Annotated in this window: 57 protein-coding genes and 1 tRNA gene (2 of these 58 cut by a window edge); 45 read left to right on the forward strand and 13 right to left on the reverse strand. The window is 55.3% G+C overall.

Translation table 11 applies throughout. The annotated features are described in order from the left end of the window. Positions 1-171 carry the final stretch of a GNAT family N-acetyltransferase gene (locus BM029_RS00550; RefSeq protein WP_092431656.1) on the forward strand. Its footprint begins 255 nt before the window's first position, so the window shows 171 of its 426 coding nt (coding positions 256-426); its start codon lies beyond the left edge, outside the window; the stop codon is at positions 169-171. Positions 172-209: 38 nt separating this feature from the next. On the opposite strand, the gene BM029_RS00555 is transcribed toward BM029_RS00550, so the two are convergent. From BM029_RS00555 to BM029_RS00570, 4 genes are read right to left on the reverse strand one after another with little or no spacing between them, the layout of a single operon-like run. Then, the gene (locus BM029_RS00555; RefSeq protein ID WP_092431657.1) at positions 210-1637 is read right to left on the reverse strand and encodes a CoA transferase; all 1428 of its coding nucleotides are present in this window, start codon (positions 1635-1637) and stop codon (positions 210-212) included. Positions 1638-1683: 46 nt separating this feature from the next. Continuing rightward, positions 1684-2475, reverse strand: coding sequence for an NRDE family protein (locus BM029_RS00560; protein WP_092431659.1), 792 nt, complete (start codon positions 2473-2475; stop codon positions 1684-1686). Beyond that, positions 2466-2759: a DUF4936 family protein gene (locus tag BM029_RS00565; RefSeq protein ID WP_092431660.1), complete on the reverse strand. Its 294-nt coding sequence runs from the start codon at positions 2757-2759 to the stop codon at positions 2466-2468. The genes BM029_RS00560 and BM029_RS00565 overlap by 10 nt, the downstream gene beginning before the upstream one ends. A 7-nt stretch (positions 2760-2766) precedes the next feature. Beyond that, entirely contained in the window at positions 2767-3807 is a 1041-nt protein-coding gene (locus BM029_RS00570) for a CAF17-like 4Fe-4S cluster assembly/insertion protein YgfZ (protein WP_092431662.1), read from the reverse strand. A gap of 123 nt (positions 3808-3930) precedes the next feature. Here BM029_RS00570 and mltG point away from each other — a divergent pair, with 123 nt between their 5' ends. The 8 genes from mltG (at position 3931) to BM029_RS00610 (ending at position 9882) form a co-directional block, all read left to right on the forward strand. Beyond that, positions 3931-4911: an endolytic transglycosylase MltG gene (mltG, locus tag BM029_RS00575; protein WP_092432018.1), complete on the forward strand. Its 981-nt coding sequence runs from the start codon at positions 3931-3933 to the stop codon at positions 4909-4911. A gap of 88 nt (positions 4912-4999) precedes the next feature. Beyond that, the gene (gene tmk / locus BM029_RS00580; RefSeq protein WP_092431663.1) at positions 5000-5617 is read left to right on the forward strand and encodes a dTMP kinase; all 618 of its coding nucleotides are present in this window, start codon (positions 5000-5002) and stop codon (positions 5615-5617) included. Positions 5618-5663: 46 nt separating this feature from the next. Next, positions 5664-6704, forward strand: coding sequence for a DNA polymerase III subunit delta' (locus tag BM029_RS00585; RefSeq protein ID WP_092431665.1), 1041 nt, complete (start codon positions 5664-5666; stop codon positions 6702-6704). 20 nt (positions 6705-6724) lie between these two features. Then, on the forward strand, positions 6725-7105 hold the full coding sequence (locus BM029_RS00590; protein ID WP_092359413.1) for a PilZ domain-containing protein: 381 nt from the start codon (positions 6725-6727) through the stop codon (positions 7103-7105). A 56-nt stretch (positions 7106-7161) separates the two neighbouring features. Further along, on the forward strand, positions 7162-7674 hold the full coding sequence (locus tag BM029_RS00595; RefSeq protein WP_092431667.1) for a GNAT family N-acetyltransferase: 513 nt from the start codon (positions 7162-7164) through the stop codon (positions 7672-7674). Positions 7675-7851: 177 nt separating this feature from the next. Continuing rightward, the gene (gene rdgB, locus BM029_RS00600; RefSeq protein ID WP_092431669.1) at positions 7852-8436 is read left to right on the forward strand and encodes an RdgB/HAM1 family non-canonical purine NTP pyrophosphatase; all 585 of its coding nucleotides are present in this window, start codon (positions 7852-7854) and stop codon (positions 8434-8436) included. Beyond that, positions 8433-9701, forward strand: a complete 1269-nt coding sequence (gene hemW / locus BM029_RS00605) for a radical SAM family heme chaperone HemW (protein ID WP_371329067.1) — start codon at positions 8433-8435, stop codon at positions 9699-9701. The genes rdgB and hemW overlap by 4 nt, the downstream gene beginning before the upstream one ends. Positions 9702-9792: 91 nt before the next feature. Beyond that, positions 9793-9882 (forward strand) — tRNA-Ser (locus BM029_RS00610). Positions 9883-9935: 53 nt separating this feature from the next. Here BM029_RS00610 and BM029_RS00615 read toward each other — a convergent pair. After that, on the reverse strand, positions 9936-10457 hold the full coding sequence (locus BM029_RS00615) for a thermonuclease family protein (RefSeq protein ID WP_092431670.1): 522 nt from the start codon (positions 10455-10457) through the stop codon (positions 9936-9938). A 97-nt stretch (positions 10458-10554) separates the two neighbouring features. On the opposite strand from BM029_RS00615, the gene BM029_RS00620 reads away from it, so the two are divergent. Continuing rightward, positions 10555-11250, forward strand: coding sequence for a haloacid dehalogenase type II (locus tag BM029_RS00620; protein WP_092432022.1), 696 nt, complete (start codon positions 10555-10557; stop codon positions 11248-11250). Between the two features lie 14 nt (positions 11251-11264). Here the strand turns inward: BM029_RS00620 and BM029_RS00625 are convergent, their stop codons facing one another. Further along, positions 11265-11963, reverse strand: a complete 699-nt coding sequence (locus tag BM029_RS00625; protein WP_170850938.1) for a phosphatase PAP2 family protein — start codon at positions 11961-11963, stop codon at positions 11265-11267. A gap of 1424 nt (positions 11964-13387) precedes the next feature. On the opposite strand from BM029_RS00625, the gene epsL reads away from it, so the two are divergent. The 19 genes from epsL (at position 13388) to BM029_RS00725 (ending at position 35255) form a co-directional block, all read left to right on the forward strand. Continuing rightward, positions 13388-14677: an XrtB/PEP-CTERM-associated polysaccharide biosynthesis outer membrane protein EpsL gene (epsL, locus tag BM029_RS00635; RefSeq protein WP_244544837.1), complete on the forward strand. Its 1290-nt coding sequence runs from the start codon at positions 13388-13390 to the stop codon at positions 14675-14677. 11 nt (positions 14678-14688) lie between these two features. Continuing rightward, a complete protein-coding gene (locus BM029_RS00640; protein ID WP_092431676.1) occupies positions 14689-16071 on the forward strand; it encodes an undecaprenyl-phosphate glucose phosphotransferase in 1383 nt (460 codons plus the stop codon). A 136-nt stretch (positions 16072-16207) separates the two neighbouring features. Further along, the gene (locus tag BM029_RS00645; protein ID WP_092431678.1) at positions 16208-16735 is read left to right on the forward strand and encodes a hypothetical protein; all 528 of its coding nucleotides are present in this window, start codon (positions 16208-16210) and stop codon (positions 16733-16735) included. After that, entirely contained in the window at positions 16735-17796 is a 1062-nt protein-coding gene (locus BM029_RS00650; protein WP_244544851.1) for an EpsD family peptidyl-prolyl cis-trans isomerase, read from the forward strand. Before BM029_RS00645 ends, BM029_RS00650 begins: the two co-directional genes overlap by 1 nt. 78 nt (positions 17797-17874) lie before the next feature. Next, on the forward strand, positions 17875-18663 hold the full coding sequence (gene epsE / locus BM029_RS00655; RefSeq protein WP_092431683.1) for a polysaccharide export protein EpsE: 789 nt from the start codon (positions 17875-17877) through the stop codon (positions 18661-18663). Between the two features lie 61 nt (positions 18664-18724). Continuing rightward, positions 18725-20116 (forward strand): chain length determinant protein EpsF, encoded by a 1392-nt coding sequence (gene epsF, locus BM029_RS00660; RefSeq protein WP_092431685.1) that lies wholly within the window; start codon positions 18725-18727, stop codon positions 20114-20116. Between the two features lie 28 nt (positions 20117-20144). Continuing rightward, positions 20145-21020 (forward strand): chain length determinant protein tyrosine kinase EpsG, encoded by an 876-nt coding sequence (epsG, locus tag BM029_RS00665; protein ID WP_092431687.1) that lies wholly within the window; start codon positions 20145-20147, stop codon positions 21018-21020. Positions 21021-21177: 157 nt separating this feature from the next. Next, entirely contained in the window at positions 21178-22395 is a 1218-nt protein-coding gene (locus BM029_RS00670; RefSeq protein ID WP_244544838.1) for a polysaccharide polymerase, read from the forward strand. Between the two features lie 23 nt (positions 22396-22418). After that, entirely contained in the window at positions 22419-23540 is a 1122-nt protein-coding gene (locus BM029_RS00675) for a glycosyltransferase family 4 protein (protein WP_092431690.1), read from the forward strand. 53 nt (positions 23541-23593) lie between these two features. Further along, positions 23594-24685 (forward strand): acyltransferase family protein, encoded by a 1092-nt coding sequence (locus tag BM029_RS00680; RefSeq protein ID WP_244544839.1) that lies wholly within the window; start codon positions 23594-23596, stop codon positions 24683-24685. A 95-nt stretch (positions 24686-24780) separates the two neighbouring features. Next, entirely contained in the window at positions 24781-25752 is a 972-nt protein-coding gene (locus BM029_RS00685) for a glycoside hydrolase family 5 protein (protein ID WP_244544840.1), read from the forward strand. Between the two features lie 80 nt (positions 25753-25832). Continuing rightward, on the forward strand, positions 25833-26669 hold the full coding sequence (locus BM029_RS00690; protein WP_244544841.1) for a glycosyltransferase family 2 protein: 837 nt from the start codon (positions 25833-25835) through the stop codon (positions 26667-26669). Positions 26670-26721: 52 nt separating this feature from the next. After that, positions 26722-28203, forward strand: coding sequence for a lipopolysaccharide biosynthesis protein (locus BM029_RS00695; protein WP_092431692.1), 1482 nt, complete (start codon positions 26722-26724; stop codon positions 28201-28203). Between the two features lie 98 nt (positions 28204-28301). Then, positions 28302-29048, forward strand: a complete 747-nt coding sequence (locus tag BM029_RS00700) for a WecB/TagA/CpsF family glycosyltransferase (protein WP_092431694.1) — start codon at positions 28302-28304, stop codon at positions 29046-29048. A gap of 98 nt (positions 29049-29146) precedes the next feature. Continuing rightward, a complete protein-coding gene (locus BM029_RS00705) occupies positions 29147-30304 on the forward strand; it encodes a sugar phosphate nucleotidyltransferase (protein ID WP_092431696.1) in 1158 nt (385 codons plus the stop codon). Then, positions 30301-31731, forward strand: coding sequence for a mannose-1-phosphate guanylyltransferase/mannose-6-phosphate isomerase (locus tag BM029_RS00710; protein WP_092431698.1), 1431 nt, complete (start codon positions 30301-30303; stop codon positions 31729-31731). Before BM029_RS00705 ends, BM029_RS00710 begins: the two co-directional genes overlap by 4 nt. Positions 31732-31786: 55 nt before the next feature. Next, positions 31787-33187: a phosphomannomutase/phosphoglucomutase gene (locus BM029_RS00715; RefSeq protein WP_092431700.1), complete on the forward strand. Its 1401-nt coding sequence runs from the start codon at positions 31787-31789 to the stop codon at positions 33185-33187. Between the two features lie 29 nt (positions 33188-33216). Further along, entirely contained in the window at positions 33217-34161 is a 945-nt protein-coding gene (locus BM029_RS00720) for a DUF535 family protein (RefSeq protein WP_092431701.1), read from the forward strand. 41 nt (positions 34162-34202) lie between these two features. Next, a complete protein-coding gene (locus BM029_RS00725) occupies positions 34203-35255 on the forward strand; it encodes an acyltransferase family protein (RefSeq protein ID WP_092431703.1) in 1053 nt (350 codons plus the stop codon). Positions 35256-35302: 47 nt separating this feature from the next. Here the strand turns inward: BM029_RS00725 and BM029_RS00730 are convergent, their stop codons facing one another. Then, positions 35303-37057 carry a chloride channel protein gene (locus BM029_RS00730; protein WP_092431705.1) on the reverse strand — a complete coding sequence of 585 codons (1755 nt, stop codon included), beginning with the start codon at positions 37055-37057 and terminating at the stop codon, positions 35303-35305. A gap of 10 nt (positions 37058-37067) precedes the next feature. After that, a complete protein-coding gene (locus tag BM029_RS00735) occupies positions 37068-37484 on the reverse strand; it encodes a MarR family winged helix-turn-helix transcriptional regulator (RefSeq protein ID WP_092431707.1) in 417 nt (138 codons plus the stop codon). A gap of 184 nt (positions 37485-37668) precedes the next feature. Here BM029_RS00735 and BM029_RS00740 point away from each other — a divergent pair, with 184 nt between their 5' ends. The 5 genes from BM029_RS00740 to BM029_RS00760 all read left to right on the forward strand — a co-directional run bounded on the left by BM029_RS00740 (position 37669) and on the right by BM029_RS00760 (position 41136). Further along, positions 37669-38262, forward strand: coding sequence for a YdeI/OmpD-associated family protein (locus BM029_RS00740; protein WP_092431709.1), 594 nt, complete (start codon positions 37669-37671; stop codon positions 38260-38262). 235 nt (positions 38263-38497) lie between these two features. Beyond that, on the forward strand, positions 38498-39046 hold the full coding sequence (locus BM029_RS00745) for a sigma-70 family RNA polymerase sigma factor (protein ID WP_092431711.1): 549 nt from the start codon (positions 38498-38500) through the stop codon (positions 39044-39046). After that, positions 39043-39798, forward strand: coding sequence for an anti-sigma factor family protein (locus tag BM029_RS00750; protein WP_092431712.1), 756 nt, complete (start codon positions 39043-39045; stop codon positions 39796-39798). The genes BM029_RS00745 and BM029_RS00750 overlap by 4 nt, the downstream gene beginning before the upstream one ends. Positions 39799-40223: 425 nt before the next feature. Then, entirely contained in the window at positions 40224-40409 is a 186-nt protein-coding gene (locus tag BM029_RS00755; RefSeq protein WP_092431714.1) for a hypothetical protein, read from the forward strand. A 112-nt stretch (positions 40410-40521) separates the two neighbouring features. Further along, a complete protein-coding gene (locus BM029_RS00760; RefSeq protein WP_092431716.1) occupies positions 40522-41136 on the forward strand; it encodes a glutathione S-transferase in 615 nt (204 codons plus the stop codon). Between the two features lie 65 nt (positions 41137-41201). Here the strand turns inward: BM029_RS00760 and BM029_RS25815 are convergent, their stop codons facing one another. The 5 genes from BM029_RS25815 to BM029_RS00780 form a co-directional block, all read right to left on the reverse strand. Next, positions 41202-41354, reverse strand: a complete 153-nt coding sequence (locus BM029_RS25815; protein WP_170850939.1) for a hypothetical protein — start codon at positions 41352-41354, stop codon at positions 41202-41204. 47 nt (positions 41355-41401) lie between these two features. Further along, positions 41402-41770 (reverse strand): hypothetical protein, encoded by a 369-nt coding sequence (locus tag BM029_RS00765; protein ID WP_092431719.1) that lies wholly within the window; start codon positions 41768-41770, stop codon positions 41402-41404. A 152-nt stretch (positions 41771-41922) separates the two neighbouring features. Next, a complete protein-coding gene (locus tag BM029_RS00770) occupies positions 41923-43035 on the reverse strand; it encodes a lipocalin-like domain-containing protein (protein ID WP_092431721.1) in 1113 nt (370 codons plus the stop codon). Then, complete coding sequence (locus tag BM029_RS00775; RefSeq protein WP_092431722.1) at positions 43035-45629, reverse strand: ABC transporter permease; 2595 nt, start codon at positions 45627-45629, stop codon at positions 43035-43037. The genes BM029_RS00770 and BM029_RS00775 overlap by 1 nt, the downstream gene beginning before the upstream one ends. Before the next feature lie 14 nt (positions 45630-45643). Continuing rightward, the gene (locus BM029_RS00780; protein ID WP_092431724.1) at positions 45644-46375 is read right to left on the reverse strand and encodes an ABC transporter ATP-binding protein; all 732 of its coding nucleotides are present in this window, start codon (positions 46373-46375) and stop codon (positions 45644-45646) included. 273 nt (positions 46376-46648) lie between these two features. On the opposite strand from BM029_RS00780, the gene BM029_RS00785 reads away from it, so the two are divergent. The 11 genes from BM029_RS00785 to BM029_RS00835 form a co-directional block, all read left to right on the forward strand. After that, on the forward strand, positions 46649-47011 hold the full coding sequence (locus BM029_RS00785) for a COG4315 family predicted lipoprotein (protein WP_092431725.1): 363 nt from the start codon (positions 46649-46651) through the stop codon (positions 47009-47011). Between the two features lie 75 nt (positions 47012-47086). Further along, positions 47087-47608, forward strand: a complete 522-nt coding sequence (locus BM029_RS00790) for a sigma-70 family RNA polymerase sigma factor (protein ID WP_092431727.1) — start codon at positions 47087-47089, stop codon at positions 47606-47608. A gap of 116 nt (positions 47609-47724) precedes the next feature. After that, positions 47725-48507, forward strand: coding sequence for an anti-sigma factor family protein (locus BM029_RS00795; protein ID WP_092431729.1), 783 nt, complete (start codon positions 47725-47727; stop codon positions 48505-48507). Positions 48508-48747: 240 nt separating this feature from the next. Continuing rightward, on the forward strand, positions 48748-49137 hold the full coding sequence (locus BM029_RS00800) for a hypothetical protein (protein ID WP_092431730.1): 390 nt from the start codon (positions 48748-48750) through the stop codon (positions 49135-49137). A 108-nt stretch (positions 49138-49245) separates the two neighbouring features. Beyond that, on the forward strand, positions 49246-49716 hold the full coding sequence (locus tag BM029_RS00805) for an aminoacyl-tRNA deacylase (protein WP_092415622.1): 471 nt from the start codon (positions 49246-49248) through the stop codon (positions 49714-49716). 13 nt (positions 49717-49729) lie between these two features. Then, positions 49730-50215 carry an adenosine-specific kinase gene (locus BM029_RS00810; RefSeq protein WP_092431731.1) on the forward strand — a complete coding sequence of 162 codons (486 nt, stop codon included), beginning with the start codon at positions 49730-49732 and terminating at the stop codon, positions 50213-50215. Positions 50216-50354: 139 nt separating this feature from the next. Next, positions 50355-51587, forward strand: coding sequence for a 3-methyl-2-oxobutanoate dehydrogenase (2-methylpropanoyl-transferring) subunit alpha (locus BM029_RS00815; protein WP_092431733.1), 1233 nt, complete (start codon positions 50355-50357; stop codon positions 51585-51587). A gap of 2 nt (positions 51588-51589) precedes the next feature. Beyond that, positions 51590-52636 carry an alpha-ketoacid dehydrogenase subunit beta gene (locus tag BM029_RS00820; protein WP_170850940.1) on the forward strand — a complete coding sequence of 349 codons (1047 nt, stop codon included), beginning with the start codon at positions 51590-51592 and terminating at the stop codon, positions 52634-52636. Continuing rightward, positions 52633-53913 (forward strand): dihydrolipoamide acetyltransferase family protein, encoded by a 1281-nt coding sequence (locus BM029_RS00825; RefSeq protein WP_092431735.1) that lies wholly within the window; start codon positions 52633-52635, stop codon positions 53911-53913. The genes BM029_RS00820 and BM029_RS00825 overlap by 4 nt, the downstream gene beginning before the upstream one ends. Positions 53914-54055: 142 nt before the next feature. Further along, positions 54056-57106: a transglycosylase domain-containing protein gene (locus BM029_RS00830; RefSeq protein ID WP_244544842.1), complete on the forward strand. Its 3051-nt coding sequence runs from the start codon at positions 54056-54058 to the stop codon at positions 57104-57106. A 166-nt stretch (positions 57107-57272) separates the two neighbouring features. Continuing rightward, a protein-coding gene (locus BM029_RS00835) for a TAXI family TRAP transporter solute-binding subunit (RefSeq protein ID WP_092432036.1) crosses the window boundary here: on the forward strand, positions 57273-57671 show its start. The gene runs 960 nt beyond the window's last position; the window shows 399 of its 1359 coding nt (coding positions 1-399); the start codon lies at positions 57273-57275; its stop codon lies off the right edge, out of view.

The following is a 57671-nucleotide window of genomic DNA, read 5'->3' on the forward strand; positions in this document are numbered from 1 at the left end:
ATCCTGGAAGCCTTGATGGCACAAGCGCGGCAACGCGGCGACACCGAAGTGGTGCTGAACGCCCAGATCCACGCTGAAGCGTTTTACGGTCGCCATGGCTTCAGCCGCGATGGGGAGGAATATTACGAAGCCGGGATCCCGCATATTTGCATGCGCCACGTGTTTGCCTGATTAGCGCAATGCTCGCCTTACAATTTGCTGCAAGCTTGCTACCAGCTTGGGGCATCTGTTCCTAACGGTACGGATGGCTGGCTCCAGTGTGCCGGCGTCAGTGATAATTTCCCGGCATGACTCACTGCAGTTAGCCGGCCAAAGCCCGACGCACTCTGTTCCAGCAGATCCTGAATCTGTTCAAAGCTGATATCGGCGGTCGCCAGGCCGTTCTCGACCCGCCCCAGCTGACGTAGCCAATGACCGGTTTGCGCCAGCGATACCTGCACATGCCAGCTGCCGCCTTCGGTGACCCGGCGCGCCAATGCCGTTATGGCGCCAGCCGCCATCAGGTATCCGGCTGCATGGTCCAATACCTGCATCGGCAGCGGTTTCGGTTGATCGCCGTGCGCAGCCTGTGCTTCGGCATGGTTGAAGCCGCTGGCGGTTTGCACCAGCGAATCGAAGCCGCGGCGGTCGGCCCACGGTCCGACGTGGCCATACGCAGATAGCGATACATAAACGATGCCCGGGTGTTTTTTTGCTGCTGCCTCGGGGCCGAAGCCTAGTGCGTCGAGTCCGCCCGGGCGGTAGCCTTGCACGAAAATGTCTGCGTCATGCAGCAAATGGCTCAGCGTCCGATGATCGTCCGGCTGCCGCAGGTCGAGCTGGCATGAGCGCTTGCCGCGGCCGGTGTCAATCACCAATGGGCCGATGGCCGGCAGTTGCGGCGCAGTCACCAGCAAGACATCCGCGCCGTGCGCGGCCAGCGTACGGCCGCAGACCGGTCCGGCGATGATGCGGGTCAGGTCGAGCACCCGCACGCCGTCCAGCGGCCGTTGTGCTACCGGAGGGCGTAATTCGCGCGGCGGCGCATCGCCGATTTTTTCTATGGTAAGCAGTGGCAGTGTTTGCACCGCCTGTCCTTGCGGGTGGCGATCCCATTCCTCGAACGAGCGCATGGCGGTGACTACCAGGCCGGTGCTGGCCGCAGCGTCCTCGAAACCATCTGCAGTCCAGCTTTGCAGCGCTTGCCGCACGCTCTCGACCGTATGCTCGCATTGCAACAGCCTGAGCACGCCATCTCGATGATGCGGAAAATTGGTGTGCAGGCGTACCCATTTACCGTCGCCGCAGCAATAGGTGCCGGCGATTTTGTCCCAGATTTCATCGCTGCGGGCGTCATTGACCCGGAAGTAGCGTTCGCTGCGAAACTCGGCCGCAGCATGGCGCATGTCGACGCTTACCTGCTGCGGTTGCTGGCTGCGCAATTGCCACAGCTGCGCCGCTGACAAGGCCGCCGCGGCGATGCTGGCCTGGGCGGCAGTGCCGACTGCGAACGATGAAGGCAGTATCGGCTCGCTGCCGCTAAGCGATAGCTGCGACAAAGCAGCATCCGGCTGGCCAAGGGTGCGCCACAGCTGCTGTACAACATCAGATGGCGCAAGCGTCGCTTGCGACGAATTCGGATCGGATGACAGCAACATGATCTGCTCCTTAAGTGTGGCAACCGAGTGTGGCGGCGCGGCTATGTCAGCGCGTACAGCGCGATTCTGATGGCGATTTGGCGTGGGTATGTATGCGTGAAGGAGAGTCGGATGGCGAAGCTACTCTTTCATGCAGCATGGCGCTGCCGTTGGCCCTGATACGCACCAGTGTCGAGGCGCGCGTGCCGTAATCGGGCGATTCGATAAATACGGCCGACAGCACGCGTTCCACTTCGATGTCGACGCCGGTGGACGGCAGCCGACAGTCGCCGGCGCGGGTGGTATCGCTCAGCATGTCAAAGAAACAGGCGTCAGGCGCGCCTTGGCACAGCAAGCTGGCAAATTGCGCTTTGGTGCGCACCACCTTCGGCCAGCTACCATCTAGCGAGGCGTTTGACAGTCCGTAGATGCCGGGCGGCAGGGGCTTGCCGTTGCGGGCGTCTTCCTCGTTCTTGTTGGAATACCAGATCAGTTCCTTGCTATCGCCGACCAGCAGATTGAAACCATTGTATTTTGCGGCGTCGCCGCTAATGTCAGCGATATACTCCGTCGCCGTTTTTTTACTGCCCAGAAAATCCGACACCAGCGTGCCGCGGGTAGGTGCATCGGTACGCCGTTCAGCCGGCGCTCGCACATTGGTGATGGCGGCAAAGCGGCCGCCACGGGTGATGCCGATCCAGGTGCCGCCGTCTTGCAAGTCGCGGCCGGCGTAGATGTCGGGCCGGTCTTCCCACCAGTTGGCGGGTGCGGTGGGGCGCGCATAGAATTCATCGCGGTTGGCGGCGGCTATCAAGGGGGAGCCAGGAATCACTTGCCACGCAAAAACAATCAAGCACATGATGAAATATTCACAAAAAATTCAGTATGACGAGGGCCATCGATAAGGGCTGCGAGGCCATGCTGGGTAACCGCCTGTTCGATAATTTCCGTGAAATCCGGCGGCACCGAAGAATACACCTCCATCCAGGTGTGATGCTCATCTTTAATTTCGGGGCTGCGCTTGAGGGCGGTAGCGATCTGATATTGCAATGAAAGCCCGGCCTGCATTGCCGCTGCAGCAGTGTCGAATTGCTGGGCGTTGGCGGCGGCTACGCGGTAATAGATATAAAGATCGGTACTCATCGCGGGCTCACGCTGACAGTTCCGCGTCGGTTACATCGACGATTGAATAGGGCAACGCCTGGAAATGCAATTGCGCGCCATTCACCGATCCTACATGTACCGTACCGTTCTCCAATGCAGCCAGCTTGATCTCCAGCAGGCAGCTGCTGCTACCGGCGCTATCGGCTTCGGCGTTGACGATCATGCCGCATGGCTGGTCCGGATCGGCGCTGGAAAATACTTCAGTACCTGCGGCAATGCCGGTCGCAGCGACGCTGGCCAATACGGCACGGCGCTTGAGTTTGCCAAGGTATTGACTGCGCGCGACAATTTCCTGCCCTGGATAACAGCCTTTTTTGAAATTAACGCCGCCAATCACTTCAAAATTAATCATCTGCGGTACAAACTGTTCTTGTGTCGGCAGGGTGATTTGCGGAATGCCGGCCTGGATTTCTCGCAAGCGCCATGCTGATGCGGCAACCGGCTGCAAGCTTTCGCTCAGTTGCGGCCAGGCGGCGATTGCGTGCTCGGCGCTGGTGATCCATTGATAGCGTGGCGCGGAATTGGCGTCGGCGACACGGATCAAGGTGCCGTAGTCGTTGTCGACCTTGGCATAGGTGGCATCTGGCAGCGTTGGAAACCAGGGCGTCAGCGCCGCGCCAGCTGCATTGCCTGCCAGGCCAAACACGATGTGCGTATCCGTCACATCGGCCAGCTTGGCTTTGGCGCGCATGACAAACATTTGCAGGCGCTTCTGGATTGCGGCTTGCAAGTCGCGCGGCAGTTGCAAAAAGATAGTGTCGTTGCTCTTCCACATCAGGAAGGTGGCCAGCAAACGTCCTTTCGGCGAGCAATAACCGGCCAGCCGGGCTTGTTCGGCAGCAAGATTTTGGACGTCATTGGTAAGCTGGGTATGCAGGAAACTGGCAGCTTCTTCTCCGGTAAGTGCGATCAGGCCGAGATCGGTCAATGGTGCAAAAAAAGATGCGCCGGCATCGATCGTTGCGGGTAGCGTCTCCAGCGCTTGTTGCTGGGCAAAATCCAGCCAGTTATTTGTTATTTTATTCATAAATTGTAGGCATTCTCTAAACAGCGATTATCATATTGGGTTGATTATAGTGATGTCGCAAAAAAAGCGTTGGAGTCGGCCGTTTTTGCGAGATGCCTGAAAACCATTCGGAGCGAACCGGTCTTGTTTAAAAAACTATTGTTGAGCGTGATCTTGTTGGGCGGTCTGGCCGCTGGCGGCGTGGCTTACTGGGCGCAGAAGCCAGTTTTCGATACCGGTGCGGTGCGGCCGTTCACGATCAAACCAGGTAGCACTTTGGCAAGTTCGGCACAGCAGATCGACGAGGCCGGAGTCGGCGTCAATCCCGAGTTGCTGGAATTGCTGGCACGGGTGACCGATAAGGGCAGCAAATTAAAAGCCGGTAGTTATGAGTTGAAACCCGGCACCACGCCGTTGCGCTTGCTGACGCAACTGGTGCGCGGCGAGTTTGCGCAAGAATCGCTGACAGTCATCGAAGGCTGGACTTTCCGCCAGATGCGGCAGGCAGTAGCGGCGCAAACCTCGCTAAAGCACGATACCGCAGCGTTGTCCGATGCTGAATTGCTGGCAAAAATCACGCCCGACTACAGCATGCCGGAAGGCTTGTTCTTCCCCGATACCTATTTGTTTGCAAAGGGTTCGAGCGACCTGCAGGTCTACAAGCAGGCCCACAGTTTACTGATCAGGCGCCTCAACCAGGCCTGGGAAGGGCGCGATGCATCGCTGCCCTACAAAACCCCGTACGAGGCCTTGGTGATGGCGTCGATCGTCGAAAAGGAAACCGGCCGCCGCGCCGATCGCACCACAATTGCCGGCGTATTCATCAACCGGCTCAAGATCGGCATGCTGCTGCAGACCGATCCGACCGTGATTTACGGCATGGGCGACCAATATCAAGGCAGCATCCGCAAGCGCGACCTGACTACAGATACCCCTTTTAACACCTATACCCGGCCCGGTCTGCCGCCGACGCCGATCGCCTTGCCAGGCGCGGAATCGATCAGCGCCGCTATGCATCCGGCGCAGACCGACGCTTTGTATTTCGTGGCCCGGGGTGATGGCAGCAGCCATTTCTCGAATAATTTGGGCGAACATAACCAGGCGGTGAATCAATATCAACGGTAGTGATGGCGATGCGCGATAATTGTAGTAATAACCCGCACCATCCGCTGGTTTTCTTCAAAACCGCATAAGCAACTCAACAGGCAAGGCAATGGCATCAGGAAAATTTATCACATTTGAAGGCATAGACGGCGCCGGCAAGTCGACCCATATCGGCTTTGTCGCGGATCTGTTGTGCAAACAGGGCTTGAAGGTCGTCACCACCCGCGAACCGGGCGGCACCGAGCTGGGGGAAGCGCTGCGAGAAGTGTTGTTGCATCAGAAAATGCATCTGGAGACGGAAGCGATGCTGATGTTTGCCGCACGTCGCGAGCATCTGGCGCAGGTGATAGAGCCGGCGCTGGCACGCGGCGACTGGGTGATTTCAGATCGATTTACAGACGCCACTTTCGCCTACCAGGGCGGTGGCCGGCAGTTGCCGTTGGCTAAACTGGAAGCGTTGGAGCAATGGGTGCACCCCCACTTGCAGCCGGACCTGACTTTGTTGTTCGATGTGCCGCTGGAAGTGGCGCGGACACGCCTGGATGCGACCCGCACGCTGGATAAATTCGAGCAGGAAAAGGCGGATTTCTTCGCCGCCACACGCGCTGAATATCTGCGCCGCGCGGCCCAATTCCCTCAGCGTTTCCACATTATCGATGCGACTAAAACGATTGCCGAAGTCCGGCAAGCGCTGGCGCACATCATTTCCAACCTGTGCGCCGGGTAAGCACCATGCCAATGACGATAACGTTCTATAAGCGAAGCGTAAATCAATGAGCAACTCCTTGTTCCCGTGGCAGGAAGGCGTCTGGCAGCAGCTGCAGCAGATGCGCGCACGCTTGCCGCACGCGATTCTGTTTCACGGCGCTGAAGGTATAGGCAAAACCGTTTTTGCCGAACTGTTTGCGCAATCGCTGCTGTGCGAACAGCCGAAGGCAGATGGCCATGCTTGCGGCGTATGCGGCTCTTGCGGCTGGTTCATGCAGTACAACCATCCCGATTACCGGCGTGTGCGGCCGGAGATCCTGGATGGCGAAGATGCGGGCGATGGCGACGAAGGCGGTGACGCTGGCGATAGTAAAAAAACTGCCAAGTCAGCCAAGGCGCCCTCCAAGGAAATCAAGATCGACCAGATCCGCGCATTGTCCGGCTTCATGAATATCTCCACTCACCGCCAGGGCCAGCGCGTGGTATTACTCTATCCGGCTGAAGCGCTCAATACCGCCGCCTCCAATGCCTTGTTGAAGACACTGGAAGAGCCGCCGCCAAACACTGTCTTTCTGCTGAGTTCCAATAGCCTCGACCGTTTGCTGCCGACCATTTTGTCGCGCTGTCGCAAATTCGCCATGCCGCTGCCGTCGCGCGAGCAGGCCATGGCCTGGCTGCGCCAGCAAGACGTGAAGGATGCAGATGTCTGGCTGGCAGAGCAGGGCGGCGCGCCGCTGACTGCTTACGCGCAGTCGCAAAGCGAAGGGCGCGAACTGATCGATGAGTTTTTGCTGCATTTGACCAAGCCGGGCATAGACGGCGCGTTGAAATGTGCCGAACATTTGCAGAAAACCCCGGTCGCCGAGCTGGTCGGCTGGCAGCAGCGTTGGCTATATGACCTGTTTTCCTTTAAATTGTGCGGCACAATCCGGTATTATCCTCGTTATGAAAAAGCCCTCACAAGCCTGGCCGCCAAAGTTGAAACCGGCGCTCTGCTGCGGGCGCTGAAAAGCAGCAATGAACGTCGTGCAATTGCAGAACACCCTTTATCGGCGCGGCTCTTCATTGAAGAGATGCTGTTGGACTACGCCGCAATGTTTGCTTGAATTTTGCTTATAGGATAGCGATGGCAGAAAACTCTACAATCCCGGCCGAGCCGGTCAAATTAGCCCGGCCTTCGGTTTTGTCGCTGGTGATCAAGGAAAAGTCCGCCTTGTATGCCGCTTACATGCCGTTTCTGACGAATGGCGGCATCTTTGTGCCAACCAACAAGAGCTACCACCTCGGCGATGAAATCTATCTGATTTTGAGCCTGATGGACGATGGCACCAAATATCCGATTGCTGCCAAAGTGGCGTGGATTACGCCTAAGAACGCCAACAACAACAAGGCGCAGGGGGTCGGCGTGCATTTTCCGGACGACGACAGCGGCCAGCGGCTGCGCAAGCGGATTGAAGAAGTGCTGGGATCTGCGCTGGGATCGGCGCGTCCAACGCATACTTATTAATACTGGCTGATGCCAGCAACAATGCATCTTTGAATTACTGATTCGAATTATAAATTATGGATTACAGCTTTAGACTAGCCGGCCAACAGGATTTACCGGCGATTGTAGATATTTACAACAGCACCGTCGCTTCGCGCGAAGTTACCGCCGATACCGAACCGGTCAGCGTGGCATCGCGCCAAGCCTGGTTCGACCAGCACAACGCCGACCGGCGTCCGCTGTGGGTGGTGGAGCAGCAGGGTGCGGATGGCACGGCCTCGATCCTGGGCTGGTTATCGTATTCCGATTTCTATGGTCGCCCGGCCTATGCCGGCACAGCCGAATTGTCGATCTACATCCATGAAGACGCACGCGGAAAAGGCCTCGGCCGCTATTTGCTGGGGAAGGCGATTGAACATGCGCCGGCCATCGGCGTGCATACCTTGCTCGGTTTCATTTTCGGCCACAATCAAGCCAGCCTGAAACTGTTCGATGCTTTCGGCTTCGAACGCTGGGCCAACATGCCGCGGGTAGCTACCCTCGACGGCATAGAGCGCGATCTGGTCATCCTGGGCAAGCGCGTCGCATAAGACGCTGTTCCTCGCAATAAAACCCGGGGACGGCGTTTAGCCTTCCTCTTGTTTTTTCATCATTATTTCTCGCCTGCATTGATCGACATTGTCTGATTGATCATGCTCGTCGGCGCTGACCCAACAACAACTCCCGTCCGGTGCTAAAGTACCGGCTTTCTTTGCTTCGAGTCACTCATGTCACGCACCCTGGTCCTGGCCTCCAATAACGCCGGTAAATTAAAAGAATTCAGCCAGTTGCTGGCACAGATCGATTTTGAAGTTCGTCCGCAAGGCGAGTTCGATGTCCCGGAGGCGGAAGAGCCGTACCTGACCTTTGTTGAAAACGCGCTCACCAAGGCACGCCACGCTTCGCGTCTCACCGGCCTGCCGGCACTGGCCGACGACTCAGGTGTCTGCGTCAACGCGCTGGGCGGTGCGCCGGGTGTGTTATCGGCACGTTATGCCGGCGAACCGAAATCGGATGCGGAAAACAACCGCAAGCTGGTCGCCGATCTTGCGTCGCATGCCGATAAATCAGCCTATTATTACTGTGTGCTGGTATTCGTGCGCCATGCCGACGATCCGCAACCGGTGATTGCCGACGGTCGCTGGAACGGCTTCATCATCGATGAGCCGCGCGGCGCCGGCGGTTTCGGTTACGACCCGTATTTCCTGCTGCCGGAGCAGAACAAGACTGCCGCTGAATTTACCGCAGCCGAAAAAAATGCCGTCTCGCACCGCGGCCAGGCGCTGCGTGCTTTAGTTGAAAAATTACGATGATCCCGATTAAACCTATCGGCATGCCGGGCCAGCCTAAGAGTCAGGCTAGCGGTACCGCCAATAACAAGCCATCCGCAGCCGCCCAGGCGGCCCTGGCATATCTGCAGCCGGGCGCGCTCAGCCTGAGTGCTTTGCCGCCGCTGTCGCTGTATATCCACTTTCCCTGGTGCGTGAAGAAGTGTCCGTACTGCGATTTCAATTCGCATGAAGCCAAGGGCGGTTTTCCTGAGGAAGAATACCTGGCTGCCTTGCGCGCCGATCTGGAAGCCGCGTTGCCGCTGATCTGGGGCCGCAAGGTTTATACGATCTTTATCGGCGGCGGCACCCCCAGCCTGATGTCGGCGGCCGGGCTGGATCGCCTGATGTCGGATGTGCGTTCATTGCTCCCGCTGGATGGCGCTGCAGAAATTACGATGGAAGCCAACCCCGGTACCTTCGAGGTAGAGAAGTTCAAGTCATACCGCAACAGCGGCATCAATCGGCTGTCGATAGGCATTCAAAGTTTCAACGGCCGCCATCTGCAAGCGTTAGGCCGGATCCACGATGATGGCGAAGCGCGCCGCGCCGTCGAGATCGCCCATGCGACTTTCGATAACTTCAATCTCGACCTGATGTATGCCTTGCCGTCGCAAACGCTGGAAGAAGCGCAACAGGATGTCGCCACCGCCATCGGCTTTGCACCGCCGCACCTGTCGCTTTACCACCTGACGCTGGAGCCGAATACTTACTTCGCCAAGTATCCGCCGGTTGTGCCGGACGACGACGCCAGTGCCGAAATGCAAGACATGATCAGTGCGCACACCAGCGCTGCCGGATATGGTCATTACGAGGTTTCGGCCTATGCGCAGGCCGGCCGTCAGGCGCGGCATAATTTGAATTACTGGGAATTCGGCGATTATCTCGGCATCGGCGCCGGCGCCCATTCCAAGCTGTCATTTCCGCATCGCGTAATCCGCCAGATGCGCTACAAGCAACCCAAGGCTTATCTCGAACATAGCCGCCTGGGTAATGTAATCCAGGAAGAAACGGAAATCGGCCGCGACGATCTCGGATTCGAATTCATGCTGAATGCACTACGGCTGAATAAGGGTTTCGAGGTGAATTTGTTCAGTGAGCGTACCGGACTGGCAATCAATGCGATAGAAAAATCCTTGAACCAGGCCGAAGCCAAGGGCTTGCTGTACCGCGACCACAAGATCATCCAGCCTACTGCGCTGGGACAACGGTTTTTGAATGATTTACAGCAGATGTTCCTGCTGGATTGATCTGTTTTCCTGAAGAATCCTGCTTTTATCCCAATAAAAGCGGCTGCGGGATCGTTAATTTCCCGCAAATTGGGTATAATTACGCCTCTCAGGAAGTGTGGCCGAGTGGTTGAAGGCACTAGTCTTGAAAACTAGCGACGGTTTATCCCGTTCGTGAGTTCGAATCTCACCGCTTCCGCCAGAACATCGAGAAAAACGGCCCTTTATGGGCCGTTTTTCTTTTCCCTGCACCGTTTATGGACAGCCGTACACCTTGCGCCCATTGACCCACTGATAGCGGCCGCCACGCGGCCCGATATGGCAAGTTGCATCTGGCGAGCCAGCGTACCGGAAACGCCAGGGCGCGACAGGATGCGGATCTGCCCACAATCCAATTTTTTTGTTGCGTGCCGCCGTCTCGAGCGCTTTCAGATCGCGGTCCTTTTGCCGAAAAGCCCAGGCCATGCCACGTTCAAGCTGGACCCTGCTTGCATCAACGCCGTTGCAGCGCACCGTTGCAACGGTGCGACCGAAACGGTCGATGGCAATTGCATCGTATTGCGCATCCTTGCCAAAGCATAGTTGATGCAGCGATTTCCTGGCCTGTGGGCCGAATGCCTGTTTCATTTCCGGCGCATCGATACCGGCCAGACGCAGCTTGAGCTGCCTTGTTCCAACTTGCAGCGTCATGCTGTCGCCGTCGGCCACGCGGATAACTTCATGCGCGTGCGCGATAAGCGGCGCGAGGAGCAGTAAGGTGGCAAGCAATATTCTCATTTACACTGTAGTGGTATCCAGCGGTCATATAGCGCAGCATATGGCAGGCAGCGCCTGGTTTGGCGCCGCTGAGCCGACAGCTTACAGCGGAGGGGCAATGAAGAATATAAGAGGTATCGTATTTGATCTCTACGGCACGTTGTTCGATGTGCATTCGGTCGCAGCAGCCTGCGATGCCTGTCATCCTGGCCGCGGGCGGGAAATCAGCGTGATGTGGCGGCAGAAGCAGCTTGAGTACACCTGGCTGCGTAGCCTGATGGCCGACTATGTCGATTTCGAACAGGTCACCCATGACGCACTGGTGTTTACCTCCAGACAGCTTCAACTGCCTCTCGACGAAGCGGCGCGTGCCGCCCTCTGCAACGAATATCTCAAGATCAAACCGTATCCCGAAGTGCCGGAGGCGCTGGCCAGATTACAGGTGATGGGGCTGCCGCTCGCCATCCTGTCCAACGGCTCAGTCAATTCGATTCGCAGCGTGGTAGCGGCATCCGACCTGGTTCTTCGTTTCAAGCACCTGATCAGCGCCGACGATGCGCAGATCTTCAAGCCGCACGGCAGTGTCTACACGCTGGCGGAGCAGCGGTTGAGTTGCGATCGCTCGGAGCTTCTGTTCGTTTCATCTAATGCATGGGATGCTTCAGGCGCGCGGCATTTCGGTTATCCCGTATGTTGGATCAATCGGGCCGGCAATGCGTTTGACGAGCTCGGCCAGTCTCCCGATCATGTCGTGCAGGGATTGGATCAACTGGCGGATTGGATGGCTGCGCAGCAGATCGCTTCTCGATCGTAACCACTCTCTCAATCTTATCTGGGAAAGTATTTGACGATTCCTTCAAGCAGCAGGCGTACGTCATAGAACAGCGTACCTATTTCAACGGTAACGATGAACAGCGCTGCCTGAAAGGCTGCCGGATAACGATCCAGCAGCATGTTGCAGTACCGGCCATATAATTTGATCACGCCAGCGCGAGTGCTGAGCGCAACACATGCGATTCCCAGCAGCGTGCCAGCGATAATATCGGTAGGGTAATGCAAACCGAGGTATACCCGTGGCAGGGCAATGAAGATCAGCACATAGAGATAGAGCAGGGAACCGGCCATTCTTGAGATCAGGAAAATCCCGGTGGCGAGACTGAAAAACAAGGCGGCGTGATCGCTAGGGAAGGAGTTCCATATATATAGAGCCTGGCTCTCCGGTACCGGCAACCCGATGTATACGTGATGTGCCAGTGCAGCGTTTGCAAATGGACGCGGCTGATATGGCCCCATGGTGTTCGCGGCCCTGGCAATGACGACGGCGACGACGCAGCCGATCAGGGTCGCGATAACGATGTCCCTGGTGTTTGATTTCGGGTCTGTATCTCTGAACCAGAAGTACCACAGCATGCCCATGATGGGCAGGCCTTTAAACAAATCGGAACCGGAAATGAAGTGAACGATTTGATTGAACGGTGCTGACATCATTGTGAATTGTCCCAGCCAATTCATCACAGAAATGTTCATATAATTGTTCCACATGATGCTGCCTCTCATTGATCATACTGTTTGAGTATCTGGCTCGAATGCATTGAAATGCACGCCGTCTTCTTCGGATTTTTTTCCTCAACATCTGGTGTCGGCCGTTCGGCAGAAACCATAATTCATTCGACTGCTGCTATACAATTTTTTCCAGCAAACATCACAATAAATGCAAACCGTCTCTGGCAGAAACAAGAGCAGAAAACTTCCCTGTCGGCTTTGATATCGCCCCAAAATTTCAGCAACGCCGCGCATTTTTTTGGTGCAATATTGTTGCCTTACATAATCATTTTATTTAAATGAAAATTTTGTAAATTTGTGCCTTGCACAATGAAATATTTGAACGATACTAAGGGCTAATGGCGGCCTTCAAAATTTACCGCGAATCGCAATGGAACATTGCCGAGTAGAAATTATTTTGATGCAGATATATGGATATCGGGTAAATAATATCTCATACATTTCAACGTTTTTTCGAATTCATATTTTTTATATTATCAATGTTGCGCGCTGGCAGTGCCCGAGCTATATGGGTTTAGCAAGGAATCGCGTTCCGCCGTTTATGTGGGGCGATACCGAATTTCCATATTTTCGGCATGTGTAATTCTTTTGTTCGCACATTTTTTTTGATCAACACCATGGTTGTTAATGTGAAAATCGAAGTGCTACAAAGTGTAACAAATTTAGCCTTGAATGAATTCGCGGCATAAATTGAAGTCCTTCGTGGTGTGATTATGTTGTGTTGCAGCATGCATCACACGACGCCTTTTCATGTCGAAAAAACGGGTCGATTTCTCTTTGCCTGTTTTAACAAATGCGGCAATGGAAACCAACCCCGACTTTACTCAGATTCTTGATGTCAGAAGGAAGGATCATGCAAAAAAAACGCCGCCTCGATGCGCCATGCATCAAATTCAGATTGCAACTCTGCTAGAAAAAAACCCATGCGCCTGCTGTCCGTAAGACGAACGCCAAGCGTTCGCCGGAAGCAGATGCCCGTGTGACAAACATCGCGCAAGGGATCTTGTAAAGACTCCCTGCATCCTACTCATTATTTTTCTTTCCGCCTTTTTAGTTGTCTTCGGCGCATTTTTACGTAAAGCCCATACACGGCTTTTATGCAATTTTAGTCTTGCCAAGACGAATAACGGTGCTGATATCTCATGCTATGTGCGTTCGCGTACTGATCTCATCGATTTATTAGCTTACTTTGCGTACTGCAATCACCGTCTGCTTGAATCAGCCTAAGGATGCATGGCATTGCCTGCTATCAATTTTCCAAAAAATCAATTTATTTTTTAAATAACGATTTCTGTCGCGGTTTTGGTAAGAGGAAAATTTAATCAAGCATTCGTTGAAATTGAATCTACAAATTTTTGTGCAAATTGTTGCGCTGGAAAAGGTGTGTAATGAACAGAAGATTGAAACGTCGCGGAGAATTTTTCAGACTGCCATGGAAAACCATCTTCCTGATTCCAATATGCTCCTGCGTGCCCGGATTGGTCGCCGCTAACGACCTGGTGCCAACGGACGTCATGCCGCCACCTGATGTCGTCGTGCCGCAGCCCGATTCCTTTACACCGTATGCCGGATACGGAGTCAACTACGACAGCAATCCATTGGGATTGCAAAATTCCGCCGCTGCGGAGGCCATGGGAATCGGCAGCAATCTTTCGGATTACACGCGCAGACTGCAGGTTGGTCTGGCCGTCGACAAGAACATCAGCCAACAGCATCTGACGGCGAATGTGAATCTAGCCAACGTCGAATACGAAAGATTCCAGCAACTCGACCACATGGATAAAAACCTGGCCGCCAACTGGAATTGGCATGCGGGCCCTCACGTTGAAGGCAATGTGGGCGTCACTTATTCGCAGGGACTCACTCCATTCATCGATTTCCACTTGCTGGAACGCAATATACGCTCGCAGGAAACTGCATATGTCGATGGCTCATGGCTGTTTCATCCGAGCTGGCGCGTACATGTCGGTTTAGTGCACAGCAAGTTGTGGTACGACCTTGCATCGCAACAGCCAGGCAATAACTCGCAGAACCAAACCGAAGTAGGGCTCGACTATCTCGCCGCCACCGGTAGCACAATCGGCGTCCAGCTACGCCATACGCGCGCCGATTTTCCGAACCCGGAACTAGATACCGGTTCGCCGGTATTCAACGGCTATAACCAGGACGAAGTAAAAGCCAAGATTGACTGGCTGCTGACCGGTAAGACGAAGCTGCACTTTTTAGGCGGATGGGTCAGCAGAAAGCAAGACGCATTTTCTGTGCGGGACTTTAGCGGCTTGAATTCGCGCCTATCCGCAGACTGGTCGCCTACCGGAAAAATCGATGTCACTGGCTCCATATGGCGGGAGATCGGCGCTGTGGACGATCTGTCCACCGTTTATTCATTGAATCATGGCGCCAGCATTGCGTCAGCCTGGCACTACTCTGAAAAGCTACGGCTGATAGCGCAATTCAAATATCAAAAGCGGGATTTTAGCCAGTCGCTGGCGTCCACCGCTCCCGGCTCTCCGAATCAAAACGATGTACTGCGCAATCAAGCCTTGACGGTGGTTTACAACCCGACATTGCATTGGCAAGTCCAGTTGTCCGGCATCCGTAGCACGCAAACCTTAACCAACTCGCCAGGCGGCTTTGTGAATAACGGCGTGATGTTCAGCACACGCTATGCATATTGAGGCAGGAAAAAATGACCGAGAATGACATCCCGCTAGTTTCCTTCTTCAAGCGCCTGCTTGACCCGGCCATTATCCTCGGGTCCTTGTATCTGGTCATCATGGCAAAGGACGAAGTGTTCACCGGCGATTACCTGATTTTGATGATTATCGCCTTCTTCATTTCCTCGTACATCTACGAGCAGATCGACCTTTACCGCACTTTGCATATCGGGAAGCAGCTTGGGTATGCCGGCGACATCTTCTTTGGATGGATGATCATCGTGGTGATCCTGACATTGATGGGGCAGGTCACGGGACTGCGCTATGAATTCTCCGATGGTGTCATATGGACCTGGTTTGCACTTGCACCTTTTGCGCTTTTGCTTAGCCGGTTGACTGCGCATATGCTGGCATTCAACCTCGGGCGGAAACCTGAAGTCCGATCCGCAGTCATTGTCGGTTCCAACGAGCCGGGGGTTGATATTCTCAAACGCCTCACATCCGACAACACTGCCGGTATAGACATGCGTGGATTTTTCGACGATCGCAATCAAGCCAACCGGCCCACGGATCTTGACGGTACTCATCTCGGCGCCATCGCAGACGTCGGGCCCTATGTGCGCGAACACAAAATCAAGACGATCTTTATCTGCCTGCCGATGTCGGCACAACCGAGAGTGCTGGCTTTAATGGAAGAACTGCGGGATACCACCGCTTCAGTCTACTTTGTACCAGACATCTATACCTTCGGACTGATCCAGGCGCGCCTGGACCATGTTGGAGGCATCCCCGTAATCGGCATTTGCGAAACGCCATTCACTGGTCTGCGCGGCGTGGTGAAGCGCGGCAGTGACATTGTTCTGGCGGTGCTGATCCAGATCCTTTTGCTACCGATCATGTTGGTGATTGCGATAGGGGTCAAACTTTCTTCTCCCGGCCGGATTATTTTCGCCCAGCGTCGATACGGATTGAACGGAGAGGAAATCGTCGTCTACAAATTTCGATCGATGGCCGTCACCGAGGATGGTGCTGTCGTCAACCAGGCAAAAAAAAATGATGCACGCGTGACGCGGTTCGGCGGTTTTCTTCGCCGCACGTCGCTTGACGAGTTGCCCCAGTTTTTCAATGTGCTGCAAGGCCGTATGAGCATCGTCGGTCCGCGCCCGCACGCCGTCGCTCACAACGAACAGTATCGCAAGCTTATCCAGGGTTACATGCTGCGACATAAGGTGAAGCCCGGAATTACAGGATGGGCGCAGGTCAATGGATACCGCGGCGAGACCGATACCTTGGACAAAATGCGTTCACGGATTGAATTCGACCTGGAATATTTACGCAACTGGTCATTGGCGCTGGACCTGTGGATCATCGTCCGCACCATCAAGGAAGTTTTAAAAAAAGACAGCGCGTATTAGTGCGTGTTGATTCGCGAACGTTGACTGGTCATGTGTGGTGAGATGTAACAAATGTTTCAGTAACGAACCATCACTTTCCTTGGTGTCCTACCGTACACGTCAATGTGACGTCCGATGAATTTTTCAGGAGAAGATCATGCGAAGAGCTATGTTGTTGATCACTCTTTCATTAGCAGTTTCTTGCAGCGCTGCCGTAGCGGCTGCGCCTGTTTTTCAACTCAATACGTCCGAGGCCGAGGCCCGGAGCCTTTTGGCAATCGATGCGTATCCGTCAAACGCCGAGCCCGTCGACTCAAACCATGCGGCGCAAACGACAATCGTATCTCGTGCAGCAAGGCCAGCTTCGAAAGCTACCGCTGTTTTCAGTCAGGTAGGAGAGTCGAATGATTCCCGGCGTGGCGCCAATGTGATTCCGGTGAGTTTTTCGTCCAGTGCCGATGTCGGCCACCTGTCAATGAAGGCGTCGCCCAGCGTGAATAATTCGGACGACTTGCTGTTTTATTTTCTCAAGGATTTCGAAGCGAAACCGCAGCAGAAACCTGGACGTTGGGCCTTGCTCCTGGTAGGACTCTGCTTCGTTTTGTATCAGGTGCGACGTCGACCGATGCGTACATCCATTGGTTTCTTTTCCGTGTCCAAACCTATTGGACAATTTAGTACTTGATGTCTCGCCGGCCTGCCGTTATTTCCAGCCGTGAGAATAGAAAGTGCGTTCGTGAAATTTGTTTTATTTATGGGAGTCGGATTTTGAGTTGCTTTGAACGGTTCGACTACATGCGTGCCATTGGCGGCATATCGCGCATAAAGGGTATTGGCATTTTGATGCTGCTTGCCGCAATTAGCTTATCTGCTTGCGGCGATCAGAAGAAAAATACCAACAAGGTACTTGCCAGAGTGGATGGCAATGAAATCACGGCACTGCAACTCGAGGCCGAATTACAGCATGCAGTTGGCGCGACGGAAGAAAATGGCGTGCAGCGCAAAGCCCTGCGTAAGCAGGCCTTGGACGCGCTGATTAATCGGCAGATTTTGCTGAAGGAAGCGGTGCGCAACAAACTCGATCGCGATCCGAAATTGATTCAGTTTGTCGAGCGATTCAAGACGCAAGCGATTGTGCAAGCTTATCTGGAATCGAAAGAAGAAAATTTGAGCAAGCCGTCCAAAGCCGAAGTCGATGCTTATTTTGACGGTCACCCGGAATTATTTGCGCATCGCAAGGTGTTGGATATCGAGCAATTGGTCATAGCGGCGCAAGATTTTGACGGAGCGATCAAGTCGCAGATGGACACGGCAACGTCGCTGAACCAGATGGCGACATGGCTCAGGAAGCGCGGCATCGGGTATGTCAAAACCCAGCTTACATACACCAGCGCCGACCTGCCTGCGGAAATTGTCGGAGAAATAAAGAAGCTTGGAAAGAATCGTTTATTTGTCATGGAAGACGGTCAAAAAGATCTGCTTTGCGCTCTGACTGAATTACGAGATAGCCCGATTACGAGAGACGCCGCCACCGCGCAGATCGAGCGTTATCTACTGAACAAGAAGATGCAAGAAGTTGCTGCTGCAGAAATCGCGCGCTTGCGTTCTTTGGCGAAACTCGAATATGTCGACAAGAGCGATAACTTGATTGTAGAGGATGCGCCGACGTCCTCCACATCGTCAGATAAGCAGGCGCCGGCCGTGCCAGATCGATCCGGCAGGCACGACGTGGCTGAAGCGAAATGAGCAAGATGGGCAAGATGCAGATATGGCACAAAACAATAACAGCAACAGAAACAATAATTTAACAGGATGGCGAAAATGATGAAACGAATCTACACGTGCTTGCTGGCGATGACGCTGGCAATTTGCGCCTTTTCCGCAATGGCCGCCGATACGCCGCTTGGCGCGGGCGATGCGTTGAAAATCTCCGTATTCGGGAATCCTGACCTAAGCCTGGAAACAAAGGTAAGCGAGGCAGGGAACATTACCTTCCCGCTCATCGGCGATGTCGGTATTGGCGGTCTGTCTACCGCTGAGGCTGAAAAGAAGATTTCTGGCATGCTGACCGGAGGCGGCTTCTTGCGCAAGGCTGAAGTCAACATCATGGTTACCGAGTTGCAGAGCCAGCAGGTGTCGGTGCTCGGCCAGGTATTGCATCCCGGCCGCTACCCGGTGGCCGGAAAACGCAGCGTGACCGATATGCTGGCATTGGCAGGCGGTGTCGGTCCTGAAGGCGGCGATACCGCTACCGTGGTCCGTACACGCAATGGAAAAACCACCAAGCAGGTCATCAACATGGTCCAGATGATTCAGTCGGCCGACATGAAGTCGAATCTGGATCTGATCAACGGCGACGTGATTTTCGTGGATAAGGCTCCAAAATTTTATATCTACGGTGAAGTGCAACATCCCGGCGGCTACAAGCTGGAGCACGACATGACTGTGGTGCAGGCATTGTCGATCGGTGGTGGCCTTACTCCGCGCGGTACCGAGCGCGGCATCCGCATCAAGCGGCGCGACGCCAAAGGCAACCTGATAGAGATAAGTGCGAGCCACGACGAGACACTGAAGGCGGACGACGTCGTGTATGTGAAAGAGAGTTTCTTTTGAACCATCTCATCCACGCTGGCGTCTTGTCGCCCTTTTATCCGGTTGTCAGAAAGGAGCTCAAATGACTTTTTCTCAGCTTCTCACCATTCTGCGGGCACGCTACAAGGTTATTGTATTGACGCTGCTTGTGATCGTCATCGCTACAACAGCGGTCAGTCTTGCGTTGCCCAAAACGTACAAGGCATCGACCACGGTGCTGCTCAATTACAAGGGCGCCGATCCGGTGTCTGGCAATGTGTTGCCGGCTCAATTGGCGTCCGGTTATATGGCCACGCAAATCGATATTGTCACCAGTCGGCGGGTGGCCTTGAAAGTGGTCGACAATCTTGGCCTGGCAAACCAGCCAGGTTTTAAGCAGCGCTTTCAACAACTGACGAATGGCAACGGATCGATCCAGGAATGGCTGGCCGATACCTTGCTGAAAATGGTGGAGGTATCTCCATCGCGAGAAAGCAGCATGATTGAAATCTCGGCCAAGGGCAACGATCCCGCCTTCGTCGCAAAAGTTGCTAACGGTTTTGCCACCGCTTACCAACAGCTCAATCTGGAAATCAAGGTAGAGCCGTTGCAACAGGCGGCCAGGTACTTCACGGGGCAAGTCGCGACATTGCGCGCCAATCTGGAAGATGCGCAAGGCAAACTGTCCGACTACCAGCAAGAGCACGGATTGGTTAGTACCGACAACCGTCTGGACGTTGAAACGGCGCGTTTGAACGAGCTGTCTACTCAGCTGGTGCAAGCGCAAGGGCAGGCGGCGGAAGCATCTTCGCGCGGCAGGCAGGCGACGGGCAGCGGCGGTAGGGATTCACCGGATGTGGTTTCGAATACGCTGGTTCAAAACCTGAAATCATCGTTGGCGCTGGCGGAAGGGAAATTTGCACAGCTTTCTCAGAATCTGGACGTCAATCATCCACAGTACCAGGCCGCCAAGGCCGAGGTCGACAGATTACGCGCCGAAGTGAACAGTAGCATCGGCGCCACCAACAACGCGGTTGCGAATAACGGCCGTATCCAGCGTCAGCGCGAAGCGGAGATACGCGCCGCGTTGACAGCGCAGACTGCCAAGGTGTTCCAGCTCAATCACGCTCGCGATGGATTATCGGTGCTGGTCAAGGATGTTGAAAGTGCGCAGAAAGCATACGATGCCGCCGCCCAGCGCCTGACGCAGACCGAGCTTGAAGGGCAATCGCATCAATCCGATGTGTCGGTACTCAATCCCGCAGTGGCGCCGCTGTTTCCGATCAGCCCGAATGTACGGCTGAACGTGGTGTTGTCGATACTACTCGGCGTCATGCTCGGATTGGCTCTGGCGGTACTGGCGGAAATGGCGAATCGCCGCGTACGGTCCAGCATCGATCTGATCAATGTACTGAAGGCTCCGGTGCTTGGCACCATCACCTGGGGAAAACCCCCGCGGAGATTTACATTCTCCAGATTATTTTTAACGCGATGATCGCGCCTATGCTGGAAAGGTTAAGAAAATGAACAGTCCGGTCAGTTCTATCGTCAGTGCCGGTGCGGCGTCCCGGAAAGACATCCACATGGGTCGCATGCTGGTTGAACAAGGCAAGATGACGCTGGAGGAAGTGGAACGCGTGCGCCGTCTGCAAAAGGAAGAGGGGCTCCGCTTCGGCGAAGCGGCGCAACGCCTCGGCCTGGTCACAGAGGCAGATATCCAGCAGGTGCTGGCGCGTCAATTTGATTACCCTTACCTGCAGGCAGGCGGAGGGAATTATCCGGCGACGCTAATGGCGGCCTACCAGCCCTTCAGTGCGGAAGTCGAAATGCTGCGCTCGGTGCGCAGCGAGTTGATGCTGCGCTGGTTCCGTCCGGGGCGCAAGACCTTGGCGATTGCCAGTGTCAACCCGGGTGATGGAACCAGTTTGCTGGCGGCAAATCTGGCCGTCGTGTTTTCGCAGCTTGGCGAGCAGACGTTGCTGGTCGATGCGAATCTGCGCAACCCGAGCCAGCACAAGATATTCAATCTGGCTGCGGGACGCGGGCTGGCCGATGTCCTGGCCGGACGCGCTGGCCTGGATATGCTGGCGATGGCCGAATCGTTCATCGACCTGTCGTTATTGCCCGCGGGATCGTTAGTGCCTAATCCTCAGGAATTGATCAATCGTTCCAATTTCGTTGTCATGAATGAAACGCTGTGCGACCGCTTCGACATCATTTTGTATGACACACCGGCGTTCTCAAGCGCAGCGGACGCCTTGACCATTGCCTCACGCGCCGGAGGTGTGCTGCTAGTGGTGCGGAAGGATCACACCCGTGTCGCCGATCTCACCGCATTTAGCGAGCAACTCCGACGCAGCGGCACTGAAGTCGTCGGCTCGGTAATGGTGAGTTTCTGATGAGCGGGATAGCCAATTCTTGCAGTCTGGCCGAGTGTGGTTTTCCGCATCCGACTGCAAGCTGTGTCGCCCTGAGACATAAATCGAGGATATAAGCCGCATGCCCTTTTTTGCAAACATCAGGAATTCTATTTTTCCACGACAAGCCGGTTCTCCTGTGCCCGCCGAAAGAGCGGTGTTCTGGATTCTGATGGTCGCGCTGGTGTATCAGGCGGTCTTATGTGCGATTCACACGAACGTTCATCCCATTTCGGTTGCCGCGGTGGGCGTCACTGAAGGCGCCATCTATATCGCATGCCTTGCCGTGTTGATCAAACGTATCCGGCTTGAGTTTGTCGCTGTTGCGTTCCTGGTGGCTGCCTACCTGTTCCTGATGGCGATTTTGCGCAATCAACTGGATCCGAAAGGCTTCAGGGATGTGATGATTCCTATCTTGTTTTACGGGCTGGGACGGGAAATCGGTAACGGTAAATATGCCGATCGCTTGCTTAAGATGATGGTTCTTCTGGTGCTGGTCTTCGGATTTTTCGAATTGTTCTTCCTCGACTGGTTTTCACGAGTCTTCAATATTTTTTCCTATTACGTCAGCCAGGGCAACCTGGCCGCCGGATCCAACTGGGCAAAAGATAGCGTGTTAGGACTGAATGGAATACGGCCGGAAGGGATCGGCCGCACGATTTTGCCATCGTTGATCGGTAACCACCGGGTATCGTCGATTTTTCTGGAACCCGTTTCACTAGGTAATTTCGCGGTCATCATCGCGGCCTGGGGATTATCGAAACGGCGTGACGAGATCAAAGAGATGATTTTTTTCCTGCTGGCCGCCGCCACGATGATTACATTAAGCGATTCGCGCTACGGCATGATCACGGTTGCGGCGCTGGTAGTAATGCGTTGCTTGCCGCTGACGAAAGCCAATACCTGGTTGATCGTTATGCCATTCCTTAGCGTGACGCTGTTACTTCTGCTCGCGACGGTTTTTGGCGGTCACTACAGCGACAGCGTTCTCGGCCGGCTTTTCGTGAGCGGGAAAACATTGTCGAACCTGGATCTGGGAATGATATTCGGCCTGGATGGATTTAATACCAGCTTTGGCGACATGGGCTACCCCTCTTTGCTCACGCGGCTTGGCCTGCTGTTATGCATCTTTTTGTGGGGTGCGTTCTGGATGCTGAAAATGGAAGACGAGAGGGGCAATCGATTCCGGGCGTACATCACGCTGTATATGTCCCTGATCTTGTGTGTTAGCGGAACCTCTCTGTTCGCGTTGAAAACCGCCGGCGTTCTGTGGTTCCTGGTCGGCTGCGCCGCAGGCCGCGCGAAAGATGCATTGCCGGTGCGTCCGGTAACGGCAACACAGCCATCTAACGCCTGAAATGCAATCAAAGGAAATTAAACATGCCTATTAAAGTCGTGCACATCGTGCGTCAATATTCGCCATCCATAGGTGGCATGGAAGACGTGGTCCAGAATATCGCCCGACAGCAGCGCGAGCATCACGATCAGATTCCCAAGATCGTTACACTCAACCGGTTGTTCAGGAATTCTGCTGAATTCCTTGCACCTGAAGCACAGATCAACGGCGTTGGCGTGGTGCGCCTGCCGTTTCACGGCACAAGCAGATACCCGCTTTGTCCGCAGGTGCTGCAGCATGTGGCGGATGCCGATGTGATCCATGTGCATGGCGTCGATTTCTTCTTCGATTATCTGGCCGTTACCAAGCCATTGCATCGGCGGCCTCTGGTGGCGTCTACCCACGGCGGATTTTTTCATACGAAGTTTGCATCGAAACTGAAGAAAATCTACTTCAATACCGTCACTCGTGCTTCGTCGATGGCTTACGACAAAATCATTGCCACCAGTGATAACGATGGCGATATTTTTGCCAAAATCGTCAATCCGCCAAAATTGGCCGTCATTGAAAATGGTGTCAACGTTGAAAAGTACAGCGGCCAGGCAGCATCGGCGCCGACGAAGACGATGATCTATTTCGGCCGTTGGTCTGTCAATAAAGGCTTGCTGGAAACGCTGGCCTTGTTCAAGCAATTGGCCGCGCGCGAGCCTGGCTGGAAACTGATTATCGCCGGCCGTGAGTACGACCATACCGCGGACGAACTCCGGGCCGCGGTGAATCAACAGCAACTGACGGACTCGGTGCAGATAATACCGAACCCCTCAGATCACGAGCTGGCAAACCTGATCGGGCAATCCAGTTATTTCATTTGCTTGTCGCGGCACGAAGGTTTTGGCATAGCGCCAATTGAAGCGATGAGCGCCGGATTGACGCCGGTGTTAAGCGATATCCCACCGTTTCGCCATCTGATCGAGCAATCAAAGATAGGGTATCTGCTCTCGGCAGGAAACGGCGAAGACAACGTTGCCAGCTTGTTGGAATTGCATGAAGAGACGCGTGCGGATTACGCACTCAGGCGGGTGCAGATGCAGCAGTTTGCGGATCGTTACAACTGGCGACATATTGCCGACAAATATATCGACGTATACAAAGACCTTGCAGGTTAAGCCAATTGAAAAAAATGGATTCTCATATTGAAAACCACTGTTAAAGATAGCTGATGCCGACCATGGATAAAACAAGAATCGATGCAATCACAGGCCTGCGCGGACTAGCGGCGCTGCTGGTCGTGTACGGCCACGCGGTGAGTTGGTTCTCTCTTCCCTGGAAAATCAATTTTTCCGGCGAAATCGGCGTGATGGTTTTCTTTTCATTGAGCGGATTTCTCATGGCTTATCTTTACCTTGGAAAGAAATTCTCAGCCCTGAGCGTCGTCGAATACGCGATATCCAGGTTTTCGAGAATTGCGCCTGCTTATCTGGTTATTTTGTTGTTCTCATTTTTCATCTACTCATACATCGATCCGAATTTCGTGTATGACATTTCGAGTAAAAATATCCTCCGGCACATTTTTTTCTCAGGCAACGTGTCGGTGTTCTGGAGTATCACGCCCGAGGTTGAGTTCTATTTTCTATTCGTTCTTGTATGGGCTGCGGCCAATCGTTATGTGACACGCTTCGATATGACGGGTTTGGTATTCCTGACTTTCGGCGCCTTGGTCCTTTTGTCGTATCGGGATGTGTTTCCGGGCACTTTTGTCGGTGCAAAACTTCACTATTTCCTGTTCGGCGTCATCGCCGGAATCGTTCGTTCGAGAATGGGGGCTGTGAATCAGGACGGTAAATCGATCCTCGGCCTGCATGCATTGTTGCTTGCATCGATGGTATTGATGGAGAGCGGCTGGATTGCCTTTCCTTTTTCTAGCAACAAGGAATTCTATAGCAGCATTCTGACAGCCGTTTTCGGCTCCTTCCTGGTATTCGGTTTTTCGTTTCCATCCGCGCTAGGCAAGTTTTTCTTCGAAAACAAGGCAATCGTTTTATGCGGGGAATGCAGTTTCTCGATTTATTTGCTGCATATGCCGATCATTTATCTTTTCCATAAATTTCTCCCGTCGCCGTTACAGATGGCTTTGCTCATCCCCTTTGTGATGCTTGTCCTCGGACTGTCGTGGCTCAACTATCAGCTGATTGAAAAGCCGGGAGCACGGTTAATCAAGTCCATGGGAAATGCATTCAAACGGAAATTCATTCCGCTTTTTCCACTGGCGCCCCGCCCACAACCCCTCTCCGTTGAAAGTGAAACCAGATGATGAAATTTTTTACAAATAGGACGCGTGGCAGCGTTCACCGGATTCCTGGAATCTGGCGCCGGACGGTGGCCATTGCGGCGGCTATCGGATGTTTCTTGATTTGCAATCTGGCCGCGGCAAATTGCCTGGATGGCAAACGCATGGTTGGCGTGAATCTGAGCGGCGCCGAGTTTGCCGCGGATAAATTGCCAGGGACGGTCTTTAAGGATTACGTTTATCCCGACCTGGCTGACATGCGCCATTTCCAATCGCTTGGAATGAATACATTTCGCCTGCCGTTCTTGTGGGAACGGATACAGCCGCAATTATTCGGTGCGCTTGATCAGGGAGAATTGCAAAGGATAAAGGACAGCGTCGCATCCGCCCAATCGCTGGGAGTTTGCATCGTTCTGGATGTTCACAATTTTGGCCAGTACCGTGGCAATCCTATCGGTTCGTCCGGAGTGCCGCGTGCCGCTTTCATCGATTTGTGGGTGCGCTTGCTGACAGCGTTCAAGGATCCGGCCAACACCGCGTTCGATTTGATGAATGAACCCGCAAAAATGTCGGTGGCGGCTTGGGCGTCAACGGCGCAGGAGACGGTTAACACCTTGCGTAAGCGTGGCTCGAAGCATTTGATCATGGTTCCTGGCGGTGGCTGGAGCGGTGCGCATTCCTGGGATGCGAAAGATAACGGCGTGTCGAATGCCGATGCATTCCGGTCGTTTCGCGATCCTGCAAACAATTACATGATCGAAGTGCATCAGTATGCGGACGCGGATTCTTCCGGAACCTCCAACAGCTGCGTCGATCCTGCCCGCCTGAGCGCGATCATGGCAAACATGACGGTATGGGCCAACTCGACGCGCCAGCGCTTGTTTCTCGGTGAGTTCGGTGTAGCTGTCAACGATCCGTGTTTAAAGGCATTGACGGCAATCATGGAGGGAATGAAAGGTAGCCCTGCCTGGGGCGGCTGGACTTACTGGTCCACCGGCCAGTGGCTGGGGACTTATCCGTTCAGTATCCAGCCGGATGACAACGGCGATAAACCGCAAACGGCAATTTTGAAAAATTACATTTTGCAGTGAGATTCAAAGCAGGGCGCGGCGGAGTGCAGGTTGACATTTTGTCGATGCATCCGAGGTGCAAGAAGAGCAAAGGAATTTAAATGAAATTTTCACTGATATTAGCTACGGTAGGGCGCTCTGACGAAGTGTCCCGGCTTTTGGCATCGCTGGATGCGCAGGACTATCGAAACTTCGAATTGATCGTGGTCGATCAAAACAAAGACGACAGATTAGTGGCGATGTTGACATCGTATCGCGAGAAATTTGCGATTCAGCATGTGCGCTCGGCTGCGCATGGCGTGTCCCGTGCACGTAATGTCGGCCTTGGATTGGCAGATGGAGATGTGATTTCCTTTCCTGACGACGACTGCTGGTATCCGGCGGGTTTGCTGCAAAAAGTCGCCACAGAATTGAACAGGCATCCGGAACTGGATGGGCTCACCGGACGTTTTACCGATGGCGACGGTCGCACCGAGGGGCGCTGGCTGGAAAGCAGCGCGTTGTTGAATCGCTATAACGTTTGGCGCGGTGCAATTGAATTCAGTATTTTTTTGCGTCGCCGCGTGGTCGATGCGGTGGGGAATTTCAACGAATTGCTTGGGGTTGGAGCCGGCACGGTCTGGGGGGCAGCGGAGGGGACTGATTATCTGTTGCGCAGTCTGCAGCATGGTTTCAAATTGAAATTTCTGGTCGACTTGACCTTGCATCACCCGGTCAAGACCATCGATTTCGATGACGGCGCCTGCAACCGACAGAAAAAATATGAAACCGGAATCGGCCATGTGATGCGGATCAACGACTATCCACTCTGGTACTTCCCGGCCACTTGCCTGCGCACTTGCGCAGGAATTTTATTGGCTATGGCGAAAGGTGATTTTCCGAAGGCGCGATTCAAATACGTCAGCGTATTGGCGCGCATGCACGGTTGGCGCGGTTAGGGCAGCGGGAGCGAGTAACCGTGCCTGAATTTTTTACAAAAATAGGAGCAAGATGAATCAGAAAAGCGCTAGCGGCGGCTTGGCATCGGGATCGATCTGGTCGATCGTGGATAACCTTGCGCAGCAAATACTGTCGTTCGCCGTCTTTGCGGTTCTGGCACACTTTCTGACGCCAGATGCATTTGGCTTGCTGACTATTGCGCATCTGTTCATTTTGTTTACCCGCCTGGTGGTATTCGACGCGATTGCCATGCCGATCGTGCGCACCGCCATACCAAACGACAGACTTTATTCATGGGTGTTTACGTGTTGCACGGCGGTCGGCTTGCTACTCACCGGGTTGATGTTTCTTTCGGCTGGTTTTGTGTCGTCGCTGTTTCGAGCGCCGGAGCTCAAAACAGTACTGCAAGGGATGAGCGTCTCGATTCTGTTTTTCGGTCTGGTGCGCGCTTACGAGGCACGACTTGTGCGCAACATGATGTTTCGCCAGCTTGCAATCCGCTCTATTTTTTCAGTAACGATAGGCGGCGCTACCGGTATCGCGCTTGCCGCGAGCGGCTGGGGGGCGATGTCTTTGGTGGTGCAACAGGTGACAGCATCCGGCCTGGCATTGGTGCTGGTTGTGGTACAGAGTCGTTGGCTTCCGAGCATGGTGCTTGATGGCGCGCTGACGCGTAAATATTGGAATGATATCCGACAAGTAGGGCTGACCGGCATACTCGGATTTGCCAACGCCAACGGCGATTCCCTGCTGGTGGGGATTTTTCTGGGCCCGTATGCCACCGGCCTGTACAACCTGGCAAAACGGGTGACATCGTCTGTATATCTGGTCATCTCCAGTTCGATGCACAAAGTCGCACTCCCGGTGTTCTCCGACGCCGGGATGGATCTGGCCGCACTGCGTCGCGGCTATTTGAAAATTCTCGGCATTACGCTGTTTTGCGTTGCCCCCTTGCTGTGTTTCCAGGCTGTGCTGGCGACACCTTTGGTGGTCACGGTTTTCGGCGAAAAATGGTTGCCGGCGGCGTCTACGGTAGGTGCCTTGGCGCTGCTATATCTGATCTCGTCGATTGTGCAACTGAATGACTATTTGTTTTTCGCCTTGGGGAAAAATCGTGTCCCTGTGCTGCTGGGGATCACGCAATTGACGCTCGCTACCTGCCTGGCCGCAGTTTTCTACCGTTTCGGCCTGCTGGGCATGAGCTTGTCATTCTGCGCCGCTTACCTGCTGGTATTTCCGGTATCGCAATTGCTGCTGAGCCGAGAGCTCGGTTTGAGTTTGCGCATGACCTGGTACGCACTGGCGCCGCCTTTGGTGGGAAGCATCATATTAATGTTTGGTTTAGGTGCTTACCTGTTGTTGATGCAGCAGCACTTCACCAATGTGGTCTTGGTTGGAGGAGCGGCTTTTATTGCGTGTCTGCTGTATCCGCTGATGGTGGTTATCACGGGCTGGCATATCAGAGCGGTCAACGGTTCCTGGCACGAGGTGTCGCTTTCGGTGATTCGGCTACGTCGATTTTTCATGCGCTAGATGGTTGTATCGGTTGCACGTTTGCCAGATTTCGAAGATACGCCGACCAAGGCTATTTCATACTTTATTTAGGTATTGTTGTTAAGAAGGAGCTGTCCATGAGACCAGAAAAGATCATTTCGATCGCGGGTTTTTCAGTTGTTACAACGACGTCGCCGGCGTTGAGCAGATATTTGTTGCGCACAGTACGGGCGGGTAAAAAAGCGACGCTGCTTTTCGCCAATACCAATTTCATTGTCCAATGCCGCTATCTGCTTGACAAGCTCTACAAGGAGTCGGTGACGATTGTCAATGACGGCGTTGGCATGGACATCGCGGCGTATCTTTTCCGCCGCGAAGTATTCAAGGAAAATTTAAATGGCACAGATTTCGTGCCGCAATTATTTTCCGCTGCGAGGACACCGATGCGCGTGTTCATGTTGGGTGGCAAGCCGGAGATACTCAAAAAATCAATAGATCATGTCAGTCAGAAATTGAACCAGATAGTGGTTGGCAGCTGCGACGGCTATGCGGGTATGGCAAACAACCGGGCAACACTGATTGACTCGATCAATAACTCGCAGGCAGAAGTTGTTCTGGTGGCGCTTGGCAACCCGATTCAAGAGGAATGGATTCTCGCCAACCGCCAGGCCCTGAATGCAAATGTAGTTATCGGCGTTGGCGCCCTGTTCGATTTTTGGGGCGGCTACAAGCCGCGCGCGCCGCGCCTGGTGCAACGCACCCGGCTCGAATGGCTATATCGGCTGTGTCTTGAACCACGCCGGCTACTGCGTCGCTATACCGTCGACATCATGACATTCCTGATTTTGTGTCGCAAATATCGCGAAGGAAGTCGACAGACTTGAAGTGAGTGGTTAGGCGTTTGCTGGCAGTTCGATAGTAGTTGATGGCAGCCAGAAACGCCGGATCTTATTTTTTAATGCAATTTAGTGAGGTAGGAAACATGAAAGCAATGATTTTAGCTGCCGGTAAGGGCACTCGTGTTCAACCATTAACTTACGATCTTCCCAAACCGATGATTCCGATTCTGGGCAAGCCGGTAATGGCTTATCTGGTCGAATATCTCGCCAGCTACGGTGTGCGCGACATCATGGTGAATGTCAGTTACCTGCATCAGAAAATAGAAGAATATTTCGGTGATGGAAACCAGTTCGGCGTGCAGATCGGCTATTCCTTCGAAGGTTATGTCGATGACAGTGGCGAAGTAGTGCCGGAGCCCCTTGGCTCTGCCGGCGGCATCAAGAAAATCCAGGAGTTTGCCAACTTCTTCGACGAAACCACCATCGTGATATGCGGTGACGCCTTGATCGACCTCGATCTTACCTCTGCGCTGTTCGAGCACAAGCAGAAAGGGGCGTTGGCCAGCGTCATTACCAAGGAAGTGCCATGGGATAAGGTGAACAACTACGGTGTAGTGGTGACGGATAAGGATGGACGCGTGCAGTCGTTCCAGGAAAAGCCAAACCAGAAAGATGCATTATCCAATTTTGCAAGCACCGGGATTTATATCTTCGAACCTGAAGTCATCGATCTTATTCCAGCTAATACCGTGTTCGATATCGGTTCCGAGCTGTTCCCGCTGATGGCGCAAAAGGGTATGCCGTTTTATGCGCAGCAGCGTTTTTTCAACTGGATCGATATCGGCACCGTGACCGATTTCTGGAGTGTGCTGCAAAGCGTATTGCAGGGCGAGGTGGCGCAACTGGAAGTGCCCGGAACGCAAATTGCCGACGGTCTGTGGGCCGGCCTCAACACCAGCATAGATTGGGAAGGAACGACCATCGAAGGCCCGGTCTATATCGGGTCCGGATGCAAGATCGAGGCCGGTTGCAAGATCGTCGGTCCGACCTGGATCGGCCATGGCAGTCACATATGTTCCGGCGCCGAAGTGGTGCGCAGTGTGCTGTTTGAATACACCCGCATACTCGACAACTCGCATCTGGATGAAGTCATTGTAGTCAAGGAATATAGCGTCGACCGTGCGGGAAACATGCGCAAACTGCCGGAAGCGGGTGGTGATTACGACTGGGGCGACGCACGTGACCGGTTGCCGGAAAGAGACGTCGAAAACGCAACATCTTTGTCAGTGAGTAACCTATGAATATATATCCCGTCATCCTCGCCGGAGGTTCCGGAACGCGGTTGTGGCCGCTGTCACGCGAGGCGTTGCCGAAGCAACTGCTGCCGCTATGTTCGGATCGCTCGATGCTGCAAGAGGCGCTGCTGCGCCTGTCGGAGTGGCCGGAGTTGATGCCGCCGCTGCTAACGTGCGGCAATGAGCACCGTTTTTTGGTGGCTGAACAAATGCGTGCAATCGGCGTTCTTCCACTCGATATTCTGCTGGAGCCGGAAAGTAAGAACACCGCGCCAACGGTTGCGGTGGCGGCGCACTATCTGCTGAAACAGGATCAGGACGCAGTAATGCTGGTGCTGCCGGCCGACCACGTAATTGGCGATGTAGAGGCGTTCCATGCGGCGGTTCAGCGCGCGATGCCAGCGGCCGAAAACGGCGCGCTCGTGACATTCGGCATCGTGCCGTCAGGCCCTGAAACCGGCTATGGATATATTCGCAGAGGTAAAACCGCCATGCAAGGTAGCGAGGGCTGTTATGCCGTCGAAAAATTTGTCGAAAAGCCTGATCGCGCTACCGCCGAGGTTTTCGTTGCAGATAAGGCCTATAGCTGGAATAGCGGGATGTTTCTATTCAAGGCGGCACGCTACCTTGAAGAATTACAGGAATATCGCCCTGCGATTGCAGATAGCTGTCAAAAATCGTTCGACGGCGCTTACCACGATCTCGATTTTTGCCGCTTGAACGAAGCTTCCTATGCCGTTTGCCCATCGGAGTCGATCGACTACGCAGTGATGGAGCACACGCGCCACGCGGTAGTGGTGCCGGCGGAAATGGGCTGGAGCGACGTCGGTTCCTGGTCCGCGCTTTGGGATGTACTGAAGGAGGCAGAGGGGGACTCCGAGCAGAATGTGTTACGTGGAGACGTGTACACGGACGACGTTCAGAATTCGATGATTCGAGCAGAGAATCGCTTCGTCGCGGTGATCGGCGTCCAGGACCTGGTGGTGGTGGAAACCAAGGATGCGGTATTGGTGGTGCACAAAGACCAGGTGCAGGGCGTCAAGAAAATTGTCGAAGACCTTAAGAAAAATAGTCGTACCGAGCACATGAACCATATGCAGGTATATCGCCCATGGGGCAATTATGAGGGCATCGATGCCGGCGACCGGTTCCAGGTCAAGCGCATTACCGTTAAGCCCGGAGGGAAACTGTCCCTTCAGATGCATCATCACCGTGCCGAACATTGGGTGGTAGTGACCGGGACCGCGCTGATTACTCGCGGCGATGAAGAAAAACTGCTTACCGAGAATGAGTCCACCTACATACCGATCGGTGTCAAGCATCGCCTGGAAAATCCCGGAAAAATGCCATTGCATTTGATCGAAGTGCAATCCGGCGGTTATCTGGGAGAGGACGACATCGTTCGCTTCGACGATATATACAAGCGCAGTTGAATACAAGCGCAGTTGAAACGTCTCGATATTTTTATTTCTCACTTACATAAAAACTATGCTCCCACTCCAAAAATCGATATTCAAAGCCTATGATATCCGCGGCATTGTCGGTAAAACCCTGGATGCCTGTATCGCAAAAAAAATCGGTCTGGCTTTCGGCATTGCGGCCCGCGCAAAAGGTGAAAATACGATCGTCATCGGCCGCGATGGACGCTTGTCAGGCCCTGAATTGAGCGCGGCGCTGGCAGCCGGGTTACAAAAAGCCGGCGTGGATGTGATTGATTTGGGAATGGTCGTCACGCCGATGGTCTATTTTGCTACCCATATTCTTGGCGCCCAGTCCGGTGTGATGGTAACCGGCAGCCATAATCCGCCTGATTACAACGGTTTCAAAATGGTGCTGGCTGGCGAAGCGATTCATGGCGAGACGATACAGGCGTTGTATCAGCAGATCGTCAATGCCACCACTACCAGGCAAGCATTGGCGGAACCAGGGAACTACCGCACTCACGACATCAAGAACGCTTATCTCCAACGCATCCTGAGCGACGTCAAATTGGCGCGTCCCATGAAAATCGTAGTGGACAGTGGCAATGGCGTCGCGGGCGCCTTTGCCGGCGATTTGTATCGCGCACTCGGGTGCGAAGTGCAAGAGTTGTTTTGTGAGGTGGACGGGACGTTCCCCAACCATCATCCCGATCCGGCCCATCCGGAAAATCTGCAAGATGTGATTCATGCTCTGCAAACCGGCGACGCGGAACTTGGCCTGGCTTTCGACGGCGATGGCGACCGTCTCGGGGTAGTCACCAAAGACGGCCAGATAATTTATCCGGACCGTCAATTGATGTTGTTTGCCGCAGACGTACTGACGCGTCATCCGGGCCAGGATATTTTATACGACGTCAAATGCACGCGCCATCTCGCACAGTGGATTGCCACGCATGGCGGTCAGCCATTGATGTGGAAGACCGGACATTCACTGGTGAAGGCCAAGATGCGTGAGACGGGAGCGCCGCTTGGTGGTGAGATGAGCGGCCACGTTTTCTTCAAGGATCGCTGGTACGGCTTTGACGATGGCTTGTATGCAGGTGTCCGATTGCTGGAGCTGCTGAGCCGCGAAATTGATCCTTCTGCGGTGCTGAACGCATTACCGCAATCAATCAGTACGCCCGAGTTGCAACTGCAGCTACTCGAAGGTGAGAATTTCACGTTGATAGAGAAGCTGCAGGAGGAGGCAAAATTTCCAGACGCTGAGGAAATCATCAAGATCGACGGCCTGCGTGTTGAATACACAGATGGATTCGGACTGGCGCGCTCATCAAATACGACACCGGTTGTGGTGATGCGTTTCGAAGCTGAGACGGAAGCTGCTTTGGCGCGCATACAGGCAGAGTTCAAACGTGTGATTCTGGCTGCAAAGTCGGATGCGGTTCTGCCTTTTCAAATGTCTGGCTAGACAAATAAAAATTCAAAACGGAGATTCTCATGTCCTCTATATCAAAAGTGCCATTAAAATTTTTTTGGGCCAATACATCAAGAATCACCCGGAATATCGTGATGAGAGGATCGATGCTGAAACTGAAGACATGGCATCGAGGATTGCTGCTCATGTTAAACATTAGACAGCATCTTAAATTCATCCGTATCCTTAGTCACCCGCAAACGAAGCAATTGATCGTTAGCAAACCGGAGTTGACTTACAAATACTTGAGAAACTATATCTCTTTCAATATTTCTGCAAGAACCGGTCTATTAATCCTGATTTCACATTATTCCTACTTGCAAAATAATTTCAGAATTGATTTTTTAGAGAATATTTCACGTTCACCTGTTCTGCTTTGGAGCCAATATGTCGAAGGGATTTCATTTGAAATAGTGATGGATTTTCCGCACACGGTCGACCATGAAGGAGATTTATGCCTGATCTTCAAATGCGATCTGGTGAGTATTTATCGCGTGATATTTGTAATAGCCGATGGCGGCTTATTTCAACTTCCGGACGAACATGTGATGTGTATATCCAGTGTCCAGGGAATAAACGGTTTCGAGGGAATTCGGCAGGCTACAAAAAATTGCCATGACATCCAGCCCGCCCAGCTGTTGATGGCTGCAATGAATGGAGTGGGGCTGGCTCTCGGTATCAAGACGATAGTGGGTATTGCCACCAAAAGCCAAATTTCGCAGAGTGAAAAATTTTATTTTTCCTATGATGAATTTTTTGGGAAATATGGTGATCTTGTCCCGCACAAGAGTTTTTATAAAATTCCGCTGCCATACATAGAAAGCCCGCTGGATTTAATTCATACCCGCCATCGTAAAAGGACGCAGAAAAAGCGTGCTTTTAAAAATGAAATCAGAGATAAGGTGGCATGCTCGATTGAACGATATCTTGTCAACGACCCCGTCCCTTGTTCAGCCTCAAGTACATGAGAAGAAGCGCTGTTTCTGCTCACTAAATAAAGGCCCCATTTTTGTCGATCTATTCTCATCCTTCACCGCGCAACCAGGGTTCATTTGACCGCTACGATTTTGTCGACAACGCCAAGGCCATCGGCATGGTCCTGGTTGTTCTCGGTCACAGCAGGGGACTACCTGACTATATTGTGAGGCTGATATTCAGTTTTCACGTGCCATTGTTTTTCTTCATATCCGGATTCCTGATCAAGTCAAGCAAACTGGATGTGCCGATTTTCCGCAATGCTAAAAAGGTATTGCAAACCTTGGCCATCCCTTATGTTCTGTTTTTCCTGCTCGCTTTTCTGTACTGGCTCGCTACGCGTAACATCGGCGCGAAGGCTTTGCTGACTGCCGGTCAAGCATGGTATTCACCCATCCTCGGCTTGTTCACGGGGTTGGAGTCGGATCTTTTTGTTGATCCCCCACTCTGGTTTTTTCCGTGCCTGATCATGACGGCGATAACCTATCATGCCTCACGCAAGTTCCTGACATTGACTGCGGCGACCTGTATCTTCGGAGCCCTTGCTTTTGTCATTACACTATTCTGGAAGGATTCGCCCTTCAGGCTACCCTTGAGCCTGGACAGCATGTGGGTAGCGCTATCGTTCTATGCCATTGGACAGTATGTCCGCGAGAAGAATTTCTTTAGCAATATAAAGCCAGGCTATCTGTTCGTCATTTTTATTATTGCGGTTGCGCTGCTTGTTTATGCAGAGGGACTCAACGGCAAGGTCGATTTCGCCAACATGCATTTCGGCAGATGGCCGGCGCTGTATATGCTAACCGCCTTGCTGGGAATTATCTCCACATTTGCGTTTTCCGCGTTATTTCCCGTGTCGAGAATAAGCGCATGGATATCGAAAAACACCCTGACAATTTTCCCGGTGCATTTCATTTTCCTGAGCCTGATACGTGGCGTCATGGTTTCTTTGCATGCGATTCCTGGCGACTACGCCTATGGCATCGAATGGAGCGTCGTCAGCAGCGTTCTAGCGATAATGTTTTGTGTTCCGTTCGTATTTTTTTTACGCCGTTTGCCCGTTGCAAACACCAGACGTTCGCCATAAGAATGTCGCAGCCCCACTTGCCGCGACAATCCGTTGTTTTCGGCTTTTTAGCTCAACAACCGCTCGCGCTTTTGCTCTTCATCAAAAAACAGCCGCGACGGTTTGATCAGGTCGCTGCGGCTGATGATGCCGATCAGACGGCGGCTATGCAAATCGCTTACCACCGGCAGCCGCTCCAGGTGATGCGTGGCCATGCGGGCTGCGGCGATGCGGCAGGTTTCGGACGGTAGCGCAACCAGGGCGGCAGACTGTTCGATGTAGGTTGGATTGAACAATGTCGTCAAGGTATTGCTGCCATCGGCTTGCGGACCGAAGCTGCTGCGTTCGACCATGCCTATCAAACCTTGTTCGATGTCGACTACCGGATAGCTGCGATGCACTTGCCCCGCGCCGAAATAGCGCTCCAGGGTTTCCGCGATAGTGAGGCTGGCCGGGATCGCGGCTACAGCATGCGTCATCACTTCATCCACATGCTGCCGTTCCAGCGGATCGACACCGTATTCGCGATAGATGTGATAACCGCGACGGGCGATTTTTTCGGTCATGATCGAGCGCCGCATGGTCAAGACGGTAAAGCCGTAAGCGACGCCGGTGGTGAGCAGTAGCGGCAGCAAGGCGTTGGTGTCGTGGGTCAGTCCGAAGGCGAAGACGGCAGCGGTAAGCGGTGCGCCTAGTACGCCGGCCAACACCGCCGCCATGCATACCAAGGGCCACAAATGTGCATCGCCGCCAGGCAGCCACGGCGCCAGCACGGTGCCGAGACCCGCGCCGATAATCAGCAACGGCGCGAGGACACCGCCGGAAGTGCCGGAGCCGAGTGCAATGACCCAGATCACGGCTTTGACCAGCAGCAGGCTCAGCGCCAGTTGCAAGGCCAGGTTGCCATTGAGCAGATCGCCGATGACGTCGTAACCGACACCGAGCGCACGCGGCTCAAAATACCCGCCTATGCCCACTGCGATGCCCCCCAGCGCCGGCCACCACATCCAATGGACCGGCAGTTTGCCGAACAGGTCCTCAACCTTGTATAAGGCAGTCGACATCAATGCCGATAAGGCGCCGCCCAGAATCCCGGCGATGACGCAGGAGAACAGGGCGCTAATGCCGATTTCCGATGTCTGTAACGGGAACAGCGGGCCGGTATCCAGTAACAATGGGCGGGTGAATCCGGCCACTGCGCAGGCAACGATGACTGGCAGCAGGCTGCGCGGCCGCAATTCGAACAGCAGCAGTTCTACCGCCAGCAACACAGCCGCTACAGGTGTGCCGAACACCGCGGTCATGCCGGCTGCGGCGCCGGCCACCAGCAAGGTCTTGCGTTCGGCTCCGGTCAGGTGAAAATGCTGGGCGATCAGCGAGCCGATTGCGCCGCCGGTCATGATGATCGGGCCTTCTGCACCAAACGGGCCGCCGCTGCCGATCACGATGCCTGAAGACAGCGGTTTGAGGATGGCGACCTTGGCCGACATTTTACTTTTGCCGAACAGGATAGCTTCGATCGCTTCCGGAATCCCGTGGCCGCGGATTTTCTCTGAGCCGAAACGTGCAATCAGGCCGACAATCAGGCCGCCCGCTACCGGCAGCAAGATGACCCAGGGGCCCAGATGATTATCTGCGGGTGAACGCGTAACGAAAGACAGCGTTTGATAGAAGAACAGATTGGTGAACAGCCGGATCAGGTTCAGCAGTGCAAATGCCGCCAGCGTGCCGAAGCCGCCGATGACCACTGCAATCAGTGAAATCTTGAGCAGGCGCGTATCGGCCGCGAAGTCGCGTTTGTGCGAATGATGGTTGGAGGACATGATGGAACTCTCAAGTATTGAAGGTATTTATATTCGGCACGCGGAAGATATCGGTAAGAGTATTCAGTTCTGCATGGTGCAATTCCGCCAGCTTGGCCAGGCAGCGTTCGCCCGCGGGCAGTAGATGGATGTTGACCTGGCGGCGGTCGATCTCACTGTTGCAGCGTTCGACCAATTCGAGTTTTTCGCAACGCGAGATCAGCGCAACCACACTGTGATGCTGCGACTGCAGGCGTTCGGCCAGCTCGCCGACGCTGGCCCAGTCACGGCCGGGAGTGCCTTTTACGTGCAGCAACAGCAGGTATTGCTGAGGTGTAACACCTTCGCTTTGGGCCGCGTCTTCACTGAAGCGCAGGAATTTTCGGAGTTGGTAGCGAAATGTCGATAGCGCTTCAAAATCTTGCTTGGACAGGGATGAGGATGGCATCTTATGCTCGGGTTTTAGGGGGGAATGGAATTCTTGAGGCCTGTAAATATATCACAATACGATATAAATTCACTAAAGTATGATTTGATCCAAATGGCCTGAGCCAGTTTCTAGCGCCGGTGCACCCGGGAAGATCTGCAAAATAGTAATAAAATGCAACTTCCGTCGGCGTGGGGAAAAGCAGATGAATTCAGATCGAAGCAAGGTTGCGGAGCTGCCGATACAGCTTTTCGATCAGCAAAAGGACTGGGCCGCATGGCTGAAAAAGAACCATGACAAGTCGCCCGGCGTCTGGCTGCGGCTGGCGAAGAAGTACTCGGATCGGGCTTCGGTTTCGTATCCCGAAGCAGTGGAGTCGGCGTTGTGCTACGGATGGATAGATGGCCAGAAAAAGAGCGACGATGACGATTTCTGGCTGCAGAAATTTACGCCGCGTTCAGCCAGGAGCATCTGGTCCAGGATCAATCGCGACAAAGCCTTGGCGCTGATCGAAAGCGGTCGGATGATGCCATCCGGGTTCAAGGAGGTGGAGCGCGCCCGGAACGACGGCCGTTGGGACGCTGCCTATGACTCGGCCAGCACGTCGTCCGTACCGGCAGATTTCCAGGCGGCGTTGGACGCCAGCCCGCGCGCGCAGGCGTTTTTTTCCACGCTCAGCAGCAGCAATCGTTACGCTGTTTTGTTCAGGATTCAAACAGCGAAAAAAGCGGAAACGCGTGCCAGGCGCATCCAGGACTACACCAGTATGCTGGAACGGCACGAGAAATTTCATCCGTGATTTGTTTTTCCGTTATACCTGATGTCAGGTAACGATAACTGTGCCGCCTGTTGATGTTGTCCATGGCATCTCCATAGTTATTGCGATCACCTGATCGACAAAACCCTATACCGGTGTACCCTGTGATTAATTCCCGCCTGAACTTTCCGTTTAAAACCTCTGTCTGAATCCTCGTTCGGGGAATAAATTTTTCATATCTGCGGTCTTGTGCTTCATGAACCCTGGAAATGCCTGGATGATCGATTCGACAAAAAAACAGCGGTTCCAAGCCAGTGTACTGCCGCACTTGAACTCCGCGTTCAACCTGGCGTGCTGGCTCACGCGCAGCCGTCAGGATGCGGAAGACGTGGTGCAGGAAGCTTATTTGCGCGCTTTTAAATTCTTCGACGGTTTTCATGGCGACGACAGTCGCGCCTGGCTGCTGACCATCGTGCGCAATACTTTCTACACCTGGTACCAGGAGCAGCAGAAACAGCCGCAGCAAACCGCGTTCGACGAGGATGTGCAGATTTTTCAAACCGGCGACGGGCTCGACATGGCGGCCGCAGACAACAATCCCGAGACGCTGCTGATGCAGAAAGACAGCGAGCGCCAGCTACGGCAGGCGCTGCAAGCGTTGCCGCTGGAATTTCGCGAGGTGATGGTGATGCGTGAGCTGGAAGAGCTATCTTATAAGCAGATCGCCGCCATCGTCGGTATTCCGATCGGCACGGTAATGTCGCGCCTGGGGCGCGGCCGTAAATTGCTGGCGACAATTCTTGCGCCAGCCAGGCAGGAGGCATGATGGATCATCAGGAAGTACTGGAGCTGTTGCCGGCTTATGGCGATCAGGAGCTCGGCATTGGCGAGGCACTGGAGGTGCAGCGTCATCTTGATAGCTGTGCCGATTGTCAGCGCGAATATACCGCCCAGCGCATCGTCAGTGCACGCTTCAAGAAGGAGGCGGACTATTTCGATGCCCCGCCACATCTGGCGCAGCGCATCAGCGCCGCCTTGCCGCAAGACCCGCCGCGCGCCAAACCATGGCGTATCAACTGGCTCAATCTCGGTGCTGCCATGGCGGCCGGACTGGCGCTGGCATGGAGCATCGGCTTGTATCTCAACCTGCCGTCGGACCAGGATAAACTGACTGAGGAAGTGGTTGCCAGCCATGTTCGCTCACTGCAGGTCGATCATCTCTCGGATGTGGCCTCAACTGACCAGCACACGGTGAAACCCTGGTTCAACGGCAAGCTGAATTTTTCTCCGCCTGTGGTCGATCTGGCATCCCGCGGCTTTCCGCTGATCGGCGGCCGCCTCGATTATCTCGGCGGCCGGCCGGTGGCCGCGTTGATTTACCGGCACGCCCAACATCCTATCAATTTGTATATTTGGCCGAGTAACGACAGGGATGTGGCGCCACAGTTGCAAAACAGGCAAGGCTACCATATCGTGCGCTGGACCTGGGATGGCATGAATTACTGGACCGTATCTGATCTGGCAGCGAATGAACTGGAAAATTTCGCGGGAATGGTGCGCTCCACGGTACGTCAATAAGTTACCTTAATCGCAGCATCTTAAGAGTACGTTACATTTTTTTGATGGGCGCCAACAAACTAATAACATTTTCTTGTTTGACAGATGCCCGTTCGTAGACGAAAGTGAATAGGTTCGGAATGGCAGTAATTCATGGGACCTTGCTTACCTGTCCAGATGGATCGGTCCTGTTTACGCATACATATGCAGGAATAGGCAAGTAACTGCCATTTTTGACAGTTCAATAAGAATTACCAAAAGCGTACTATCAAGGAAAAGAGGCGAGCCGCCTGTACGGTGTGCCGCTCTAGCGGCAGAGCCGAGGATATTCTGTTTTCCAACGCATCGCTTTGCCGCTGTTTTCCCTTGCAAGAAACGGCACGCCGTCACTGTCAGCAGTGTCTGGGCGGCCTTTTCTTCCAACATCAAGCTATAAGGAGATAGTAATGGTCAGGCTGAATGAGGGTACCGTCATTTTTAAAGGACTGGCTTACGAATTCGACAGCACTGCCGAGGCAGCAGAATTCAAGAAACGCCTGGAAGCAGGCGGCGATCCGAAACACTATGCAGATGCATTCAAGTGCATTGATATTTATTCGACTCCTGCTAAGCGTGAGGTGCAGGAAGCCTGATTTGGCGAATTTTCGCTGCTACGGTTGTTGATGCACGGATGGACTGCGTCAACACCGGTACGATGTCGTTCTGTGCTAGGATTTTGCTTCGATAAATTCAACCGGAGAACCTATGCAGCTCATCGGCATGCTTGACTCACCTTATGTCCGCCGCGTCTCGATTTCCTTGCAATTGCTTGGGATTTCGTTCGAACACCGTTCCATCTCCGTGTTCAGCACATTCGAACAATTTCGGGAAATCAATCCGGTAGTCAAGGCGCCGTCGCTGGTGTGCGACGACGGCGAGCTGTTGATGGATTCAACGCTTATCCTGGATTACGCGGAAGCGCTGGCGGCGCCTGGCAAGAGTCTGATGCCGGCCGCAATCGGCGAGCGCCAGCATGCACTACGGGTTATCGGACTGGCACTGGCAGCATGCGAAAAAACTGTGCAGATTGTCTATGAACGCAACTTGCGGCCTGCAGAAAAGCAGCACGAGCCGTGGGTCACGCGCGTCCAGGGTCAGCTCTATGCTGCCTACCAGGCGCTGGAGCTCGAACTGCGTAACAGGCCATTGGATGTCGCCAGCAAGACGATTAACCAGGCCGGTGTGACTACTGCGGTGGCCTGGCAATTCACGCGGATGATGTTGCCGGAAATCGTCCTCGCGGCCGACTATCCAACGCTGCAGTCGTTCTCTGAACGGGCTGAGCAGCTGGCGGAGTTCATCGCCGCACCGCCGTTATAAGAAATAGGAGTCTGCCGGGCTGCACGTGGAGTCCGGCGGCATCTATTGTGTGTGTTGCTTGTTGTTTATTGCGAATGTGCTGCGCCACTCTTGCTGTGTGCGGCGCCGGTATCGTCGCACCAGGACGGACGGACATCGGGGTCGTCGCATTTAAACCCCGGATATGCACAGCCGCTCAGCAACGAAATCAAGGCAAGTATACCTAGTGCTGTTTTCATGAAAGCCGCCCTTGGATTGGGTATTGATTCGGGTTTTTATTCGAATTTCAATTCATCAGCCGGCATTGCCGCAGCTCGCATTTGTACAGCTGTTGCTGGCCGTCCTGGCAACTGACCTGATAAGTTTCGGCGGCGGTGGTCTTCGCAATCAGTGTTGCGCTGCCGGCCGGAGTGCACGCGTTCCTTTTCGCCATCCGTTCCACTGTGTCGGACAATTCTCCATTTTTGCGGGCGGAGGGGTGTTGCGGCATCTCGACAATCTGCTCCGACGGGCTCAATGATTCTGATAGCGATACCGGCGCCGGCGCTGAGCTGCGTGGCGGGGGTGTATAACTGCGCACAGTCGGTTGTGCAACGCAGCCGGCGAGGAGAGTGGCTGCAACGGTGGCGGTGAGAAGTAGCGATGGACCTTTCATGCGTCTCCCAATTAAAAATGCATCAATCCGGACTGTGATGTCAGTGTGTCAAATGTATCATCTTTTTGGAGAGCGTTAGCGCGGCTTCAAGTTTAGCCCGTGTGGGGAAAAATAGAAACTACAAGCTAAACGAAAGCTTGCGGTCGCGTTCTTCAGAATTTCAACGCCTTGAGATAACCCGTCAACTCGAGATAACCGTGACCGGCGCGCCGGCCGTCGCGATTGACTGTTACCGCACCTTCCCAATATACCGATCCGGTCGATAACCGCGAATCGAGTTCCTGGTCGTCTTGCAAGGGCACCAGCGACCAGACGATGGCGCCGGCACCTGTGCCGGAGCCCGCATTTACCCCGGTATGCAGCGCTTGCTGCACCGGATAGCTGGCATCGGTACGCGGCGAACGCCAATGACGTTCAGGCTGGAAGCTGACCTGTTCGGGAGGAAACTGGGTGACCTTGCCGCTGGCATCGCGCAAGGCAGCATGCGCCCATATCTTGTCGCCGCTACGATTGCGAATCTGAAACGCCATCAAGGCTGAGCCGTCATCCAGGTTGGCGCCGAGCCAGTCCCAACCCGTCGCATCGGCGTCCAGCACGCTGGTCGACCATTCGTGATCGAGCCAGGCATTGCCGCTGACGTCTTGCTCGCGGCCGGCGCGGGTCAGTTTGCCGCTGACCTGCAATTGCGGTTCGCTATAGTAGTAGCTGGCTTGCGCCGCTTGCGGCCCTTTGCGTGAATAGCCTTGATCGCCTTGCAGCAACGGTGGCTGGCCAGGCGTCAAACTGAGCTGCAAGGTAAATTCACCGGTAGCGATGCTGGCCTGATAACGGCCGTCGGCGCCGCGCAGCAGGCGCCAGTCGTCCAGTGCGACATCGGTGTTGCCTTCTTTGGCGTAAGCCAGGCCGAAGCCGGCGCGCGCGCTCTTTTGTGCGTGCAGAAGCTTACCCACGCCGGGATCGGACAGCGCCGCATGGGCGATGATCAGTTGCGTCGGCGCGAAGGCGCTCGGGTTGGCGCGATCATGTTCTGTGGCGGAGCGGAAAAAAGTGATCTGGAAACCGATAGGCTTGCCATCCGGCGTGTTCAGCCAGCCGGTGACGTACCACCATTCAGTACGAAAGTCGGGATGTGCGCCGCTGTCTTGCGGCAGCGTGAGCGGATGCCCGGGAGTGACTTGTGCAAAGTGCGGCGGCGCGGCAAATTGCGGCGGCGAGGACAATAGCAGCAAGGCGCACAGCAGCCCGCGGCGAAATCCTGACAACATTACCAGTCCTCCCGTACAGAATGCAGCACATCGACGGAGACGGCCCGTGAACCTGCCAGCAAGGCCGTCGCACCGGCTGAAAGCAGCAGCAACAACGCCACCAGCGCCAGTCCCAGCCATGGCATGTGCAGTTCCATGGTCCAGTGAAACGATTGCGGATTGACGATGAATACCAGGATCAGGCTGATGGTCCAACCGAGCAGAAAGCCAACCAGCATGCCTAGCGCGGTCAGTAGTCCGCCTTCCAATGCCAGCATGGACAGGATCTGGCGGCGCGTTACGCCGACATGGCGCAGCATGCCGAACTCTCGTGCGCGCGCCAGGGTTTGTGCCGAAAAGGTGGCGGCCACGCCAAACAGGCCAATCACGATGGCGACGATTTCCAACAGATACGTAACGGCGAAACTTCTGTCGAAAATGGTCAAGGTGAGCGCGCGGATTTCTCCCGGCTGGGAAAATTCCAGCGTCGCACCGAATGGCAATGCGCGCAACGCCGTAATGACCGTACCCGGATCGACGTCGCGCTGTAAACTCAGCGCAGCATCGGTGACCTCGGTGTCGCCGCTCAATCGCTGATAATCCGCCAGCCGTAACTGGATCGCCCCTGATTGCCGCGCATAATCGCGCCAGATGCCGGCTACCGTGAATCGATAGGAATGTGCGGCCAGCGGCAGCGTGACTTGCTGGCCGAGATGGTAGCCGTACAGGTCGACCATGGCTTCCGAGACCCAGATCGGCAAGCTGTCCGTGGCAATCGCGCTGGCCGGCAATTGCGGGCCGATTATCGGCAAGGTGCGCGCCGGATCGGCAGCGTCGATAGCGCGTGCGATCAATACTACCGGTGGCCGCGCCGGGTCTAGCGTGAGTGTCGAAGTACGCAGGAAATCGGCGCGCGCCACGCCTGGCACGGCCGTCAGCAAGCGCTGCTCGGCAGGGCGCATGGCGCCGGTCTCGCCATTGCTGGCAGAGCGCACATACAGATCTGCCGATAATATCTGCTGCATCCAGTCGTCAACCGATATACGAAAACTAGTCACCATGATCGCCATCGCCACGATCAGGCTAAAGCTGGACAGCACGCCGCCGAGCGCAATCGAGGCCTGTCCCGGAGCGTTGGCAAGGCGCGCAAGCACCAATGTTGTAATGACGCCGTTACGGCGTCCCAGGCTAAATCTTTGAAGTGCCGAAAACACCAGCGAAGCCACCCGTGGCATCAGCGTGATGCCGCCGATTAGCAATAGTGCGACTGCCATATAGCCGAAGACAGGCAAGTCGAATAGCGGTGGCATTTGCGTCAACAGCGCTCCAAGCAGCAGGCAGGCCAACGCCGGCCAGGGTGTTGCCAGCCGCGCCAACGCAGTCTCTTCGCTGCCGGATTTGAGTGCCGCCGCCGGTTGCGCCCGGGCCGCTTCCAATGCCGGCGCCAGGCTGCCGAGCAGGGCGATACCGCTGCCGAGCGCAAAGAAAATCAATGCCGCCGGCAGATCGAATTGCACACTTGCCTGCACACCGCGGAAATAACCGCCGCCCAGATCGCCGCCAAGAAAATGCAAGGCCAGGCCCGCCAACAGATATCCCAACGCTAACCCGAGCAACGCTCCCACGCAACCCAGCAAGCCGCCTTCCAGCAACACCTGGCGTAACAACTGACTGCGGCGCAATCCCAACACGCGCAGCAGCGCAAACTGCGAGCGGCGCCGGATCACTGACAGCGCCTGGGTCGAAAACACCAGGAAGGCGCCGGTAAACAGCGCCACCAGCGCCAGCACATTCAGATTGATGCGATAGGCGCGCGACATGTTGTCGTTGCGGCTTTCCTGGTCCTGGCTTTCCGATACTTGCAAGCGCATTGGCCACTCAGCCTGGAGGGCGCGCCGGAATTGCTCTCGATTGACGCCAGGCTGTAGCTTCAGATCGATGCGCGACAGCTGGCCGATGCGTCCAAAGCGCCATTGCGCCGCGCCGATATCCATGACGGCAAGCCGTTGTCCGGCCCGTGCCCGCACCAGACCGCCGGCGACTCGCAGCTTGACGATGGCGGTGCCATTACGCAGGGCCAGCATTTGGCCGGGTTGTACTTGCAGCCATTGCTGGGCAGCCGGCGACAGGAAGATGGCGTCGTCGGCCAGCGTGTCGAACGGCTTCTCCTGATCGGGTACGCCGATCAGGTCAGGTGTGATGTGGGCCGCGCGGAAGGTATCTATGCCAAGCACTTTCAGCGCGCTGGTCTGGTCCGGCACGGTCACGTTAAGTTCGAGTACCGGGCTGGCAACCGCCACGCCCTTTCTTTTTGCGAGTTGCGGATACAAGGCATCGTCGAACAGTCCTTGTACGCCGCGCAGCTGGAGATCGGACTCGCCGGACAAGCTTCTGGTGGCGGCGGAAAATTCGTTGAAAGCGGCGCCATTGATGAGATCGACCGCATAGCCGAGCGCAACTCCGAGAGCGATGGCGGCAATCGCTATCAGCGCGCGTACCGGATGCGCACGCCATTCACCTAGCAATAACCAGCGTGACAGAGTCCGGACCGGATTGCCGGTTTTGGCAGCGCGAGTGCCGGTATCGGTTCCGGTATCGGTGCTGGTCGATGTCATCGCATGATCGGGAATCAGGATTTTTGGACCAGCGGTTGCAAGCCGTCGGCGCTCATGATCAGGATCCGGTCGGCACTTGCGGCCGCGGCGGCAGAGTGCGTGACCATGATGGCCGATGCGCCGTTGGCCTTGATTTCCTGACGCAGCAGCGCCAGCACTTCATGTGCGGTATCTGGATCCAGGTTGCCGGTTGGCTCATCGGCAAGGATCAGTTTGGGCCGATGCACCAGGGCGCGTGCAATCGCCACCCGCTGCATTTCACCGCCCGACAGCTGGCGCGGAAAGTCGTTGCCGCGGCCGGCCAGTCCGACGGCGGCCAGCAATTCTGATGCACGCTCCGGCGGCGCGCCGTTAAGCAGCAAGGGCAGGGCGACGTTCTGCTGCAAGGTCAGGTGCGGCAATACGTGGAAAGCCTGGAAAATGAAGCCGAGTTTTTGACGACGCAAGAGAGTGGCGGCATCGTCGTTGAGGCTGGACATGTTGACGCCGTCGATCAGTATCGACCCGCTGTTAGCACTGTCGAGCCCTGCAATCAGGTTGAGCAGGGTTGATTTGCCGACGCCGGAATCGCCCATGATGGCGACGTATTCGCCAGCAGCCAGCGTGAAGTCGAGATGCGCCAGCACCACCCGGCCATGACCGTAAGACTTGCGTAGCCCATGGCATTGAAGCGCCGGGATAGCGTTGTCGATGCCGTTGTCGATAGCGGCATCGACAGTGTGGCTGGTTTCAAGGTTGGCGTGCATGCAGGCTTGTTTTTTCGAATAGGTTAACTGCCAACAGTGTAGTGGATTTTGGGGGATGATCAGGATTGCCTGGGTAACCCGTTTTCGGAGATCCTGTGGCTGGACTGGCTGTTGCCTCAGCTTAATAGTCAACAGAATGAAAATAATGTATCAAATAGTTGCAGGAGGTTGGAATAAACCCGTTGCGCCGGACGTTTAACTGCTATCCCAGCCGTCATTCCCGGCGCTGGTACCACGCACCACTTTTTATACCAATCATTCTAAGGAAAAATCATGAAAAAAACCCTATTTCTGCTACTCGGCTGCGCCACTCTCGCCTTACCAGCCTTGGCTGAAGCACCAAAGACCGTCAATGGGATACTTGTCGATGAAGCTGGCCGGACGCTGTATACCTTTGACAAGGACACTGTTCCCGGCAAGAGCGCCTGTGAAGGCGGCTGTGCCGCAAACTGGCCGGCGGCACAGGCGGATTCCTATGACAAGGCTGCCGGCGACTGGAGTTTTGTGACGGGCGCTGACGGCAAACGGCAATGGGCCTACAAGGGGCATCCGCTTTACCGTTTCGCCATGGACAAGAAAGCCGGCGATACCACTGGCGATGGCAAGGGTGGCATGTGGCATACGGCGAAACCTTGACGCCGCACGACACGACGCGGCGCTATGAAAAATAGCAGTTATTGACATTTTGCTTGGGTGCCAGAGTACGCCCCTATGAGTTTCGAAGCCGACATGGTGGTCTGGCTGCCGGTGCTGCGGCGTTATGCCCGCGCACTGACAGGCGATGCCGCGTGGGCTGACGACCTGGTGCAGGACACGGCGGAGCGTGCCCTGAATCGATGGCATACCTTGCAGCCGGAAAGTAATGTGCGAGCGTGGCTGTTGACGATTCTCAGGCATTTGTATATCGACCAGTTGCGCAAGCGCCGTGAATTTGCCGTTGATGATGAAAGCGCACCTTGGCGCACGATGGCGGCGCCGGCAGACGAAGTCGACGGACTGTTCCTGGCCGACGTGCAACGCGCGCTGTATAGCCTGCCGGTCGATCAGCGTGAGGTGCTGTTGCTGGTCGGCCTGGAAGAGCTCAGCTACCAGCAGGTGTCAGGCATATTGGGTATTCCGGTCGGCACGGTGATGTCGCGTTTGTCACGGGCTCGGGAACGCATGCGTTCTTTGTTAAAGGAAGATCCGGGCAGCAAACGGCCGCCGCTCAAGGTAGTGAAAAGCAAGCAGTAATAATAAGCAGTAATTAACAAACAATAATTAACAAACAATAATTAACAAGCAATAATAACGAGTAATGATGAACCGGTAACGACTCACGTAGCGAGACGATTAACGAGATACAGGTCATGAACGACGATAACAGCGCCAAGTTGCCGGATCCGGACCAGGCGCATTTGCAGGCCTTGTCGGCGTTGGTCGACAACGAGCTTTCCGCCGCCGAACGGGCGGCAATCATCGAACGGCTGGCGAGCGATCCGCAGGATGGCGCGCGGGTTGCCGACTACCGGGCACAAAATGCAGCATTAAAAGCCTTGTTTGCAACGCCGCAAGACGACGTTCGATGCATTTTCCTGCCGCGGCGGACGCCGTGGTGGCGCACTACCGGAGTAGCCGCCGGCTGGCTGGCTGCGGGGCTGCTGTGCGGGTTGTCGGCCGGCTGGCTGCGGCCGTATTTCTCCAGCGAACAACCGGCGTTCGCCAAACGGGCGGACATTGCCTACGCGGTCTATGCACCTGAGCAACGCCATCCGGTGGAAGTTGCCGCGGCCGAAGAAGAGCATCTGATCAGCTGGTTGTCGAAACGCCTCGATCGCCCTCTGAAAACGCCGTCGCTCCAGGAGTACGGCTACACGCTGGTTGGCGGGCGTTTGCTGCCTGGTGAAACAGGTCCGGCGGCGCAGTTCATGTATCAGAACGACAAGGGCGAACGGCTGACCCTGTACGTAACGGCAACAGCCAAAGACACCGCAGCGTTCCGGCTGCTCCATGACGGCAAGCGAAGTACCTTCTACTGGGTAAATCAGGGTATGGGGTATGCGCTGTCCGGCCAGACGTCGGTGGCGCAATTGCGCACCATGGCGATTGATGTGTGTAGCGCGTTGGGTGGGCATCCGGAGACGTGGCACTAACCGTTTCCATGCGCTTCCATGGATATCCTGCGCGCGACCAAATTCCCCCTCTGTCCGAAAATAAACATGGTGCTGGAATAGTGGGGCCCGCTTATTCGTTTACATGTTACAGGTGATCCTGTCGTTAAATAGTGCGCAGCGTAGTGCACAGCGGCGGCAGCCACCTGTGAGGCCAACCGATGTTGCCTTGCGCCCAATTTGCGCGCGTCCTTACGTCGGACCTTCATTGAGGACGACATCATGTACAACCAAATTCCTTTGATAGCACTGGTACTGGCACTTTCTGCCTGTACTACCGGCAGCCAGGGCACATCTGGCTACGCCGCCAAACCGGCTTGCCAGAAAGTGACAACCCAGGCTGAAATTAACGGTCAGGTGCAGCCTGTGAGTGGCATTGCCTGTAAGCAAAGCGACGATACGTGGCAATTGATGCAGAATACCGAGCGCGAGTACTACGGTTATTCTTACGCTTATTACGATCCCTGGTATTGGGGGCCGTTCGGCTTCGGTTCGCAGATAATCTTTGTCGACCGGGACCATCATCACCATCACTTTGACCATGCTTCGATGCAGCATCAAGGCTTTGCCAGAAACAGCATGTCGCGTAGCGGCGGGATGACACATCGCTAAATGCATCGCCGAGCTTGGCGAATTGACCTTCCCAGGGAGGCGGATTGCCACTATATTGAAAACAACACCCAATAGTTTCGATCCACCTCATTCCGGCGGAGGATTGTCATGTCAGTTTCCACTACCCTGGAGAACTGCCTGCGCAGCAAAGGCAGCCACTACAATATCTTGCAACATCCGCACAGCCACGCCAGCAGCGAAACCGCAGAGGTAGCGCATATTCCGGGTGATCGCCTGGCCAAGACGATCGTCCTGGAAGACGCCCAAGGCTATGTGGCAGCGGTGCTTCCTTCAACCTATCACTTGCAATTGTCAGAACTATGGGACCAGACCGGGCGCCGCCTGGTATTGGCCGACGAAGACGAATTGCGAGAACTGTTCAAGGATTGCGATATCGGGGCGCTGCATCCGGTATGCACTGCCTATGGCCTGCGAACCTATCTTGATGAGAGCCTGCTGCATCAGCCGGAAATCTACTTCGAGGCAGGTGATCACGAAGCGCTGATACAGATGCGTCGGGAACAGTTCCTCGATCTCATGGACCAGGCTGAAAGAGGCAGGTTCTCGTATCGGATATAAGGCAACGTGCGAGATGCAACTGATCACGGTAACCATCGATAAGCCGGAAACGACGAACTTCATCTTTGGCCAGGCCCACTTCATCAAAACCGTGGAGGATCTCCACGAAGCCTTGGTGGCCGCGGTGCCAGGCATCCGTTTCGGCGTGGCTTTTTGCGAAGCCTCCGGTAAATGCCTGGTGCGCTGGTCGGGTACCGATCCGGCCATGGTGGAACTAGCCAGGAAGAACGCGCAGGCGATTGCTGCAGGCCATTGCTTCTTCATTTTCCTTGGCGATGGCTTCTATCCGATTAACGTGTTGAACACAGTCAAAATGGTGCCGGAGGTATGCCGCATTTTTTGCGCAACAGCCAATCCAAGTGAAGTAATTCTTGCTGAAACCGGGCAGGGGCGCGCCGTGCTGGGTGTGGTGGATGGTCTCATCGCTAAAGGCGTCGAAGGCGACGACGACATCAAATGGCGTAAGGATCTGTTGCGGCAAATCGGTTATAAGCTGTGAGCGCGCAAGCAGTCGCGTGCGCAATTCAAGCCATCGTATCGGCTATGTATCGGCCATGAGCGGATTGCAAAAGTAAAAAACCGCCAGCGCAAAAATTTGCTAAACTCAACTGGACATTACCAAGCGCGAGGGAGCGGGTATGAGCCAGTGCAAGCCTCTGACGTTGCATGTTCCGGAACCGAGCGGCCGGCCCGGCCACGAAACCGACTTCTCCTACTTGCATCTGGCCGAGGCCGGCGCGGTACGCCGGCCGCCGCTGGAGGTGCTGCCATCCGACACCAGTGATCTGGCCTATGCGTTGGTACGTGTGCTGGATGACGACGGCAACGCCGTCGGCCCCTGGGCAGCGGATATAGATCGCGAATTGCTGCGCCGCGGAATGCGCGCCATGATGAAAACGCGGATTTTCGATGCCCGCATGGTGATCGCGCAGCGCCAGAAAAAGATGTCCTTCTACATGCAGAGCCTGGGCGAGGAAGCCATAGGCACGGCGCATGCGCTGGCGCTGCAGGAAGGCGATATGTGCTTTCCTACCTACCGCCAGCAAAGCCTGCTGATGGCGCGCGACGTACCGCTGGTGGATTTGATTTGCCAACTGTTGTCGAACCAGCGCGATCCGATGAAAGGGCGGCAGTTGCCGGTGCTGTACTCGGTGCGCGCGGCCGGTTTCTTTTCCATTTCCGGCAATCTTGCAACCCAATTCATCCAGGCGGTCGGCTGGGGCATGGCCTCGGCGATCAAGGGTGATACCAAAATCGCTTCAGCGTGGATTGGCGATGGCTCCACCGCTGAATCCGATTTTCACACCGCGCTCACTTTCGCGCATGTCTATCAAGCACCGGTGATTCTCAATGTCGTCAATAACCAGTGGGCCATCTCGACCTTTCAGACACTCGCCGGCGGCGAGAGCACCACGTTCGCCGCGCGCGGTATCGGCTGCGGCATCGCCTCGTTGCGGGTCGATGGCAACGACTTCCTGGCCGTGTATGCCGCCTCGCGATGGGCCGCGGAACGGGCACGCAGCAACCTGGGGCCAACCCTGATCGAATGGATTACCTATCGCGCCGGTCCGCATTCAACCTCGGACGATCCGTCCAAATATCGGCCGGCAGATGACTGGTCGCACTTCCCGTTGGGCGATCCGATTGCGCGTCTCAAACAGCATCTGATCAGGATTGGCGCGTGGTCCGAACAGGAGCATCAGGACACTGAAAAGGAGCTGGAGGCGCAAGTGATCGCAGCGCAGAAAGAGGCGGAACGCTACGGCACCTTGGCCAGCGGCCAGATTCCCAGCCCGGCGACGATGTTCGAGGATGTCTATAAAGACATGCCGGAGCATCTGCGGCAGCAGCGCCGGCAACTGGGAGTGTGATCATGGCGGCCCAGAAAGATGTGAAGTCTGAAACGATACCCATGACCATGATCCAGGCGCTGCGTTCGGCGATGGACATCATGCTGGAACGGGACAGCAATGTCGTCATATTCGGCGAGGACGTGGGGTTTTTTGGCGGCGTGTTCCGTTGTACTGACGGTTTGCAAGCGAAGTACGGCCCTTCGCGCGTATTCGACGCTCCGATCTCTGAAGGCGGGATTGTCGGTGCGGCAGTCGGCATGGCCGCCTATGGTTTGCGGCCGGTGGTCGAGATCCAGTTCGCCGATTATTTCTATCCGGCCTCGGACCAGATCGTCTCCGAGGCGGCGCGTCTGCGCTACCGTTCGGCCGGCGAATTCACGGCGTCGATGACGATCCGCATGCCCTGCGGCGGCGGCATTTACGGCGGCCAGACCCATAGCCAGAGCCCGGAAGCCTTGTTCACCCATGTCTGCGGCCTGCGTACGGTAATGCCATCCAACCCGTACGACGCCAAGGGTTTGCTGATTGCATCGATCGAGAATGACGATCCGGTGATTTTCCTGGAGCCGAAACGGCTGTATAACGGCCCGTTCGACGGTCACCACGACCAGCCGGTGGTGCCGTGGTCCAAACATCCGCTGGGCGAGGTGCCGGAGGGCTATTACACGGTGCCGCTCGAATCCGCAGCGATATATCGTCCCGGCGCCGAGTTGACGGTGCTGACCTACGGCACCATGGTATTCGTGTCCGCAGCCGCGGCACGCGAGACCGGCATCGACGCTGAAATTATCGATTTGCGCAGCCTGTGGCCGCTCGACCTTGAAACCATCGTCGCCTCGGTCAAGAAGACCGGGCGCTGTGTCGTGGTGCACGAAGCTACCCGCACCAGCGGCTTCGGCGCGGAACTGGCGGCACTGGTGCAGGAACACTGTTTCTACCATCTGGAAGCACCGATCGAACGTGTAACCGGTTGGGATACGCCTTATCCGCACGCGCAGGAATGGGCATATTTCCCCGGTCCGGACCGGGTCGGGGCGGCCTTCAAACGCGCGCTGGAGGCACGATGAGTATCCATGTAATCAAAATGCCGGATATCGGCGAAGGGATTGCGGAGGTTGAATTGGTGGCCTGGCGCGTGCAGGTCGGCGAGCGCGTGGTCGAGGACCAGATATTGGCAGACGTGATGACGGACAAGGCTACCGTCGAAATTCCGTCACCGGTGACAGGCAGCGTGGTGGCGCTGGGTTGCGAGCCTGGCCAGGTGCTGGCAGTGGGCGGCGAGCTGATACGTCTTGAGGTTGAACAAACGGAGCATGCCGGCGCAGCATTGACTGCTGTGCCAGAGACACCTGTAATGCCAATGCCGGTCGCCGCATTGACGACGGCAACGCCGGCCGCCAAACTGCCGGTGCCGGTTCGAGGAACCGGTTCGGTACAGGCTATGCGACAAGCTGGCAATGCGCCGACGGCGTCGCCAGCTGTGCGCCGGCGCGCCCACCAGCTTGGGGTTGCGTTGCAAGATGTGCCTGCCAGTGGCGTCGATGGCCGTATCACGCATGAAGATCTCGACGCCTATGTCACGCATGGCGCCCGCGGCAGCGGCCCGCCGGCGGTGACTCTCGACGACGGGCGCTTCACCGAGCGCCACGGCGAAGAAGCGATACCGGTGATCGGTTTGCGTCGCAAGATCGCGCAGAAAATGCAGGAATCCAAGCGCCGCATCCCGCATTTCACCTACGTTGAAGAATGCGACGTCACCGAAATCGAGGCGTTACGCGCACATCTGAACGCGAGATGGGGCGGCGAACGAGGTCGCCTGACCCTGCTGCCGCTGCTGATGCGCGCCATGGTGCTGGCGTTGCGCGCGTACCCGCAATGCAACGCCCGTTTCGACGATGATGCCGGCGTGGTCACGCGTTACAGCGCAGTGCATATCGGCATAGCCACCCAGACCGCGGCCGGTTTGATGGTGCCGGTAGTGCATCATGCCGAGGCGCGCGACCTTTGGTCCAGCGCTGCCGAAATCACCCGTCTGGCTGACGCTGCGCGGGCGGGCAGCGCGGTGCGAGCGGAACTCTCCGGCTCAACCATCACGATTACCAGCCTGGGCGCCTTGGGCGGCCTGGTGTCGACGCCCGTGATCAATCACCCGGAGGTGGCGATTGTCGGTGTCAACCGGATTATCGAGCGGCCGGTGATACGTGACAATGTCGTGGTGGCGCGCAAGATCATGAATCTGTCGTCCTCGTTCGATCATCGGGTGGTCGACGGTTTGGATGCCGCCGAATTCGTGCAGTCGCTGCGCGCTTATCTCGAATCGCCTGCCACTTTGTTTGTGGATTAGCTCGAATGTGATCCCGGTATCTTCCGGTCGATGCCGTGGCCTGAAAAACAAACGAGTCAATCACCGCTAGACATTGGTCGAAAAGGCGATTATCTTGGTATGCAGGCACTCTCGCCGGGCTGCATTTCAACTGCTAAAAAAAGTGACGCTACGTACTTGGAGCAAGTTGCTGTTGTTGATCAGTTTACTCGGGCTGCTGGGGTTCGTGGCCCGACTGATCAACAGCGAATTGCGCTCATCTAAATGGCAAGCGCGTCACCTGTCCGAACTCGACCGTGAACTGACATTCAAACTTGAGCCCGGGGCAAGCGCTGCGATCCGTTTTCCTAAAACCGGCCCTTACGACGAACGCCTGGGGTATAGCAAGATCCCGGCCTTTACCCAATATCTGGCCACGCACGATTACCTGATTACGCAACAAGCCCGGATCTCGCCAAAGCTTGCGCGCCTCGCAGATAGAGGACTGTCTCTTGCCTACAGCGAGAAGACTCAGGCGGGCCTCGATTTACTCGATTGCAATGATCAATCTCTGTACTCGGAACGTTTCCCCGAGCGCAGTTATAAAGATTTCGAATCGGTTCCGCGCTTGTTGACAGACACACTGCTCTTCATCGAAGACCGTGACTTGCTCACTGCCAGTTATCCGCAGCACAATCCGGCGGTCAACTGGGGCCGTTTCGGCAAGGCGGTCTTCGATCAGGCGCTGCATGTGTTCGATAAATCGCACCAGACGCCGGGAGCCAGCACATTGGCGACGCAGATCGAAAAATATCGTCATTCGCCTGAGGGGCGCACCGCATCGCCGCAGGAAAAACTGCGGCAGATGGCGTCGGCTTCGGTCAAGGCGTATCTGGGGGGCGAAAACACGCTCGCGGCGCGCAGAGAGATTATGGCGGATTACCTGAATACCGTACCGCTTGCGGCCAAGCCAGGCTATGGTGAGATCGATGGCCTGGGTGACGGCATGTGGGCCTGGTACGGTCGTGATTTCGCGGAGGTGAACCGGCTTCTGGACAACAAGGTGGGCAATGATGCCGATCCGGCGCAAGACGATCCCGGCCAGCTGGGGAGCAAGGCAGAGGCATTCAAGCAAGCGCTTTCACTAATGATCGCACAACGCCGGCCGTCCTATTACCTGCGGGAAGGCGCTGCCGACCTGGAGCAGTTAACCGACAGCCATTTGCGGGTGCTGGCGGCAGCGGGTGTTATCCCGGCGGCGCTGCGCGACGCGGCGTTGCCGGTCAAGTTGAACCTGCAGCAAAAATCGGTCAGCGCGCCGCCGATTTCATTTGTTACGCGTAAAGCGGTGACTGCATTGCGCGCCAATCTTTCCGGCTTGTTGCATGTCAACCACCTTTACGACCTGGACCGTCTCGATCTCACCGCAGCGACCACCATGAATGGCGAAATGCAACGCGAGGTGACGACCGTGCTGCGCCAACTCAAGACGCCCGCCAATGCAAAAGCGGCGGAACTGTATGGTCATAACATGCTCAGCCCGGGAGATGATCCAGGCAAGTTGATTTTCAGCTTTACGCTGTTCGAACGGCGCGGCGGCGCCAATCTGTTGCGCGTGCAAACCGATAATTTCGATCAGCCGTTCGACATCAACGAGGGCGCCAGGCTCAACCTGGGATCTACCGCCAAGTTGCGCACGTTGATTACCTACCTCGAAATAATCGCCGATCTGCACCAGCGTTACGCCGGCATGACAGCGGAGCAGCGAGCCCGGGTACAGGTAGTGAAAGAGGACGTGCTGAGCCAATGGGCGTTGATCTACCTGGCGCAAGCAAAGGACCTGGCTTTGCCGCCGATGCTGGAAGCGGCCATGGAACGCCGCTACTCGGGCAGTCCGGGGGAGGCATTTGTGACCGGCGGCGGCGTGCAGACATTCACGAATTTCGAATCTGAAGAGAACACCAAGGTGATGACGATACGCGAAGGTTTCCAGCAGTCGGTGAACCTGGTCTTTATACGGCTAATGCGCGACATCGTACGGCATTACAAATTCAAGATGGCTGGCGCCGATCCCGGCGCCGCATCGCTGGATGACCTGAGTGCGGCGAAGCGACAAGAAATGCTATCTCGCTTTGCCGACAGGGAAGGGCGCCAGTTCATGGTTCGCTTCTACCGGAAATACCACGGCAAGACACCGCAGGAGGCGCAGGAACTGTTGTTGGAAAACATGCATCCGGTGCCGGCACGCCTTGCCACGGTGTTCCGTAGCATAACGCCGGAAGCGGATCTGCAGCATTTCTCTGCTTTCATGCGCAAGCAGTTTCCCAAAGACGGCTTGTCGGATGCCAAGTTGCAGGCGCTGTACGTGCAGTACGGGCCGGACAAATTTTCACTGGCCGATCGCGGCTATATCGCGCGCATTCATCCACTGGAATTGTGGCTGCTCGGATTCATGCATCAGTATCCGGACGCAACGCTGACGCAAACGCTGGACGCCAGCCGCGACGCGCGTCAGGATGTCTACGCCTGGCTGTTCAAGACCCGTAATAAAAACAAGCAAGATAAACGCATCCGGCAAATGCTGGAGCTTGAAGCGTTTCTGGAGATCGGCCGCGACTGGCGGCGACTCGGATATCCCTTCGAATCCCTTACTCCCTCATATGCAACCGCGGTCGGCGCTTCGGGTGACCGGCCGGCGGCGCTGGCGGAACTGATGGGAATTATCGTCAACAAGGGCATGCGTCTGCCGCTCAGGAAGTTGCAAACCCTGGAACTGGCGCAAGGAACGCCATATGAAACGCACTTTGAGAATAGCGGACCGGCGGCGGAACGGCTTTTACCGCAAGAGATAACGGACGTGGTGCAACGTTCGCTGATTGATGTGGTCGAGGGGGGCACAGCCAAACGACTCAAGGGCGGTTTGCCATCACGCCATGCGAACGGCAAGCCGATTGGAATCGGCGGAAAAACCGGCACCGGCGATCAGCGTTTCGAGGTCTACGCGGCGGGCGGCAGGCTGATTTCCTCGCGCGCCGTGAATCGTTCCGCCACCTTCGTGTTCTTTATCGGCGACCGTTTCTTCGGAACCATGACCGCTTACGTCCACGAGCCCTATGCTGCCAGCTACAAGTTCACGAGTGCGCTTTCGGTACAATTGCTCAAGTCGTTGACCCCGACCTTGCTTCCCATGGTGGAAGCGGATGCAAGCGACACGTTGTTAGCTTGTCGCCATTGATTCTTCTTGAACTTGCTTTGCAAGTGATACTCTACATCCCGTATCATGTTGCAAAATCAAGGAACCTGCGATGGCCGCAGGGCTGACTACAGGTAAGCCGGCTAACTTGCCGGACGTAGTTGCACGCAGTTGCGTTTTCATGTCTTTCAACCATAGAAATATTCTCATGGCCACCCCATTTCATCCGTCCGACCTGAAAAAATCTGCAAAAAATATCACGATGCGATTCGTCTCGATTTCGTGGCGCGACCTGGCGATCAGTTTCGGTCCGATTGTCTTGCTGGCGATCGTCGCCATCTGGCTGGCGATCTGGTTCATCCATCCGGCGCCGCCGAAGACCATCACCATGGCCACCGGTCCCGAGCAGAGCAACTTCTGGAATACGGCAGAGAAATACAAGAAGATTTTGGCGCGCAACGGTATCAAACTCAACATCGTGACTTCGGAAGGGTCGCTGGACAATCTGAAAAAAATAAGCGATCCGAAGTCCGGTATCGATGTCGCTTTTGTCCAGGGCGGGGTGGCTGGCGACCTGCCCATCGATCAGCTGGTGTCGCTGGGTAGT

It is taken from the genome of Collimonas sp. OK607 (assembly GCF_900111995.1).
Lineage (GTDB): Bacteria > Pseudomonadota > Gammaproteobacteria > Burkholderiales > Burkholderiaceae_D > Collimonas.

Bases quoted from the DNA above. Each gene is read 5' to 3' on its own strand.
- BM029_RS00765 (WP_092431719.1), bottom strand. From the start codon at position 41,770: ATGAAAGGTCCATCGCTACTTCTCACCGCCACCGTTGCAGCCACTCTC.
- BM029_RS00645 (WP_092431678.1), top strand. From the start codon at position 16,208: ATGCGAAGAGCTATGTTGTTGATCACTCTTTCATTAGCAGTTTCTTGC.
- BM029_RS00735 (WP_092431707.1), bottom strand. From the start codon at position 37,484: ATGCCATCCTCATCCCTGTCCAAGCAAGATTTTGAAGCGCTATCGACA.
- BM029_RS00625 (WP_170850938.1), bottom strand. From the start codon at position 11,963: ATGAACATTTCTGTGATGAATTGGCTGGGACAATTCACAATGATGTCA.
- BM029_RS00790 (WP_092431727.1), top strand. From the start codon at position 47,087: ATGAGTTTCGAAGCCGACATGGTGGTCTGGCTGCCGGTGCTGCGGCGT.
- BM029_RS00825 (WP_092431735.1), top strand. From the start codon at position 52,633: ATGAGTATCCATGTAATCAAAATGCCGGATATCGGCGAAGGGATTGCG.
- BM029_RS25815 (WP_170850939.1), bottom strand. From the start codon at position 41,354: ATGAAAACAGCACTAGGTATACTTGCCTTGATTTCGTTGCTGAGCGGC.
- BM029_RS00820 (WP_170850940.1), top strand. From the start codon at position 51,590: ATGGCGGCCCAGAAAGATGTGAAGTCTGAAACGATACCCATGACCATG.
- BM029_RS00710 (WP_092431698.1), top strand. From the start codon at position 30,301: ATGAATATATATCCCGTCATCCTCGCCGGAGGTTCCGGAACGCGGTTG.
- epsG (WP_092431687.1), top strand. From the start codon at position 20,145: ATGAACAGTCCGGTCAGTTCTATCGTCAGTGCCGGTGCGGCGTCCCGG.
- tmk (WP_092431663.1), top strand. From the start codon at position 5,000: ATGGCATCAGGAAAATTTATCACATTTGAAGGCATAGACGGCGCCGGC.
- BM029_RS00565 (WP_092431660.1), bottom strand. From the start codon at position 2,759: ATGAGTACCGATCTTTATATCTATTACCGCGTAGCCGCCGCCAACGCC.
- BM029_RS00695 (WP_092431692.1), top strand. From the start codon at position 26,722: ATGAATCAGAAAAGCGCTAGCGGCGGCTTGGCATCGGGATCGATCTGG.
- BM029_RS00585 (WP_092431665.1), top strand. From the start codon at position 5,664: ATGAGCAACTCCTTGTTCCCGTGGCAGGAAGGCGTCTGGCAGCAGCTG.
- BM029_RS00715 (WP_092431700.1), top strand. From the start codon at position 31,787: ATGCTCCCACTCCAAAAATCGATATTCAAAGCCTATGATATCCGCGGC.
- BM029_RS00785 (WP_092431725.1), top strand. From the start codon at position 46,649: ATGAAAAAAACCCTATTTCTGCTACTCGGCTGCGCCACTCTCGCCTTA.
- BM029_RS00560 (WP_092431659.1), bottom strand. From the start codon at position 2,475: ATGTGCTTGATTGTTTTTGCGTGGCAAGTGATTCCTGGCTCCCCCTTG.
- BM029_RS00755 (WP_092431714.1), top strand. From the start codon at position 40,224: ATGGTCAGGCTGAATGAGGGTACCGTCATTTTTAAAGGACTGGCTTAC.
- BM029_RS00810 (WP_092431731.1), top strand. From the start codon at position 49,730: ATGCAACTGATCACGGTAACCATCGATAAGCCGGAAACGACGAACTTC.
- BM029_RS00700 (WP_092431694.1), top strand. From the start codon at position 28,302: ATGAGACCAGAAAAGATCATTTCGATCGCGGGTTTTTCAGTTGTTACA.
- BM029_RS00595 (WP_092431667.1), top strand. From the start codon at position 7,162: ATGGATTACAGCTTTAGACTAGCCGGCCAACAGGATTTACCGGCGATT.
- BM029_RS00720 (WP_092431701.1), top strand. From the start codon at position 33,217: ATGTCCTCTATATCAAAAGTGCCATTAAAATTTTTTTGGGCCAATACA.
- BM029_RS00705 (WP_092431696.1), top strand. From the start codon at position 29,147: ATGAAAGCAATGATTTTAGCTGCCGGTAAGGGCACTCGTGTTCAACCA.
- BM029_RS00680 (WP_244544839.1), top strand. From the start codon at position 23,594: ATGCCGACCATGGATAAAACAAGAATCGATGCAATCACAGGCCTGCGC.
- BM029_RS00675 (WP_092431690.1), top strand. From the start codon at position 22,419: ATGCCTATTAAAGTCGTGCACATCGTGCGTCAATATTCGCCATCCATA.
- BM029_RS00620 (WP_092432022.1), top strand. From the start codon at position 10,555: ATGAAGAATATAAGAGGTATCGTATTTGATCTCTACGGCACGTTGTTC.
- BM029_RS00650 (WP_244544851.1), top strand. From the start codon at position 16,735: ATGTCTCGCCGGCCTGCCGTTATTTCCAGCCGTGAGAATAGAAAGTGC.
- BM029_RS00745 (WP_092431711.1), top strand. From the start codon at position 38,498: ATGATCGATTCGACAAAAAAACAGCGGTTCCAAGCCAGTGTACTGCCG.
- BM029_RS00570 (WP_092431662.1), bottom strand. From the start codon at position 3,807: ATGAATAAAATAACAAATAACTGGCTGGATTTTGCCCAGCAACAAGCG.
- BM029_RS00795 (WP_092431729.1), top strand. From the start codon at position 47,725: ATGAACGACGATAACAGCGCCAAGTTGCCGGATCCGGACCAGGCGCAT.
- hemW (WP_371329067.1), top strand. From the start codon at position 8,433: ATGATCCCGATTAAACCTATCGGCATGCCGGGCCAGCCTAAGAGTCAG.
- BM029_RS00805 (WP_092415622.1), top strand. From the start codon at position 49,246: ATGTCAGTTTCCACTACCCTGGAGAACTGCCTGCGCAGCAAAGGCAGC.
- rdgB (WP_092431669.1), top strand. From the start codon at position 7,852: ATGTCACGCACCCTGGTCCTGGCCTCCAATAACGCCGGTAAATTAAAA.
- BM029_RS00815 (WP_092431733.1), top strand. From the start codon at position 50,355: ATGAGCCAGTGCAAGCCTCTGACGTTGCATGTTCCGGAACCGAGCGGC.
- BM029_RS00780 (WP_092431724.1), bottom strand. From the start codon at position 46,375: ATGCACGCCAACCTTGAAACCAGCCACACTGTCGATGCCGCTATCGAC.
- BM029_RS00690 (WP_244544841.1), top strand. From the start codon at position 25,833: ATGAAATTTTCACTGATATTAGCTACGGTAGGGCGCTCTGACGAAGTG.
- BM029_RS00640 (WP_092431676.1), top strand. From the start codon at position 14,689: ATGACCGAGAATGACATCCCGCTAGTTTCCTTCTTCAAGCGCCTGCTT.
- epsF (WP_092431685.1), top strand. From the start codon at position 18,725: ATGACTTTTTCTCAGCTTCTCACCATTCTGCGGGCACGCTACAAGGTT.
- BM029_RS00555 (WP_092431657.1), bottom strand. From the start codon at position 1,637: ATGTTGCTGTCATCCGATCCGAATTCGTCGCAAGCGACGCTTGCGCCA.
- epsE (WP_092431683.1), top strand. From the start codon at position 17,875: ATGAAACGAATCTACACGTGCTTGCTGGCGATGACGCTGGCAATTTGC.
- BM029_RS00775 (WP_092431722.1), bottom strand. From the start codon at position 45,629: ATGACATCGACCAGCACCGATACCGGAACCGATACCGGCACTCGCGCT.
- BM029_RS00615 (WP_092431670.1), bottom strand. From the start codon at position 10,457: ATGAGAATATTGCTTGCCACCTTACTGCTCCTCGCGCCGCTTATCGCG.
- BM029_RS00760 (WP_092431716.1), top strand. From the start codon at position 40,522: ATGCAGCTCATCGGCATGCTTGACTCACCTTATGTCCGCCGCGTCTCG.
- BM029_RS00770 (WP_092431721.1), bottom strand. From the start codon at position 43,035: ATGTTGTCAGGATTTCGCCGCGGGCTGCTGTGCGCCTTGCTGCTATTG.
- BM029_RS00730 (WP_092431705.1), bottom strand. From the start codon at position 37,057: ATGTCCTCCAACCATCATTCGCACAAACGCGACTTCGCGGCCGATACG.
- BM029_RS00590 (WP_092359413.1), top strand. From the start codon at position 6,725: ATGGCAGAAAACTCTACAATCCCGGCCGAGCCGGTCAAATTAGCCCGG.
- BM029_RS00740 (WP_092431709.1), top strand. From the start codon at position 37,669: ATGAATTCAGATCGAAGCAAGGTTGCGGAGCTGCCGATACAGCTTTTC.
- epsL (WP_244544837.1), top strand. From the start codon at position 13,388: ATGAACAGAAGATTGAAACGTCGCGGAGAATTTTTCAGACTGCCATGG.
- BM029_RS00800 (WP_092431730.1), top strand. From the start codon at position 48,748: ATGTACAACCAAATTCCTTTGATAGCACTGGTACTGGCACTTTCTGCC.
- BM029_RS00750 (WP_092431712.1), top strand. From the start codon at position 39,043: ATGATGGATCATCAGGAAGTACTGGAGCTGTTGCCGGCTTATGGCGAT.